The sequence below is a fragment of the Mesorhizobium sp. M0904 genome (assembly GCF_040319475.1).
Lineage (GTDB): Bacteria > Pseudomonadota > Alphaproteobacteria > Rhizobiales > Rhizobiaceae > Mesorhizobium.
In genome coordinates this window covers 55,977-110,847 of the sequence record NZ_JAMYOC010000016.1, presented here as the reverse complement: position 1 = coordinate 110,847, position 54,871 = coordinate 55,977, and the positions used below count along the sequence as shown (strand labels likewise).

At 62.4% G+C, this 54,871-nt stretch carries 59 protein-coding genes, 1 tRNA gene and 2 pseudogenes (2 of these 62 only partly in view); 28 read left to right on the top strand and 34 right to left on the bottom strand.

From position 1 onward, the window contains the following. Both NKH80_RS18275 and NKH80_RS18270 read left to right on the top strand, forming a co-directional pair. Positions 1-230 carry the end of an NTP transferase domain-containing protein gene (locus NKH80_RS18275; protein ID WP_352992820.1) on the top strand. The gene continues 1,381 nt to the left of window position 1, outside the view, so the window shows 230 of its 1,611 coding nt (coding positions 1,382-1,611); its start codon lies beyond the left edge, outside the window; it ends in the stop codon at positions 228-230. Between the two features lie 92 nt (positions 231-322). Then, entirely contained in the window at positions 323-1,180 is an 858-nt protein-coding gene (locus NKH80_RS18270) for an alpha/beta hydrolase family protein (protein WP_352506411.1), read from the top strand. On the opposite strand, the gene NKH80_RS18265 is transcribed toward NKH80_RS18270, so the two are convergent. After that, positions 1,177-2,214 carry a DUF1176 domain-containing protein gene (locus tag NKH80_RS18265; RefSeq protein ID WP_352992818.1) on the bottom strand — a complete coding sequence of 346 codons (1,038 nt, stop codon included), beginning with the start codon at positions 2,212-2,214 and terminating at the stop codon, positions 1,177-1,179. The two genes, NKH80_RS18270 and NKH80_RS18265, sit on opposite strands and share 4 nt — an antisense overlap. 123 nt (positions 2,215-2,337) lie before the next feature. Here NKH80_RS18265 and NKH80_RS18260 point away from each other — a divergent pair, with 123 nt between their 5' ends. Then, complete coding sequence (locus tag NKH80_RS18260) at positions 2,338-2,844, top strand: DUF1993 domain-containing protein (RefSeq protein WP_352992816.1); 507 nt, start codon at positions 2,338-2,340, stop codon at positions 2,842-2,844. A 51-nt stretch (positions 2,845-2,895) separates the two neighbouring features. Here NKH80_RS18260 and NKH80_RS18255 read toward each other — a convergent pair whose 3' ends face one another. Then, positions 2,896-3,060: a hypothetical protein gene (locus NKH80_RS18255; protein ID WP_352992814.1), complete on the bottom strand. Its 165-nt coding sequence runs from the start codon at positions 3,058-3,060 to the stop codon at positions 2,896-2,898. Positions 3,061-3,389: 329 nt separating this feature from the next. On the opposite strand from NKH80_RS18255, the pseudogene NKH80_RS18250 reads away from it, so the two are divergent. Both NKH80_RS18250 and NKH80_RS18245 read left to right on the top strand, forming a co-directional pair. After that, a pseudogene (locus NKH80_RS18250) lies at positions 3,390-4,456 on the top strand (aldo/keto reductase). 48 nt (positions 4,457-4,504) lie between these two features. Beyond that, a pseudogene (locus NKH80_RS18245) lies at positions 4,505-5,769 on the top strand (cysteine desulfurase-like protein). Between the two features lie 18 nt (positions 5,770-5,787). Here NKH80_RS18245 and NKH80_RS18240 read toward each other — a convergent pair. From NKH80_RS18240 to NKH80_RS18220, 5 genes are read right to left on the bottom strand one after another with little or no spacing between them, the layout of a single operon-like run. Next, positions 5,788-6,819, bottom strand: coding sequence for a histone deacetylase family protein (locus NKH80_RS18240; RefSeq protein WP_352702990.1), 1,032 nt, complete (start codon positions 6,817-6,819; stop codon positions 5,788-5,790). Next, the gene (locus tag NKH80_RS18235; RefSeq protein WP_352992812.1) at positions 6,816-7,328 is read right to left on the bottom strand and encodes a GNAT family N-acetyltransferase; all 513 of its coding nucleotides are present in this window, start codon (positions 7,326-7,328) and stop codon (positions 6,816-6,818) included. Before NKH80_RS18235 ends, NKH80_RS18240 begins: the two co-directional genes overlap by 4 nt. A 9-nt stretch (positions 7,329-7,337) precedes the next feature. After that, positions 7,338-8,267, bottom strand: coding sequence for a 3,5-dioxohexanoate:acetyl-CoA acetone transferase (gene kce / locus NKH80_RS18230; protein ID WP_352702985.1), 930 nt, complete (start codon positions 8,265-8,267; stop codon positions 7,338-7,340). A gap of 10 nt (positions 8,268-8,277) precedes the next feature. Further along, positions 8,278-9,645: an aminotransferase family protein gene (locus tag NKH80_RS18225; protein ID WP_352702983.1), complete on the bottom strand. Its 1,368-nt coding sequence runs from the start codon at positions 9,643-9,645 to the stop codon at positions 8,278-8,280. A 1-nt stretch (position 9,646) separates the two neighbouring features. Continuing rightward, positions 9,647-11,287 (bottom strand): N,N-dimethylformamidase beta subunit family domain-containing protein, encoded by a 1,641-nt coding sequence (locus NKH80_RS18220; protein ID WP_352992810.1) that lies wholly within the window; start codon positions 11,285-11,287, stop codon positions 9,647-9,649. A 155-nt stretch (positions 11,288-11,442) separates the two neighbouring features. On the opposite strand from NKH80_RS18220, the gene NKH80_RS18215 reads away from it, so the two are divergent. The 5 genes from NKH80_RS18215 to NKH80_RS18195 all read left to right on the top strand — a co-directional run bounded on the left by NKH80_RS18215 (position 11,443) and on the right by NKH80_RS18195 (position 14,223). Further along, positions 11,443-11,691: a ParB N-terminal domain-containing protein gene (locus tag NKH80_RS18215; RefSeq protein ID WP_352992808.1), complete on the top strand. Its 249-nt coding sequence runs from the start codon at positions 11,443-11,445 to the stop codon at positions 11,689-11,691. Between the two features lie 123 nt (positions 11,692-11,814). Next, entirely contained in the window at positions 11,815-12,300 is a 486-nt protein-coding gene (locus NKH80_RS18210) for an SRPBCC family protein (protein ID WP_352992806.1), read from the top strand. A 41-nt stretch (positions 12,301-12,341) separates the two neighbouring features. Continuing rightward, complete coding sequence (locus NKH80_RS18205; protein ID WP_352702977.1) at positions 12,342-13,298, top strand: alpha/beta fold hydrolase; 957 nt, start codon at positions 12,342-12,344, stop codon at positions 13,296-13,298. A 195-nt stretch (positions 13,299-13,493) separates the two neighbouring features. Further along, on the top strand, positions 13,494-13,892 hold the full coding sequence (locus NKH80_RS18200; RefSeq protein WP_254817677.1) for a GFA family protein: 399 nt from the start codon (positions 13,494-13,496) through the stop codon (positions 13,890-13,892). A gap of 118 nt (positions 13,893-14,010) precedes the next feature. After that, on the top strand, positions 14,011-14,223 hold the full coding sequence (locus NKH80_RS18195) for a hypothetical protein (RefSeq protein ID WP_023717422.1): 213 nt from the start codon (positions 14,011-14,013) through the stop codon (positions 14,221-14,223). A gap of 13 nt (positions 14,224-14,236) precedes the next feature. Here the strand turns inward: NKH80_RS18195 and NKH80_RS18190 are convergent, their stop codons facing one another. Continuing rightward, positions 14,237-15,151 carry a hypothetical protein gene (locus NKH80_RS18190; protein ID WP_352992804.1) on the bottom strand — a complete coding sequence of 305 codons (915 nt, stop codon included), beginning with the start codon at positions 15,149-15,151 and terminating at the stop codon, positions 14,237-14,239. 258 nt (positions 15,152-15,409) lie between these two features. Here NKH80_RS18190 and NKH80_RS18185 point away from each other — a divergent pair, with 258 nt between their 5' ends. From NKH80_RS18185 to NKH80_RS18175, 3 genes are all read left to right on the top strand, one after another. Continuing rightward, entirely contained in the window at positions 15,410-16,429 is a 1,020-nt protein-coding gene (locus tag NKH80_RS18185) for a GH25 family lysozyme (RefSeq protein ID WP_352992802.1), read from the top strand. 116 nt (positions 16,430-16,545) lie between these two features. Then, positions 16,546-17,010 carry a DUF488 domain-containing protein gene (locus tag NKH80_RS18180; protein ID WP_352992800.1) on the top strand — a complete coding sequence of 155 codons (465 nt, stop codon included), beginning with the start codon at positions 16,546-16,548 and terminating at the stop codon, positions 17,008-17,010. Continuing rightward, positions 17,011-17,796 carry a DUF8758 domain-containing protein gene (locus tag NKH80_RS18175; protein WP_352992798.1) on the top strand — a complete coding sequence of 262 codons (786 nt, stop codon included), beginning with the start codon at positions 17,011-17,013 and terminating at the stop codon, positions 17,794-17,796. It begins immediately after the preceding gene. A 238-nt stretch (positions 17,797-18,034) separates the two neighbouring features. Here the strand turns inward: NKH80_RS18175 and NKH80_RS18170 are convergent, their stop codons facing one another. The 7 genes from NKH80_RS18170 to NKH80_RS18140 form a co-directional block, all read right to left on the bottom strand. Further along, positions 18,035-18,625 carry an ImmA/IrrE family metallo-endopeptidase gene (locus tag NKH80_RS18170; protein ID WP_352992796.1) on the bottom strand — a complete coding sequence of 197 codons (591 nt, stop codon included), beginning with the start codon at positions 18,623-18,625 and terminating at the stop codon, positions 18,035-18,037. Positions 18,626-18,650: 25 nt separating this feature from the next. Next, the gene (locus NKH80_RS18165) at positions 18,651-18,914 is read right to left on the bottom strand and encodes a helix-turn-helix domain-containing protein (RefSeq protein WP_352992794.1); all 264 of its coding nucleotides are present in this window, start codon (positions 18,912-18,914) and stop codon (positions 18,651-18,653) included. Between the two features lie 26 nt (positions 18,915-18,940). Beyond that, a complete protein-coding gene (locus NKH80_RS18160) occupies positions 18,941-22,705 on the bottom strand; it encodes a vitamin B12-dependent ribonucleotide reductase (RefSeq protein WP_352992792.1) in 3,765 nt (1,254 codons plus the stop codon). 647 nt (positions 22,706-23,352) lie between these two features. After that, the gene (locus tag NKH80_RS18155) at positions 23,353-23,841 is read right to left on the bottom strand and encodes an NUDIX hydrolase (RefSeq protein WP_352649196.1); all 489 of its coding nucleotides are present in this window, start codon (positions 23,839-23,841) and stop codon (positions 23,353-23,355) included. Between the two features lie 220 nt (positions 23,842-24,061). After that, positions 24,062-24,562 carry a xanthine phosphoribosyltransferase gene (gene gpt, locus NKH80_RS18150; protein WP_352992790.1) on the bottom strand — a complete coding sequence of 167 codons (501 nt, stop codon included), beginning with the start codon at positions 24,560-24,562 and terminating at the stop codon, positions 24,062-24,064. 111 nt (positions 24,563-24,673) lie between these two features. Continuing rightward, positions 24,674-25,507, bottom strand: a complete 834-nt coding sequence (locus NKH80_RS18145) for a universal stress protein (protein WP_352477397.1) — start codon at positions 25,505-25,507, stop codon at positions 24,674-24,676. A 78-nt stretch (positions 25,508-25,585) separates the two neighbouring features. Further along, on the bottom strand, positions 25,586-26,335 hold the full coding sequence (locus NKH80_RS18140) for a competence/damage-inducible protein A (protein WP_352992788.1): 750 nt from the start codon (positions 26,333-26,335) through the stop codon (positions 25,586-25,588). Positions 26,336-26,483: 148 nt separating this feature from the next. Here NKH80_RS18140 and NKH80_RS18135 point away from each other — a divergent pair, with 148 nt between their 5' ends. Further along, a complete protein-coding gene (locus NKH80_RS18135) occupies positions 26,484-27,470 on the top strand; it encodes an alpha/beta fold hydrolase (RefSeq protein ID WP_352738090.1) in 987 nt (328 codons plus the stop codon). A gap of 89 nt (positions 27,471-27,559) precedes the next feature. Here the strand turns inward: NKH80_RS18135 and NKH80_RS18130 are convergent, their stop codons facing one another. From NKH80_RS18130 to NKH80_RS18095, 8 genes are all read right to left on the bottom strand, one after another. Further along, on the bottom strand, positions 27,560-28,453 hold the full coding sequence (locus tag NKH80_RS18130) for a carbohydrate ABC transporter permease (RefSeq protein ID WP_352477400.1): 894 nt from the start codon (positions 28,451-28,453) through the stop codon (positions 27,560-27,562). 1 nt (position 28,454) lies between these two features. Further along, positions 28,455-29,405 (bottom strand): carbohydrate ABC transporter permease, encoded by a 951-nt coding sequence (locus NKH80_RS18125; RefSeq protein WP_254817687.1) that lies wholly within the window; start codon positions 29,403-29,405, stop codon positions 28,455-28,457. A gap of 86 nt (positions 29,406-29,491) precedes the next feature. Further along, positions 29,492-30,817, bottom strand: a complete 1,326-nt coding sequence (locus NKH80_RS18120; RefSeq protein ID WP_254817688.1) for an ABC transporter substrate-binding protein — start codon at positions 30,815-30,817, stop codon at positions 29,492-29,494. Positions 30,818-30,850: 33 nt separating this feature from the next. Beyond that, positions 30,851-31,936 (bottom strand): ABC transporter ATP-binding protein, encoded by a 1,086-nt coding sequence (locus tag NKH80_RS18115; protein WP_352753455.1) that lies wholly within the window; start codon positions 31,934-31,936, stop codon positions 30,851-30,853. Between the two features lie 163 nt (positions 31,937-32,099). Then, a complete protein-coding gene (locus NKH80_RS18110) occupies positions 32,100-32,339 on the bottom strand; it encodes a DUF2188 domain-containing protein (protein WP_254817690.1) in 240 nt (79 codons plus the stop codon). A 28-nt stretch (positions 32,340-32,367) separates the two neighbouring features. Then, positions 32,368-32,754 carry a DUF982 domain-containing protein gene (locus NKH80_RS18105; protein WP_502896275.1) on the bottom strand — a complete coding sequence of 129 codons (387 nt, stop codon included), beginning with the start codon at positions 32,752-32,754 and terminating at the stop codon, positions 32,368-32,370. Beyond that, positions 32,724-33,041, bottom strand: a complete 318-nt coding sequence (locus NKH80_RS18100) for an SH3 domain-containing protein (protein ID WP_352753453.1) — start codon at positions 33,039-33,041, stop codon at positions 32,724-32,726. Before NKH80_RS18100 ends, NKH80_RS18105 begins: the two co-directional genes overlap by 31 nt. A 108-nt stretch (positions 33,042-33,149) precedes the next feature. Next, positions 33,150-34,253, bottom strand: coding sequence for an NADH:flavin oxidoreductase/NADH oxidase (locus NKH80_RS18095; RefSeq protein ID WP_352753451.1), 1,104 nt, complete (start codon positions 34,251-34,253; stop codon positions 33,150-33,152). A 152-nt stretch (positions 34,254-34,405) separates the two neighbouring features. On the opposite strand from NKH80_RS18095, the gene NKH80_RS18090 reads away from it, so the two are divergent. Continuing rightward, the gene (locus tag NKH80_RS18090; protein ID WP_352509429.1) at positions 34,406-34,984 is read left to right on the top strand and encodes an NUDIX domain-containing protein; all 579 of its coding nucleotides are present in this window, start codon (positions 34,406-34,408) and stop codon (positions 34,982-34,984) included. A gap of 65 nt (positions 34,985-35,049) precedes the next feature. On the opposite strand, the gene NKH80_RS18085 is transcribed toward NKH80_RS18090, so the two are convergent. Beyond that, a tRNA-Leu gene (locus NKH80_RS18085) sits at positions 35,050-35,135 on the bottom strand. A 279-nt stretch (positions 35,136-35,414) separates the two neighbouring features. Between NKH80_RS18085 and NKH80_RS18080 the strand changes: the two genes are divergently transcribed. Further along, entirely contained in the window at positions 35,415-35,867 is a 453-nt protein-coding gene (locus NKH80_RS18080) for a cupin domain-containing protein (RefSeq protein WP_352509427.1), read from the top strand. 498 nt (positions 35,868-36,365) lie between these two features. Continuing rightward, complete coding sequence (ade, locus tag NKH80_RS18075; RefSeq protein WP_352992786.1) at positions 36,366-38,177, top strand: adenine deaminase; 1,812 nt, start codon at positions 36,366-36,368, stop codon at positions 38,175-38,177. Positions 38,178-38,196: 19 nt separating this feature from the next. Here the strand turns inward: ade and NKH80_RS18070 are convergent, their stop codons facing one another. The 3 genes from NKH80_RS18070 to NKH80_RS18060 form a co-directional block, all read right to left on the bottom strand. Further along, the gene (locus NKH80_RS18070; RefSeq protein ID WP_023674782.1) at positions 38,197-39,360 is read right to left on the bottom strand and encodes an alpha/beta hydrolase; all 1,164 of its coding nucleotides are present in this window, start codon (positions 39,358-39,360) and stop codon (positions 38,197-38,199) included. A gap of 132 nt (positions 39,361-39,492) precedes the next feature. Then, positions 39,493-40,566, bottom strand: coding sequence for an alpha/beta hydrolase (locus NKH80_RS18065; protein ID WP_254817699.1), 1,074 nt, complete (start codon positions 40,564-40,566; stop codon positions 39,493-39,495). Between the two features lie 102 nt (positions 40,567-40,668). Further along, on the bottom strand, positions 40,669-42,072 hold the full coding sequence (locus NKH80_RS18060; RefSeq protein ID WP_352777960.1) for a hypothetical protein: 1,404 nt from the start codon (positions 42,070-42,072) through the stop codon (positions 40,669-40,671). Between the two features lie 127 nt (positions 42,073-42,199). Here NKH80_RS18060 and ilvA point away from each other — a divergent pair, with 127 nt between their 5' ends. Together ilvA and NKH80_RS18050 are read left to right on the top strand one after the other, a co-directional pair. Continuing rightward, the gene (gene ilvA / locus NKH80_RS18055) at positions 42,200-43,456 is read left to right on the top strand and encodes a threonine ammonia-lyase IlvA (protein ID WP_352820923.1); all 1,257 of its coding nucleotides are present in this window, start codon (positions 42,200-42,202) and stop codon (positions 43,454-43,456) included. Beyond that, a complete protein-coding gene (locus NKH80_RS18050) occupies positions 43,453-44,025 on the top strand; it encodes a DUF1697 domain-containing protein (protein ID WP_352992784.1) in 573 nt (190 codons plus the stop codon). The genes ilvA and NKH80_RS18050 overlap by 4 nt, the downstream gene beginning before the upstream one ends. Positions 44,026-44,033: 8 nt before the next feature. Here the strand turns inward: NKH80_RS18050 and NKH80_RS18045 are convergent, their stop codons facing one another. Together NKH80_RS18045 and gloA are read right to left on the bottom strand one after the other, a co-directional pair. Then, positions 44,034-44,327, bottom strand: coding sequence for a DUF2218 domain-containing protein (locus NKH80_RS18045; RefSeq protein WP_352752640.1), 294 nt, complete (start codon positions 44,325-44,327; stop codon positions 44,034-44,036). A 79-nt stretch (positions 44,328-44,406) separates the two neighbouring features. Beyond that, positions 44,407-44,847 carry a lactoylglutathione lyase gene (gene gloA / locus NKH80_RS18040; RefSeq protein ID WP_352752639.1) on the bottom strand — a complete coding sequence of 147 codons (441 nt, stop codon included), beginning with the start codon at positions 44,845-44,847 and terminating at the stop codon, positions 44,407-44,409. A 215-nt stretch (positions 44,848-45,062) separates the two neighbouring features. Between gloA and NKH80_RS18035 the strand changes: the two genes are divergently transcribed. From NKH80_RS18035 to NKH80_RS18020, 4 genes are all read left to right on the top strand, one after another. Beyond that, on the top strand, positions 45,063-45,659 hold the full coding sequence (locus NKH80_RS18035; RefSeq protein ID WP_254817705.1) for a cold-shock protein: 597 nt from the start codon (positions 45,063-45,065) through the stop codon (positions 45,657-45,659). Positions 45,660-45,678: 19 nt separating this feature from the next. Beyond that, positions 45,679-46,242, top strand: a complete 564-nt coding sequence (locus NKH80_RS18030) for a DUF192 domain-containing protein (protein ID WP_352752637.1) — start codon at positions 45,679-45,681, stop codon at positions 46,240-46,242. 24 nt (positions 46,243-46,266) lie between these two features. Beyond that, positions 46,267-47,034: an alpha/beta fold hydrolase gene (locus NKH80_RS18025; protein WP_352992782.1), complete on the top strand. Its 768-nt coding sequence runs from the start codon at positions 46,267-46,269 to the stop codon at positions 47,032-47,034. Positions 47,035-47,169: 135 nt separating this feature from the next. After that, positions 47,170-47,541: a hypothetical protein gene (locus NKH80_RS18020; RefSeq protein WP_352689917.1), complete on the top strand. Its 372-nt coding sequence runs from the start codon at positions 47,170-47,172 to the stop codon at positions 47,539-47,541. A 42-nt stretch (positions 47,542-47,583) separates the two neighbouring features. Here NKH80_RS18020 and NKH80_RS18015 read toward each other — a convergent pair whose 3' ends face one another. Further along, entirely contained in the window at positions 47,584-48,198 is a 615-nt protein-coding gene (locus NKH80_RS18015; protein ID WP_352992780.1) for an HD domain-containing protein, read from the bottom strand. 158 nt (positions 48,199-48,356) lie between these two features. On the opposite strand from NKH80_RS18015, the gene cysE reads away from it, so the two are divergent. After that, a complete protein-coding gene (cysE, locus tag NKH80_RS18010; protein WP_254817710.1) occupies positions 48,357-49,205 on the top strand; it encodes a serine O-acetyltransferase in 849 nt (282 codons plus the stop codon). A gap of 211 nt (positions 49,206-49,416) precedes the next feature. Further along, entirely contained in the window at positions 49,417-49,620 is a 204-nt protein-coding gene (locus NKH80_RS18005; RefSeq protein ID WP_023674799.1) for a DUF3126 family protein, read from the top strand. Positions 49,621-49,842: 222 nt separating this feature from the next. Here NKH80_RS18005 and NKH80_RS18000 read toward each other — a convergent pair whose 3' ends face one another. Together NKH80_RS18000 and NKH80_RS17995 are read right to left on the bottom strand one after the other, a co-directional pair. After that, complete coding sequence (locus NKH80_RS18000; protein WP_352806134.1) at positions 49,843-50,130, bottom strand: GIY-YIG nuclease family protein; 288 nt, start codon at positions 50,128-50,130, stop codon at positions 49,843-49,845. A 236-nt stretch (positions 50,131-50,366) separates the two neighbouring features. Further along, positions 50,367-51,098, bottom strand: a complete 732-nt coding sequence (locus tag NKH80_RS17995) for a hypothetical protein (RefSeq protein ID WP_352992778.1) — start codon at positions 51,096-51,098, stop codon at positions 50,367-50,369. A gap of 120 nt (positions 51,099-51,218) precedes the next feature. On the opposite strand from NKH80_RS17995, the gene NKH80_RS17990 reads away from it, so the two are divergent. Together NKH80_RS17990 and NKH80_RS17985 are read left to right on the top strand one after the other, a co-directional pair. Beyond that, a complete protein-coding gene (locus NKH80_RS17990) occupies positions 51,219-51,563 on the top strand; it encodes a DUF6949 family protein (protein WP_352508582.1) in 345 nt (114 codons plus the stop codon). Between the two features lie 18 nt (positions 51,564-51,581). Then, positions 51,582-52,109: a gamma carbonic anhydrase family protein gene (locus NKH80_RS17985; protein WP_352992776.1), complete on the top strand. Its 528-nt coding sequence runs from the start codon at positions 51,582-51,584 to the stop codon at positions 52,107-52,109. 50 nt (positions 52,110-52,159) lie between these two features. Here NKH80_RS17985 and NKH80_RS17980 read toward each other — a convergent pair whose 3' ends face one another. Next, positions 52,160-52,906 (bottom strand): SDR family oxidoreductase, encoded by a 747-nt coding sequence (locus NKH80_RS17980; protein WP_352992774.1) that lies wholly within the window; start codon positions 52,904-52,906, stop codon positions 52,160-52,162. Positions 52,907-52,936: 30 nt separating this feature from the next. Then, positions 52,937-54,121, bottom strand: coding sequence for an MFS transporter (locus NKH80_RS17975; protein WP_352992772.1), 1,185 nt, complete (start codon positions 54,119-54,121; stop codon positions 52,937-52,939). A 96-nt stretch (positions 54,122-54,217) separates the two neighbouring features. Here NKH80_RS17975 and NKH80_RS17970 point away from each other — a divergent pair, with 96 nt between their 5' ends. Then, positions 54,218-54,871, top strand: the 5' portion of a protein-coding gene (locus NKH80_RS17970; protein WP_352992770.1) for a LysR family transcriptional regulator. It continues 243 nt past the right edge of the window; only the first 654 of its 897 coding nucleotides appear in the window; it begins with the start codon at positions 54,218-54,220; its stop codon lies beyond the right edge, outside the window.

Here is a 54,871-nt window from a genome sequence, read left to right as displayed (position 1 = left end):
AAGGCCGATCGGTGGTGCGGGCCTCGCACGCTGGGCGGCGCGGCAATCCGGTGCTGCTGCCGCGTTCGCTGTTTGCCGCGATCGCTCACCTCCAAGGCGATACCGGCGCCCGCCATCTGGTCGAGGCCGAAGGGCTCGACGTCATCGATGTCGAGATCGGCGAAGGGGCAGCGATCGATGTCGACACGCGCGAGGCGCTGGAAGGCGCCGGCGGCGTGCTGCAGGATTGACAAACCGAAGCCGAAAAACGCATGGCTGAGGGATGGCCTTTCGTTCCTGCTTCCGGTTCCGCTTGCCCCCCTCGGGCCTCCCGGCCCTGCTGATGGCGATTCTTTTGCAGCTCTTTTGTGTCGCCTATGCCAACGCTCTCGAACTCAAACCCTTCAAGGACGATCTGTTCGCCTATCCGGTCACCCTCTCGTCCGAGAGCAACGGCGCCTATACGGTGGTCGATTATCGTGAGCTGCGCGACATCAACGCTCGTGACGAAGTGCCTGAGCGTCGTGTGCACGCGCAATACACCGAAACCGGCGTGCGCAAGGTGCAGCAGGATCTCTTGCTGAAGACCGACGCCGGCGATGTCCGCCACATTGCCGTCGGCAAGACCGGGGGCGCCAGCATCATCGTGCTTTATCTGCACGGGCAGGGCGGCAGCCGTAAGCAGGGCACCGACGACTTTACCTTCGGCGGTAATTTCAATCGCATCAAGAACCTGATGGCGGGCAACGGCGGTCTCTATCTATCGCCGGACTTTTCCGATTTCGGCGACACAGGTGCCGCCCAGATCGCCGCGCTGATCGACCACTATGCCGAACAATCGCCGAGCGCAAAAATCTTCGTCGCCTGCGGCTCGATGGGCGGCTCATTATGCTGGAAGCTGGCCGCCCGCAATGATACCGGCCGGCGCATCGACGGGCTGCTGCTGCTCGGCTCGCTGTGGGACGAGAGTTTCTTCTCAAGCCCCGCCTTCAAGCGTCGTGTGCCGGTCTTCTTCGGCCAAGGCAGCAAGGACCCGGTGTTTCCAATCGAGAAACAGGAAGCCTTCTTCCGCTCCATCCTGGCCAAATCAAAGAGCTATCCCACACGCTTCGTCCGCTTCGAGACCGGCACGCACGGCACGCCCATCCGCATGACCGACTGGCGCGGCACGCTCAACTGGATGTTGTCGAAGGCCCCTTAAGGCGCGGTGTTGTAGTCGACGACCGTCTGCGGATTTTCCTCGCCGTCATAAGACGCGTCGACGTCGTACTGGACCAGGGAAAAATCGCCGTTGCGAAACAGATAGGTCCCCGACGAAGAGGCATCGCCGATGCCACGCCATTTGTTGAAGGTGGTGATCGTCTTGGTCTCTTCGTCGTAATCGGAATTGGTTGCCCAGCCGGAGGTCTGGAAGCCAACTATGGTCATGCCCAGCAATTTGCCGTCGCTGTCATTGTTCTCGTAGCGGATGTCCATTTCAGGTTCGGCGAACTGCAATTGTCTTACGCCAAGCACGTCGTCGCTCATGTAATAGATCGAGTTTTCGTTGTAGGCCGCGGCCGAGCAGGCGAAATGGAAAAGCCGCGTTTCGCTTTCGGGATCGCTGGCAGCCGCATCCTTGTCCTTATAGTGGATCGAGAAGATGTCCGGCTTCTGCGGCAAAAGATCCTTGTCGCACTGGTCGCCATAAGTCGCGGCAAACGCCTTGTTGGCCTGCTCAAGCGCTGCGTCCTTCTTCGGCGGCGGCGGTCCTTCGCCGCAGCTTGCCGGCACGGCATCCTCGAAATCGGCCTTTGAGGGTTTCAGCGCACCCTTGTCGATGAAGATCGACCGAAATGGCGGTTCCTGGATCGAGGCGTTGATCTGGCGCAGCGTATAGCAGCCGGCAAAGACATTCTCGCTGCCGTCCTTGGCCGTCGCCCGGATGGCGACCGGAACGCTGTAGTAGATGCTGCCGGCAGCCCCGTCTTCGGATACGCCACCGGTTTTGACTTCGACCGTGTCCGTGCCGTCATAGCCTTTGACGAAGGAGTTGAAATCCTTGTCCGGCTTGGTGTCGCCGAAATAGTCCCACGCGCGCGCGAATTCGTGCCGGCTGATGGCGCTGTAGAGCGACCGGATGACCGCTTCGGCATCCGACCTGTCGTCTATGTAAGGCGCGTCGGCGGCGAGCACCGGTTGGCTGGTAGCGGCAAGGGAGAAAAAAGCGTTCGCTGCGAACAAGGCGCGTCTCATCGGGAACCTCCACTCGATGAAAAATCCTATCATATCGATTGCGGCGACGTGGTGACGCTTGAACAATCGCCTGCGAAAGCGCTACCTCTCGCCGTGGGCAGTCGGGCCGCGTGGAGATTTCTTGTGACCATATCAATGTATGAAGCATCCGTGCCGGTATTTTCGGCGAGGCTGAAGGCACTAGCCAATGTGCTGAACATTGCCGAGCAAAATGCGGCTGACCGCAAGATCGACCCGCAGGTGTATCTGACGGCGAGGCTGGCGCCGGACATGTTTGCGCTGACCAGGCAGGTACAGATTGCCACCGATCACGCCAAGGGGGCGCCGTCGCGGCTTGCCGGGCGCGAGGTGCCAAAATACGAGGACAATGAGGCGAGCTTCCCCGAGCTGCAGGCGCGCATAACCAAGACGCTCGATCTACTCGCCACGTTCTCGGCGGCCGAATTCGATGGTTCAGATGACAGGATAGTCGAACTGCGGCTCGCGGGACGCGAGGTTTCGATGCCGGGGATGCAGTATCTGCTGCATGCCGCCATGCCCAATTTCTATTTCCACCTGACCACCGCCTACGACATCCTGCGCCACAACGGCGTGCCATTGGGCAAGTCGATCTTCCTCGGATTGCGTTGAGATCAGCTCGTGAGATATCCCGCTGCGGCGGGATATCTCACGGCGCGCTGTTTAGCGTAGGGACATTTCCGGGGCGATGCGCGGGAAATCGGCCGGCTTGACGCCGATATCGGCGCGATCGGCATTGCTCATCGAATGGAGCAGCGCCAGTGCCGCACGATAACGCAGCTGTTCCCGCGGACGCGGACGGGCGAACATTTCAGTGAAGAATCCCATGATTCAAGCCCCTTATTGAACCTCCACGGCCGTCAATATAGGCAGATCATGACAATTGTGCAGTGCAGCATTCGCATAGCAGCCATGCTGCCCTGATCTTTTTTGACATAATTCGGCTGTTCCCGCGAAACTTCTGTGGTGCTTCGACCGTAGGCCTCAGTGCCGGCACTTGGCCGGTTTTTTGTTAGACGCAGCGAAAAACTCCGTTCGCCGGCATCCTGGAAAGTCGCCTGACCTGCCGTCGGTGGGCTTGGAAGCGGGCGGCGCTTTCCTGTATGCTATTGCTTCCTCCTCGCGCAGCCGCGCAAAATTCCCGCCGGGGAAACTCCATGCACAAACGCCGTCTCGGCCAGACCGATCTTTTCGTGTCGCAAATCTGCCTCGGATCGATGACTTGGGGCCAGCAGAACACCGAGGCGGACGGTCACGCCCAGATGGATCTGGCGTTTGCTCGCGGTGTCAATTTCATCGACACCGCCGAACTCTATCCGATCCCACCCAAGGCGGAGACACAAGGCCGTACCGAGACAATCATTGGCAATTGGATGAAGGAGAAGCGCAATCGGGACCAGTGATCATCGCCTCGAAGGTAGTTGGTCGCACCGCCAACACTTGGTTTCGCGGCGACCGCTCGTCTAAGCTGGTGCGCGCCGATATCTTCGACGCTATTGATAAGTCACTCGCCAGGCTCAACACCGATTACATCGACCTATATCAGATCCATTGGCCGGAACGCGACGTGCCGTGGGGCGCCAATCCGAACCGCATCGGCACCTTGCCGCGACGCTCCGATGCCGCCGGTGTGCCGGAAGGCGAGACGCCGATCGCCGAGACGCTTGCCGTATTTGATGAACTGGTGAAGGCCGGCAAGATCCGCCATTTCGGCCTGTCGAACGAGAATTCCTGGGGCGTCATGCGTTTCATTGCCGAAGCCGACAAGGGCCTCGGCCCGCGCGTCGCCTCGCTGCAGAACGCCTATAATTTCGTCAATCGCACCTTCGAGGTGAACCTTGCCGAAGTCTGCGAGCGCGAGCAGGTGTCGCTGCTTGCCTATTCACCGCTGGCGCAAGGCTATTTGACCGGCAAATACGATCATGGCGCGCGGCCGCAGGGCTCGCGCTCGCAGTTGTTCAACCGCGGCCAGCGCTACGAGACGCCGAATGCTGCCGAGGTGCAGCTCGAATACAACCGGTTGGCGCGCACCTTCGGCATGGAGCCGGCGCTGTTTGCCAATGCCTATGTCTCGAACCGGCCCTTGGTCACCTCGAACATCATCGGCGCCACCACCATTTCGCAACTCGAAATGGCGCTCTCTTCCGCCGACGTGGTCTGGACCGAGGACATGCAGAAAGCCGTTGATGCGATCCACCAGCGTGTCGGCAATCCGTGCCCTTGACGCGTCGGGACGTGGTTGTCCGATTGTCATAAGGAGAGGGGAACAGCCATGGGCTTCCGGATCGACGCGGTGCGCGCGAAATTTCCGGCTTTGTCGCTGACCGACAAGGGCCGCCAGCGCATCTATCTCGACAATCCTGCCGGCACGCAGGTCCCGCAGTCGGTGGCGGACGCGGTGTCACGCTGCCTGCTGACCACCAATGCCAACCTCGGCGGCTTCTTCGAGACCACCATTGCGGCACAGGACATTGTCGACGAGGCCCATCTGGCGATGGCGGATTTTCTCGGCGCTGCGAGCCCGCAGGAAATTATCATCGGTGCCAACATGACGACATTGACCTACCACATGTCGCGAACGCTCGGCCGCACGATGAAGCCCGGGGACGAGATCATCCTCACCCGCATGGACCATGAGGGCAACGTCTCACCCTGGCTGCAACTGGCTGAAGACCTTGGCCTTGTCGTGCGCTGGTGCCTTTCGACCAGCAGAGCTGGCAGATCGAGGAGGCGGCGCTCGCCGCGTTGCTTTCCGAGAGGACGCGGCTCGTCGCGCTCAACTACGCCAGCAATCTCACCGGGTCGATCAACCGGGTGAAGGCGTTGACCGGCATCGCTAGGCGGGCTGGTGCGTTGGTCTACATCGATGCCGTCCAGTTCGCGCCGCATGGTCTGATCGACGTCCAAAACCTCGGCTGCGATTTCCTGATCTGCTCGGCGTACAAGTTCTTCGGCCCGCATATGGGAATTTTGTGGGGCAGGCTGGACGTTATCGATGCGCTTAAGCCGTATAAATGCCGTTGCTCGTCCAATGCCTTGCCGGAGCGCTTCGAGCTCGGCACGCCGCAAATTGAATTGATGGCCGGCCTGTCGGCGGCTGTCGATTATTTTGCCGAGTTGGGAGCGGCAGCTGGCGCGCAAGGATCGCGTCGGCGGAAAATCGCCAAGGCCTTCGAAGTCTCAATCGCTTACGAGAACCCGCTAACGCAACAGTTGATCGACGGTCTGTCGGATATTGCCGGCCTGACCATCCACGGCATCACCGATCCGAAGCGGATCAATGAGCGTGTGCCGACGGTGTCGTTCACTGTCGAAGGCATAGCGCCGGAGACGATCGTGCGGCAGATGAATGCGGAAAACATCTTCCTGTGGTCCGGCCACAACTACGCCTGGGAGATCGTCCACCAGCTCGGCATTCCGGCCGAGCAGGGCGTGGTGCGCATCGGCATCGCCCATTACAACACTGCAGGCGAGATCGACGAGACGCTGGAGAGCGTGCACCGCGTTGTCGCCATGCTGAGGCAGGAGCGATCCTGAGCGGGCCACGCCGACGGATCACCGCTTGTGGGCGCCGCCAAAACCGGTGAGGAAGGCGGTGAGATTGTCGCCGAGCTCGTCGCAGAGATAACCGCCTTCCTGGATGATGACCGTTGGCAGGCCGAGCCGGGCGATCGCCTCTGCAATGCGCGAAAAACCAGGCGTGCTCACCGACAGCCCGCCGAACGGATCACCTTCGAAGGCGTCTAGCCCCAGCGCGACCACAAGCGCATCGGGCGAGAAGGCGTTGATGCGCTGGAACGCTGCCGCCAGTGCTTCGAGGAAAGCCGCATCGCCGGATTTGCGCGGCAGCGGCAGGTTGAGATTGTAGCCGAGGCCGGCGCCTTCGCCGCGCTCGTCGGCATAGCCCCAGAAAAACGGATAGAAACGCACTGGGTCGGCGTGCAGCGAGACTGTGAGCACGTCCGGCCGGGCATAGAAGATGCCTTGCGTCCCGTTGCCGTGATGCAGGTCGACATCGAGGATCGCCACCCGCGCTGCCTGCTTGCGTAGAGCCTGTGCGGCGACCGCCGAATTGTTGATGAAGCAGAAGCCGCCGGCGACGTCGGCAAAGGCGTGATGGCCGGGCGGCCGGCATAGCGCGTAGGCGGCCGGCGCTCCCAACATCACCGCCTCGGCGGTTTCAACCGCGCTCCAGGCGCTCCAAAGCGCGCTCTGCCACGTCTCGCCGGAGATCGGGCAGGCTGTGTCGGCCATGTGGTAGCCGGCTTGGCCGACCGCCGAGGCCGGATAGGAGCCGTTCCGCGCGATCGGGTGGATGTTGGGGATGACCTCGGCCGAGGCGCCCTCGATGCGCTGCCAGCGCGCGAAGATATGGTGAAGGAAATCGAGATATTCCGGCGTATGTACCGCGGCAATCGGGCCGAGTCCGTGATCCCGCGGCCGTTCGATCGTGCAGCCGGCAGCCCTTGCGCCGGCCAACAATCGCTCGACCCGTTCCGGCTTTTCCGGATTGGGCTGCGGCGCGCCGCTGGAGAGGAATGCCTTCGGGTCGTGGCGCTTCTGTTCTTCGGCATAGAAGGCTTTCATATTAGCTCCTCCGGTGCATCGGCGAAGGCGAAAAAGGCGTCGCCGACGATCTTCTGCACCTGCTCGTAGCTGGACCAGGCAATGCCCAACCGTTCGTAAAAAGCCTTGGCGGTCTCGTTGTCGGTATCGACGGACAGCTTGAGATAGACGCCGCCGTCCTTCCGGCATTGCGCCGCGACCTGGCGCAGCAGGCGCTCGCCGATCCTGCGGCCGCGAAAACGGTCCTCGACATAGAGGTCCTGCACATAGACGCCGGGCCGGCCCATCCATGTCGAGAAGATTGGAAAATGCAGGCAAAGCCCGGCAAACTCGCCGCCGACCTCGGCGATCAGGGTCGAGAAGGCAGGCTTCTCGCCAAAGCCATAGGTGCGGAGATCCCGAGCTGTCGAGGTGATCTCCTGATGTGCGCCGACATGCGCGCCGAGCCGTAGGAGCGCGGCGTGGATGGTTTCGACGTCCTCCACCCGGCCGGGCCGGATGACAATGTCTCTTGACGGTGGGTTGGTCACGGCCGCATCTCAGAACGCCACGCGGTCGCCGCCCTTGAGCGCCAGCATCTGCCGCGCCTCGGCCGGCGTCGCGACGTCCAGCGACAATCCGTCGAGCACGCTGCGGATGCGGCGCACCTGGTCGGCATTGGACTTGGCGAGCTGGCGCCCGTCGTAGAGGCTGTCCTCCAGCCCGACGCGGACATTGCCGCCCATCGCCGCCGCAATCGAGATCATCGGCATCTGGTGGCGTCCTGCGGCCAGCACCGAAAATTGGTAGCTGTCGCCGAACAGTTTGTCGGCGATGCGCTTCATGTGGATCAGGTTTTCTGGATCGGCGCCGATGCCGCCAAGGATGCCCAAAACAAACTGGATGAACAAAGGTCCAGACACCAGCCGACGATCGCGAAAATGCGCCAGCGAATAGAGATGGCCGACATCGTAGCACTCGAATTCGAAGCGCGTGCCGCAACCGCGCCCGAGCTTCTCGAGCACCGTCTCCATGTCGGCAAAGGTGTTTTTGAAGATCGTGTCGCGGGTGGCCTCGAGCAGTTTCGGCTCCCATTCGTGCTGCCATTCCCGCGGCCGCTCGAGCATCGGGAACAGCGCAAAGTTCATCGAACCCATATTGAGCGAACACATTTCCGGCTCGGCCCTGAGCGGCGCGGCCAGCCGCTGGTCGAGCGTCATCAGCGACGATCCGCCGGTGGTGATGTTGATCACCGCATCGGTCGCCTGCTTGATGCGCGGCAGGAACTGCATGAACACCTCGGGGTCGGCGGTCGGCCGCCCATCCTTAGGGTCGCGGGCATGAAGATGCAGGATCGAAGCGCCGGCCTCGGCGGCGGCGATTGCGTCTGCGGCGATCTGGTCCGGCGTCACTGGCAGATGCGGCGACATCGACGGGGTGTGCACCGACCCGGTGACGGCGCAGGTGATGATGACTTTGCGCGGTGCCATGGTTCGTTCCTCAGCCTTCGACCGGCAGGTCGAGCTCGCCGGCCAGCACCTCGAGCGCGTCACCGATGATGGATATGATCTCGCCGATCTGCGCGGCGGTGACGATCATCGGCGGCGCGACCATGAAATTGTCGCCGTCGACACCGCCCTTGACCTTGCGTCCGTAGATGATCAGGCCGCGCTCATAGGCGAGGTCGAGCAGGCGCTGAGTGGCCTTTTTCGCCGGCTCGATCGGCCTCAGCGTGTCCGGATCGGCGACCATTTCGGCACCGGTGAGCAGGCCCTTGCCGCGGACGTCGGCGATGAACGGAAACCGCTTCGCCAATCCCTTCAGCTCGGCCATCAATAGCTCGCCCATGACAGCCGCGTTCGCGATCAGGCCGAGACGGTCCATCTCGCCGAGCACGGCGAGCCCGGCGGCGCAGGCGAGCGGATTGCCGGCATAGGTATGGCCGTGCTGGAAGCCGCCCGACGCGAGCAATGGCTGCACCAGCCGCATCGGTGCCGCCAGCGCACCGAGCGGGGCATAGCCCGAGCCCAGCCCCTTCGACAGCGCGACGATATCTGGCTTGCAGTTCCAGTGGTCGCCGCCAAGGAATTTTCCGGTGCGGCCGGCACCGCTCATCACTTCGTCATGGATGAGCAGGATGCCGTAGCGATCGCAGATCTCGCGGATGCGCGGATAATAGCTGTCGGGCGCCACCAATGCAGCTGTGGCAGCGCCGCCGACCGGCTCCATAATGAAGGCGAGCACGCTCTGCGGTCCCTCGGCGAGGATCTTTTCCTCCAGCATGTCGGCGTAGCGGGTGCCGCGCTGTTCCATCGAAAGATTGTCGCGGTCGCGCCAGGCGGCAGGCGCCGGCACCGTCGGCATGACCTGCATCATCGGCGCAAAAGTTTCGGCCAGCGCATCGTCGCCGGTGACGGCGAGCGCGCCGAGCGTGCCGCCATGATAGGACGGAAAGCGCGTGATCACCTTCCAGCGGCTGGGCTGGCCGATGGCGACTGCCCATTGCCGCGCCAGCTTGACGCAGGATTCCGTCGCCTCCGAGCCACCGGAGACGAAAAAGATGCGGTCCAGGCCCTCGGGGAGTTTGGCCGCCAGTTGCCGCGCGAGCTCCTCTGCCGGTTCGTTCTCGAAATGCAGGCGGTAGGCGAAGGTGGCGCGGTCCATCTGCCGTTTCATCGCATCAAGCACGTTGCGATTGGAGTGGCCGATATTGGCGACCATCGGGCCGCTCGATCCGTCGATGAAGCGGCGGCCATCCTGCGTCCACATGTAGATGCCTTCGGCGCGGTCGATCAGCGGCCGGCGCAGGCTGGACAGGTAGAACAGATGCGAGGCTTCGCGGGCTTCCGGGGCAGGGGACTTCAGCATGTCATGACTTTCCGAGATAGCGGTCGAGGACATTTCTGGTAACACGCTCGACCATCGCATCCTGCCTTAGCAGGCCGGCAACCCATTCGCAGCTTCCGGCGTGAAACACCTCGCCTTTGCCGCGCCGGAAATTGACGATCATGCCGTTCCCGCGTTTGACCTTGTCCAGATTGGCGTCACTTGCCTCGCCGAACAGCGTTTCGGCGGTGAAGCGGCCGTCCTCGTCGCCGAGGAACTGGTCCTCGAACGGGATGTCGGCGCTTTCCTCGACCTGGGCAGCCATGCCGACCGCGAGCACCTGCAGGCCGTTCGGTGCGCCGCTGTCGGGCGTCGGGTAGGGCAGGCCGCCGCGGATCTCGAAATCGAGCCCGTCGACCTCATAGCCATAGACATGGCTGTCGGCGCCGAGCAGGTCGCCATAGTAGATGCCGGTACCGGCGAAGGCCCAATGCTCCGGCCGGTAGACCGGAAAGCCACGCACCCCGCGCGGCGCGCAGCCGCCCCAGCCGGCATAGACGCCTCTTGTCGCGTTGAGGCCGAAGGTCGCCGCACCCGGCCGGCCGATTTCCGGCGCTTCCCAGGAATTGGTGGCGCGCTTCATATCGCCGCCGCGATAGGCCGGGTCCTCGGCGCGGGCGCGGTATTTGTAGCAGACCTGCCGGCGGCCTTCGTCCTCCAGCCTGGTCTGCCACATGAAGTTGCCGGCAAAGCGCGCCGCATGACCGCCGCGCTCGACATAGGTGTCGACCGCATCGCGCATTTCCCAGGTCCAATATTCGTCGTGGCCGACGAAGACGACGCAGTCATAGCCGTCGAGAATGTCGGGCGAAAAATGCAGATCGTGCTGGCTGGCGAGATCGACGGCGTAGCCGGAACGCTCGGCGAAGCGGAAGAAATGGCTGTCGTAGCTTGCCCAGCCGGCTGAGGCGTATTTCTTCGAATGGCCGGTGGCAAAGGCCCATTCCATGTGCGGACAGCGCGGCACGGTTTTCGGCGGCACCGCGACTTCGAGCGGCACGCGCGGCGCATCCTTGGGCAGCACGACGAAGCCGCGGCACCAAGGCCGCTGCGTCGACACCATTCGTGCATACTGGTCGCGGGCCGGCCCGGTGATGCCTTCGTAATGGTTGGAACCGCCCCATGTGTTGTAGGCGAGCCAGGTGCCGGTGGCCGCGACCTGCAGCACGCGGCCGGGTTTCTTGCCGGGCTGCGGCGAGACGATGAAAAGGTGATGACAGCGGATCGGCTTGCCGTCGCGACCGTCCGCTTCAAGCGTGACGCGATAGGCGCCGGATGGCCAGTCGTCGCCGATGCGAAACTCGAACGACGCCTGCCAGCCGCAGCCTTCGACCGAACATTGATCCGGCGTATCTTGCCAGCGCGCCGCAATCCCGGTCCTTTCGAACATTGTCGTTTCCGCGCCGCCGTCGCGGATGATCGCGATGCCGAAACCGGCGGCCGTCGAACTGACATGCAGCGCCACCATCTCGCCGGGGCGATAGGAAAAACGGTCGCTGTAGCACCAGATTTCGCCGCGCCCGCCATCCATACCGGGCCATTCCCAGTAATGGCTGCGCACCGCCTGGCGTCGCTGCTCCGGCGTCAGTCCGAAATCGGGAAACTCGGTCGGCAGATGGTTCATGGACACCGCTAAGGTCGAAGGCCGCCATTTCGGCCATCCGCCGGCCAAGCGTCAATTGGAAACGATCGGGCCAGCCATTGCCGGGCTGCTCCCTTGGCCTTGCCGGCCAAACAGACTATCTCACAAAGGGCGGCCTTGTCCGCACGGGAGCCGATATGCTGAGAGTGCAAAAAGTCAGGGTCGACGACATCTACGTGCCGACCGCGCGCAAGAAGACGCTGCATCCTGAAACCGTCCGCCATCTGGCCGAGGACATTCTGGAAAACGGCATGAAGATACCGATCCAGGTGCGCCATGACGGCAAGCGCCACGTCCTGGTCGAAGGCCTGCATCGGCTGGAAGCGGCCAAGTGGCTCGGCGAGACCGAGATCGACGCTTATCTGGTGCAAGCCAAGCGCCACTGAAGCCACTCAGTTCCTTCGTTCGAATCTCCGGTCCCGCGGATTTTTTCTCGCGGACCGTGTCGGCTTGCGTCTTGTCGGTTCGTCCTAGACACGAAAGCCAAAACCGACATGTGAGGGAACACCATGACCACCAAGCTGGACATCGCCCCCAACTCCGACCGCGAGCTCGTTCTCGCCCGCATCATCGATGCGCCGCGCGAGAACGTCTATCGCTGCTGGACCGAGCCGAAGCTGTTGACGCAATGGTTCTCGCCGAAGCCGTGGACGACGCCGCGCGCCGAAATGCATGTGCGGACCGGTGGCTCCACCCTTGTCGTCATGGCCGATCCCGACGGCAAGGAGTTCCCGAATCCAGGCATCTTCCTCGAAGTCGTACCGGGCAAAAAGCTCGTCTTCACCGATGCCTATACCAAGGCGTGGGAGCCGTCCGAAAAGCCGTTCATGACGGTCGTGCTGACCTTCGACGACGAGGGCGAGGGCAAGACCCGCTACATCGCCCGGGTTGCGCATTGGTCGGTCGCCGACCGCGAACAGCACGAGAAAATGGGTTTTCACGACGGCTGGGGCCAGTGCGCCGAACAGCTCGAGGAGGTCGCCAAGCTACTTTGATGCACAAGCGACTTTGATGCAAACGAGAGAGGGAGACTGATATGTCCAGATCGATATTTATTGCCATTTTCGCCTCGGCCGCCGCGCTCTTTGCCGCGCCGGGCGCCATCAACGCAGAGGAGGCCAAGCCCGCCATGACGACCGCAACCGCAACACTGCCGAAGCCGCAAAAGTCCGGCCTGCTGCCGATCAACGGCCTGAACTATTATTACGCCGTCTATGGCAAGGGCGAGCCACTGCTTCTGCTGCATGGCGGTCTCGGCACAACCGACATGTTCGCGCCGATCCTGCCGAAGCTTACCGAAAACCGCACCGTCATCGGGGTCGACCTGCAGGGCCATGGCCGCACCGCACTCGGCGACCGGCCGCTCAGCCTGGAGGCGATGGGCGACGACATGGCGGCGATCGTCAAGGCGCTCGGCTACGACAAGGTCGACGTCATGGGTTATTCGCTGGGTGGGGGCGTCGCCTTCCGCATGGCCGTGCAGCATCCCGACGTGGTGCGCCGGCTCGTCCTGGTCTCGACCGGCTACGCCGCGGACGGCTTCTATGCCGAGATGCGTGGCCAGCAGGCACAAGTCGGCGCAGCGATGGCCGACATGATGAAGGACACGCCGATGTACAAATCCTACGTCGCGGTCGCGCCGCATCCGAAGGATTTTCCGAAACTGCTCGACCAGCTCGGCGCCTATATGCGCAAGGACTACGATTATTCTGCCGACGTGCCGAAGCTGAAAATGCCGGTCATGCTGGTGTTCGGCGACAGCGACATGTACCGGCCCGAGCACGAGATCAAGTTTTACCAGATGCTTGGCGGCGGGTTGAAGGACGCCGGCTGGATGCGCGAGAACCTGTCGCAAAACCGCCTGGCGATCCTGCCGAACCGCACCCACTATGACGTGTTCTTCGCGCCGGAACTGACAGCTGCCACGCTGCCGTTCCTCAATGGCGAGACCAAGGTCAAGACTTGGGATGAGGTCGTCAACGAAACGAACTGACGCTCAGTCAATTGTCTGCCGGCCGTCTCCCGCGAGATGGCCGGCATTTCGTTGATGAGGCCTTGGCGCGGCGCATCCAGCCGATCGCCCATCGGCCGGATCACAGCTTTAGATAACGCCATCAAAGCTTTTCAATTGACGGTGCCACGCCTATCGATAGGTATCGCCTATCCTCGCAGGGAAGGGACATGGGCGATGGCAAGATATCAGGGCGGGTGTTTGTGCGGTGCGGTGCGCTACCATGCCGAGGCGACACCGATCAATGAGCGCGTCTGCCATTGCCGGCTCTGCCAGAAGGCACTGGGTGCCGCCTTCAACGCGCGCGTGCTGTTCCGCATCGACGATGTGACGGTCGACGGACCGGTGGCGACGGTGAATTCCTCGCCCGATCTCAAGCGTGGCTTTTGCCCGCGTTGCGGCACGACGATGTTTTCCCGGCGCGATTCCGCCGGCATCATCGGCATCACGACCGGCTCGCTCGATGATCCTTCGGTGTTCAGGCCTGAGATGCACATCTGGACCGCCTCGAAGCAGCCCTGGGTCCAGATCGACGACGGCCTGCCGCAATATGAAGGCGCGCCACCTCCGGCTTGAGGTGAAGTCTGGATAAAATTTAATCCAAAGCGACACGAGATAGCCGGCAAAGCGTCATTGGCGGGCCATCATTGCTGCCTATCTATTGCGTGCGGGCGGCAGTCGAGGAGGCGACGGAATGAACGACAGCATCAACACCCTGGACGAGCTCTTGAGTGATCCGATGATCAAGCTGGTGATGGAGCGCGACCGCGTGCAGCCGGCAGAACTTCGCACGCTGCTCGAGGAAAAGGTCCGCCGGGCGGACGATGATGTGGCGGTCAACGATCGTTTTGTACCGCCGGCCCACCTTATGGCCACGACCTGCCACAAGCTGTGGCTTTGCGGCTAGGGTCTTGAAGCGGTCAGCCGGAATTTGCCGGCAAATAGCTGTAATGGCTGCGGAAATAAGCGAGCCTGAAGCCGAGGCGCGCATAGTTGCGATACGCCGGCCCGTCGCGTTCGCACTGCGGCGCCTCGATGTCGGCCACGAACAGTTTTGCACCGGCCGCAAGTCCGTCGCGCACCATCGCTTCGCCGAGCATTGCATCGAGGTCGAAGCTCGGCGCCATGATGCCGGGCACCGGCGCGTCGATGCCGCTCCAGGCCATGCCGTCGACACCGATGACCATCGAGCGCACCGCCGCCACCGCGCCGTCCCGCCGCAGCATATAATGATGCCAGCCGCGTCGGCCGGCCAGCGCTAGCAACCATGGTGAGGTCGGCAACCGATATTGGCTGTCGATGAACCCAGCCCATTCCCTTGCCGTTGCCGACGTCACCCGCTCGACCGAGACATCCTTCGACGGGAAAAGCGGCTCCGTTGGCAATGGCGTGGCGTCGCGAAAGATGCGTTCCCAACCGCCCTGACGCTGCAGGCCGCGTGCCTCGAGCCAGCAGCTGAGCGTCGCGGGCTCGGTATGCGGATTGGTGTAGAACCAGGGCCGCAGAATACCGGCCTCGCGATAATGCGCCAGAAGCGCGTCGAGCCGGCTCTCGGTGGCAGCGCTATCGACACCGAGATTCTTGACGCAGTTGAAATGGATGAACGGGATCGTCGTGCAGGTGGTCCAGACGAGATCGCCATCTTCGGCGATCGCCAGGCCTTGCCTTGCGGCAAAGTCTGCCGGGGCGGCGCGATAGAGATCGAGCCAGGCATTGACCTCGGCGCGTTCGATAACGCGGCTGAGATCGCCAGATATCTCGTCGATGCCGATGGCGGGCGAGCGTCGCTCGGGCGGGGCTACGGGCTGCAATTCTGACAGGGCGGCGGGCTGCATGACTTCCTCCCAAGTATTGCCTTACACCGTAAGATTAGTGGAGACTAATCTCATGCAGTGAGTTGTCAAGCGGGATTGCGAGGCAGCCACGTGGTCGAACGTTGGGGATAGCGCACCCCGTCCGGGCGAACGTCCCGATGCAAACCCCCTAACAATTCGATTCAAACTTTGTTGGTAGTTTCTTGTTAGGAATCCAGCTTGGTTTGTCCGGCGGCGTTGTCCTGCCTTCGGTCTGTTGTGTTTTGCGTACAGGTCCAGATGCGTATATCAGGCGTCGTCATCTTTTCGATCGCAGCGCTGTGCCTTGCCGGCTGTACGTCGACCTCCGGCGTCGATGCGCTGCAAGTGCCGTCCAGCGAGACCACCAGCTCGGTTGTGCGGCCACCCGCGCCAGTGGCATCCGTGGCGAAAACTGATGCTGCGCCCGCTTTTGCCGAACAGGAGCAGGACGAACAGCCGGTCGCGATGGGCGTACCCGATCAGGACGTCGAACCGCCGGCCGAGGTCATCGCGCTGATGTCGCCGCCGAAGCGGCTGACACGCGCAGCACCGGCGATGCTTGCCGAGCCGGTCACGCGCTATGGTTTTCGCGACGCCAAGCCGATCAATTTCGGTAAGTCCTCCTCGCCGAGGCGCCTTGCCGTCCATGGCGTCGACGTTTCGCGCTGGCAGGGCAATGTGAACTGGCAAAAGCTGCGCGCCCAGGGCGCCAACTTCGCCTACATCAAGGCGACCGACGGCGGCGATCATATCGACCCGATGTTTACCAGGAACTGGCGCAATGCCGACGCCGCCGGCTTGAAGCGCGGCGCCTATCACTTCTTCTACTGGTGCCGCACCGCCGGCGAGCAGGCCGACTGGTTCATCCGCAACGTGCCGAGGGTCGAGGGCGCGCTGCCGCCGGTGATCGACGTCGAGTGGAACGGCGAATCCAGCTGCAAGCGCCGCCCTTCGCGGCAAAAGGTGCTGGAGAAGATGCAGGTGTTCATGGACAAGCTCGAGCGCCACTACGGCCAGCGGCCGATCATCTACACCGCCCCCGACTTCTACCGCGACAATCTGCGCGGCGCCTTCCCCGATTATCCATTCTGGCTGCGCGCCGTAGCCGCCCACCCGTCAAAGGTCTATCCCGATCGCAAATGGCTGTTCTGGCAATATTCCGGCTCCGGCCTGTCGCACGGGGTAAGGGGCCGCATCGACCTCAACGTGTTCCATGGCGATGAGAAGGCTTGGCGAGACTGGGTGGGTGGAAGGCAGATGGTGGCTGAGGCGGAGTGAGGGCGGAGGCCGAGGCTAAATGTGTATGCAGGTCGAACGATCTAAGGGTTGATAACGCGTAGTGCTTCGGACAAGCTCGATCGGTTACGAGCTGCGGCAGGCAGAAGAGATATTCAATGGCGCTACTGACTATAGGTTACGAAGGGTCTGAGATTGGCGATTTTGTATCCGTGCTGAGATCAGCAGGAGTGGAATTGCTGGTCGACGTCAGAGATCTGCCTCTGTCACGAAAACCTGGCTTTTCCAAAAATTCGCTTAAGAACCATCTTGAAAATTCCGGCATCAATTATCGTCATACAAAGGCTCTCGGCGATCCCAAAGAGGGCAGGCTTGCCGCGCGAAGGGGCGACCGGCAGCGATTTGAGCGAATTTTCAGGAGCCATATCGCAAATGAGACTGCTGAAAAATTAATTCGTGATCTAGCACTGCAGTCCGAAACAAAGAACATATGCCTGATGTGCTTTGAAAGGGATCATAAGGATTGTCATCGCTCTATTGTTTGTGAGCAGATATTGAAGATCCGAAAGAATCCAGTTAGAAACCTAGGTGTTACGAAAGGCTTTTCTCTAAAGGCTGCGTGATTGACATCTCTTCCTCGGCGCGACTCTGCGGTGGTTTTGGTAAAGGCTGCACCTCGCGTTGGAGAGAGTCATGGGGAACTGGTTTGTTGTGCGGGGCTGGATTCTGAGGGCAACTGGATTCGTCTTTATCCTGTAGCCTTCCGGACTCTTGAGGACGCACAGAAGTTTGGTAGATGGGACACAATTGAATATAGTTGGCGCCTCCCTAAAGGTGATCATCGAAGCGAGAGCCGCAGGCTGGAGCATAAATCGTTAGCGATCACGGGCAGATTGTCAGAAAAGTCACGCCCACAATTTATTGCTCGCCATGTTGTTTCCAGCCTTAATGCTGAACTGGAGCAAGGTCGAAGTTTGGCGCTCATTCGGCCACAAAACGCAGAGTTTGTAGCTGAAAGAAAGGACCGCCATACCTTTGAGGCTGAGAAAGCACGGTTTCGTTTGTGGCACGATCAAGAGGCGAACAGCTTGTTTGGGTTTTTGGGTAAAGATTTAGTCCCATATGAGCCAGCTCCATTCCTATTCAAGTACAAATATCAAACGGCAGACGGGCCGCGTGAAGGGACCTGTCAGGATTGGGAAATCGAGGCTACTTTCCTCAAGTGGCGGCGGCTGTATGGTGAGGCAGAAACGCTACGAAAAATGGCGGAGCGATTCGGCGCTGAGTATCCGGAAAAAGGCTTTGTTTTGGCTATGGGAACCCACAAGGCGTATCCGCAGTGGCTTATCAACGGGGTGATCCGTCTCAACCATGGGGTTGAGAAAGAGATCCAAGAATCGCTATTTTGACGGGACCGTTTCCGGTGCGGCGTTGGAGCAGACGCTTGGAAGGCGCAACACCTCTACATTTTCCGTCAGGCTGATACTTCGGGCATATCCAGTCCATCGGCCCCGTAAGCCTTCGATATGAAAGCGTATTGCGTCGCGAATTTCCGTTTGCACGGTGGCGCCAGTGGCGGTCCAGCCGGTGTCCGGAGGCAGGCAGATCATGCCAACGGGGAGTAGCATAATACCGATGACGTTGGCCTTATTGCCTTGTCCTTGGCGGTTGCCGAATCTTCAGCATCTCAATTCGCTTTGAAATAAGGGCGGCTGCTGAAGCGATATTCATAGGAGCTCCAGTCACACGGGAAAGCTTTTGTATATCGCGCCGATGCTCGAACGCGATAAACGGTGGTACCAAAAAATTCCGTGCGAATATATCAGCTTGGTCCTCGATGCTGGAAAGAGAATTCATGTTCTCGAATTGAGGAGAATACCCTAAGAGATCTCTCTGCTTCGCGCCTTCGATGTGCGCATGCAAAAGCAGATGCCCCAATTCATGAGCAAGTATCCTGCGACATTCCTGATCCCCATCACAAGCACCGTCGTAGATTGTCTCCCTAACAAAGATTCGCGGCGGATCATTGGTAGCGTGAGCAGTTCTGTCCAGCTCAACATCTCGCCGAATCATCAACTTAAAGTCGGGGAAAATCTCTTTTAATCTAAATTCAAGGATTTCTATTATATCGACATAGAGCTGCTCTGAAATGCCGAATGTGCGTCTGAAAGTGCGAGCACGTTCGGCGATTTCAAGCTCATTCAGCTTTTCGGAATTGAAGCGATCCAGGGACTTCATGGCATCCTCCTGGCCGCATTGTCTTTCAGGCCTTGGGTCGCGGGCGATCTTCGACAGCTAGTTGCGGCTTCGGTCCGAGCATAGCGATTAGATACTCATGAGGCACCCCAAAAAGCGTCGCGAGTTGGTCTAGAATGTAGTCGGTCGGCCGAATTTCCCCGTTTTCCACACTCGTGATGTATGCGCTTCCAGCGCCAATCAACTTGCCGAGCTGGTTTTGTGACCATCTCTTTTCACGGCGTATACGTTCAATGAATGCGCCGAATTTTTCCGGACTGCCCGTGTTCATGAAAGTCTCCTAGGATTCTTCGTCCCTCAGCTGCACCCGCTCGTAGCCCCACACGTATCGCACTTCTCGCAAGTCCCGTTCCGCACCATCGTGAAGTTATGGCATTCCGAGCATTCGTTGCCGGTGTAGCCCTGCATCAGCGATTGCTGGCGTCGGTTGGCGGCGAGCGCTTTGGCTTCGGCGGCTTCTTTGGCGGCCTCGTCGGTGAACAGCTCCGTCGGGTCGGACGCTTCCGCGTAGACGATGTCCTCGACCAGTTCCCTGGCGCGCTCCTCGTAGTCGCGCTTGTAGGCGATGGCTTCGTCGCTGGCCGGCTTCAACGTCAGCACGTTGGAGCCGGAGAAGGCGGTCGGGGCGGTACGGGCCGGAGTTCCGGAGCCCGCGCCGGCAAAGCCCTTGGGCTCCGCACCCATGCCCGACACCAGCTTGACCGGCGAGGCACCGCGGGTGAGACCCTTGGAGAAGGGCGTCGCCTTGCCTTCGTTGATGCCGCGTCCGAGTGCAGTCTTGTCGAAATCCGACTGGTCGACATGGGCGAGATCGTGGCGGCCGAGATAGGAGACAGCCAGTTCGCGGAACACGTAGTCGAGGATCGACGTGGCGTTCTTGATGGCGTCGTTGCCCTGCACCATGCCGGCCGGCTCGAATTTGGTGAAGGTGAAGGCCTCGACAAATTCCTCGAGCGGCACGCCATATTGCAGGCCGAGCGAAATGGCGATGGCGAAGTTGTTCATCATCGCCCGGAAGGCGGCACCTTCCTTGTGCATGTCGATGAAGATCTCGCCGAGGCGCCCGTCATCGAATTCGCCGGTCCTGAGATAGACCTTGTGGCCGCCGACGACCGCCTTTTGGGTATAGCCCTTGCGGCGGTTCGGCAGTTTCTCGCGGTCGCGGTAGAGACGTTCGACGACGCGCTCGACGATCTTCTCGGTCACCTGTACGGCGCGCTGTGCGGCCGGTGCCGCGATCAGCTGCTCGATGGCTTCGTCCTCGTCGTCTTCGACGTCGGCAAGCAACGAGGCGTTGAGCGGCTGCGAGAGCTTCGAGCCGTCGCGATAGAGCGCGTTGGCTTTCAGCGCCAGCTTCCACGACAGCATGTAGGCGCCTTTGGCGTCCTCCACCGTCGCATCGTTCGGCATGTTGATGGTCTTGGAAATGGCGCCGGAGATGAAGGGCTGCGCCGCCGCCATCATCATGATGTGGCTGTTGATCGACAGCGAACGCTTGCCGATCTTGCCGCACGGGCTGGCGCAGTCGAACACCGGCAGGTGCTCGGCCTTCAGGAACGGTGCGCCTTCCAGCGTCATCGCTCCGCAGACATGGATGTTGGCGGCCTCGATGTCCTTCTTCGAGAAACCCAGCGCCGGCAGCATCTCGAACGAGAAATCGTTGAGCTGCTCATCGGTGAAGCCAAACGTCTCCTTCACCCAGTCGGCGCCCAGCGTCCACTGGTTGAAGACGAACTTGATGTCGAAGGCCGACTTCAGCGCGGCATTGAGTGCGGCGATTTTTTCGTCGGTAAAGCCTTTTGCCTTGAGCGAGCCAGGATTGATGCCCGGCGCCTGGTTGAGATTGCCGTGGCCGACGGCATAGGCCTCGATCTCGGCGATCTGGGCCTCGGAATAGCCGAGAGTGCGCAGCGCTTCGGGCACGGCGCGGTTGATGATCTTGAAATAGCCGCCGCCGGCGAGCTTCTTGAATTTCACCAGCGCGAAGTCGGGCTCGATGCCGGTGGTGTCGCAATCCATCACCAGGCCGATCGTGCCGGTCGGTGCGATCACCGTTGCCTGCGCGTTGCGGTAGCCATGCTCCTCGCCAAGCTCGATGGCGCGGTCCCAGGCGGCCTTGGCATGGTCGGCAAGCTCCTGCTGCTTGAGATCCGAGGCGACCAGCGGCACCGGGTTGACGGCAAGCTTCTCGTAGCCGTCCCTTTCGCCATAGGCCGCGCGGCGGTGGTTGCGCATGACACGCAGCATGTTCTGCGCATTGCGGTCGTAGTCGGGGAAGGCGCCGAGCTCGGCGGCCATTTCAGCCGAAGTGGCATAGGCGGTGCCGGTCATGATCGCGGTGAGGGCGGCGCAAATGGCGCGGCCCTCGTCGGAATCGTAAGGAATGCCCGAGGTCATCAGCAGGCCGCCGATGTTGGCGTAGCCGAGGCCGAGCGTGCGGTACTCGTAGGAAAGCTTGGCGATCTCCTTCGACGGGAACTGCGCCATCATGACGGAGATTTCCAGAACCATGGTCCACAGCCGCACCGTGTGCTCGTAGGCAGCGATGTCGATGGTGCCGTCGGCGTTGCGATAGGGCAGTAGGTTGATTGAGGCCAGATTGCAGGCGGTGTCGTCGAGGAACATGTATTCCGAGCACGGGTTGGACGCCCGGATCGCACCGGCCGAGGCGCAGGTGTGCCAGTCGTTCATCGTCGTGTTGAAATGCAGGCCCGGATCGGCCGACGCCCAGGCGGCATAGCCGATCTTTTCCCAGAGATCGCGTGCCTTCAGCGTCTTCAGCACCTTGCCGTCCTTGCGGGCGGTGAGATGCCAGTCACCGTCCTGCTCGACGGCGCGCAGGAAATCGTCCGTCAGCGACACCGAATTGTTGGAGTTCTGGCCGGAAACGGTGAGATAGGCGTCCGAATCCCAGTCGGTGTCGTAGGTCTTGAACGACATCGAGGTGTAGCCCTGCTTGGCGAACTGGATGACGCGGTAGATGTAGTTCTCCGGCACCGCGTCCTTCTTGGCCGCCTTGATCTCGCGCTTCAGCGCGGTGTTGACCGCCGGGTCGAAGCAATCGTCGCCATTGCCCTCGCAGTTGATGCAGGCCTTCATGATCGCTTCGAGGTGCTTCTTGACAATCTTCGAGCCGGTGACCAGCGAGGCGACCTTCTGCTCCTCGTTGACCTTCCAGTCGATGAATTCCTCGATATCGGGATGGTCGGCGTCGACGATGACCATTTTCGCCGCGCGGCGCGTCGTGCCGCCCGATTTGATGGCGCCCGCCGCGCGGTCGCCGATCTTGAGGAAGCTCATCAGCCCCGACGAGCGGCCGCCGCCCGACAGCTTTTCGCCTTCGCCGCGCAGGAACGAGAAGTTCGAGCCGGTGCCGGAGCCATATTTGAACAGGCGCGCCTCACGGACCCACAAATCCATGATGCCGCCCTCGTTGACGAGGTCGTCCTGCACGCCCTGGATGAAACAGGCATGCGGCTGCGGATGCTCGTAGGAAGACTTCGACTTGGTCAGCTTGCCGGTGAACGGGTCGACATAGAAATGGCCCTGGCTCGGACCGTCGATGCCATAGGCCCAGTGCAGGCCGGTGTTGAACCATTGCGGCGAATTCGGCGCGACGCGCTGGGTGGCCAGCATATAGGCGAGCTCGTCGCGAAAGGCGCGCGCGTCTTCCTCCGACTTGAAGTAGCCGCCCTTCCAGCCCCAATAGGTCCAGGTGCCGGCAAGCCGGTCGAAGACCTGGCGGGCGTCGGTCTCGGAACCGTAGCGCTCGGCTTCCGGCAGCTTGGCCAGTTCAGCCTCGTCGGCGACGGAGCGCCACAGGAAGGAGGGAACTTGCGTCTCTTCGACCTTCTTCAGCCGTGCGGGCACGCCGGCTTTGCGGAAATATTTCTGCGCCAGGATATCGGCGGCAACCTGGGAGAACTGCGCCGGCACGTCGATGTTGTCCAAGCGGAACACCACCGACCCGTCCGGATTCTTGATCTCGGAAAGCGCCTTGCGGAATTCGATCTCCGCATAGGCAGATTGTCCTGGCTTGGTGAAACGACGCTCGATGCGCATTGGTCCGGTCCCTTTTGTCTACATATAGCGCTTTTCCCAGAGGATTTCTGCCCTCTTGACGAAACGCGCATGCCCGCCGTCTGCCGGCGTTCGAAAACCCCGGCTCTCATCTTCACAGTCTCCGCCGCCCTGCCGGTCGAACCTCTTGCGAGGCCGCTGTCCAACATGCTCACGGACCCTGTGGGTCCCTCAAAAACTGAAAACTTTTTGTAACGCCCTCGGTCGAGGGAAATTCACATTATCTAGCGTCGAACCTATCTGCAAACACTAAATATAGTGTTAACAGACAATTTATTCAAGCCCGACAATCCTCCCCTTTCGCCCCCCAAGGCTTCAAAATCCCACGCCTCCGCCGGCCTCGTAAACAGGCGGGAATGCGGATCAAAACGCACATATTCCGGGAAAAAGACCGGCCTCGAAACTTTTCCGGTCGCACTCTCAACAGGAGCGCATGGCCTATAAAAGGCGACTCGTTTTGCGCCGTCAAGGATTCGTTTGCGTAGCTTTTATGACCCCAACATCTTGTGTGTCACATATGTGGATAACGGGGATAGAAGCGGAGCGCAGCGAGGAAGGTTCGGCGCCGCGCGGAGGTGCTTCGGCGATGGCGTTCGCGGCACCTGACCGCGGCTATGCGCCGCTCGGGCTCAGGAGAACCGGCGTGGATCGGCGCAGAAATGGGCGATGATCTGGCGAAGGTCCGGTTCATGCACCATGCCCACAGCCTCGGCGGCGGTGACCCACTTGCGGGTGCGTGCCCGCTTTTCCTTCCACCGGTCGGCGACCTTGTCGACCTGCAGCGGGAACACCAGAACCTCGCACGGCACTTCCTCGCCGGAATCCAGCACCTTGGCGTAGAAATAGCGGCCGGCCTCGTGATGCGAGATCGTGCCGCGCAGCCCGGCCTCCTCGCCGGCTTCGCGCGCCGCCGCTTCGCAAAGCGGCTCCTTCGCTTCCGGCCAGCCCTTGGGAAGCACCCAGCGGCCGGTATCGCGGCTGGTGATCAGCATGATTTCGACGCCGTCCCCGCTATCGCGCCAGGGCAACGCTGCAACCTGCAGGCGGGACGGCACCGCGCCGAAGAGTCGCTGAACCCTTTCGGCCAGATGGTTGTGCGTCGTTGGCCTCGTCAACATCGGAGAAGCTTGCCCCAGCTTCCAGAATCATTTGCCGTCTCATGAATCTTACGGCTAATTATAAGCAATAAAAGTAAAAAATGTTTCATGGACCAGCGAAATTCTGCCGATTTGCGCCGGTCCCGCCCAGATGGCGCGGCCGCGCGAGCATCACGTGGGCATTTGTCGGTCGCGGATGGTGCCTTGGGCGACCGGCTACAATGAGCGGCGGTGCCGCGAATCAGCCGGCGTGATCGTCGGCGATCGGCTTCTGGTAGGTGAAGCCCATGTCCCAGGGGAAATAGATCCAGGTGTCCTGGCTGACCTCGGTAACGAAAGTGTCGACCATCGGCCTGCCTTTTGGCTTGGCATAGACGGTGGCGAAATGCGCCTTGGGCATCATCGCGCGCACGATGCCGGCCGTCTTGCCGGTGTCGGTGAGGTCGTCGATAATCAGCACGCCAGCCCCGTCATCCACGAGCAGCGCCGGCGTGACCTCCTTCAGCACCTGCAACTGCCCCTGGCTGGCGTAGTCGTGGTAGGAGGCAACACAGACCGTCTCGATGATGCGGATGCCAAGCTCGCGCGAAATAATGGCGGCCGGAACCAGTCCGCCGCGCGTGATGCAGACGATCGCCTTCCATTGCCCCTTGTTGGCGCCGGCAAGCCGCCAGGCGAGCGCGCGCGCATCGCGGTGGAACTGGTCCCAGGAGACCGGGAAGGCTTTTTCGGGCAGGGACATCTTCGCGCACTCCGCAAAGCGCGCATCGCGCGCAGACACTATGGAATGCGCGCGGAATTAACTGGAAAGGCTTGGCCTTGGCAAGGGGAGTGGAAAGCTATCCCGGTGAAGCTACCGCGACAGGAAAGCCGCCACCGGTGCGGTGCGCAGCACCGTCCGCGTCACCCCGCCGAACAGCAGCTGGCGCAGCCAGGAATGGCTGTAGGCGCCGAGCACGAGCAGGTCCGCACCCGTTTCGGCGACCCTGGTCTGGATGATGTCGTCGACCGAGGCGCCGCCGGACCTCAGCACCGAGACGCTGACGGTCGCGCCGTGCCTGGACAGCGAGGCGGCGATTTCCGCGCCGGCCGTTTCCGGCGCCTCGTCGAGCGTATCCGGCGGGTCGATGACGACGATGTCCGTCTTCTCGGCCTCGATGATGAAGGGCAGGGCATCGAAGGCCGCGCGCGCGGCTTCCTTGCTGCCGTTCCAGGCGAGCAGCACATGCTTGAAGCTGGTCACCAGCGGACCCGAATGCGGCACCACCAGCACCGGCCGGCCGGCGTCGTAGACCAGCGTGTCGACGTCGGCGCTCGGGTCGCTGCCCGATTCGCGCTGGGCGGCGATGATCAGGTCCGCGGTGCGAACGGTCGAGATGCCGGTCAGCGCGCTGTCGCCGGAAAAACTCTCGAGGCTGCGCCATTCGAACGACAGGCCGGAATTCTCGACGCGATTGTGAAAGGCGGCCTGCAACTTCTCGGCGCGCTCCCGGTTCATGTCGGCCGAAACCTGCAGGAACTCGGTGTCCGGAAAGCCGGTGGCCGAGGTGTAGGGCACGGGCAGCGCCTCGGCATGGATGCCGATCAGATGGCTCTGGAACCGGCTGGCCAGCGGGATCGCGCAGTCGAGCACGCGCTCGGCGTCCTGTTCGTTCTGCAGTATGGCGACGATGGTCTTGAATCGCATGGCCGTCCCTCACTCCTTACGGCGATCCCATCGTGACAAACGTCACTGCGCGATGCTTGGTTCCGTCACGCCGGCCGATCAGCCCGCCTTGTTTGCCTTGATCAAACTCGCCACCATAGCCTCTATGTCGGCGCGTGCGGAGTCCAGCGCCTGCTGGCTGCGGGCGCGCACCACCAGTTCCGTCCAGAATTTGCCGTCGCCATATTTCGGATAGGAGCCGATGATCGTGTCCGGATGCGCCTTCTGGATGCCGCCCAGCGGCCCGCCGATCAGGCCTTCGCCGAACGGGCATTCCACGGTGGCCGACAGCATTTTGGTGCCGGCCCGCAACGTCGGCACGACATTGTCGAGCATCGCCTGGAAAATCGCCGGCACGCCGGCCATGACATGGACGTTGCCGATGCGAAAGCCCGGCGCAACCGACACTGGGTTGTCGATGTGGTCTGCCCCGCGCGGCATCCGCGCCATGCGCTTGCGCGCTTCCGTGTATTCGATGCTCCGGGCAGCATAGCTTGCCTCCAGCAGGGCGTAGGCCCGGGCGTCGTATTCGCATGGCACGCCAAAGGCCTTGGCAACCGAATCGGCGGTGATGTCGTCATGCGTCGGGCCGATGCCGCCGGTGGTGAAGACATAGGTGTAGCGGGTGCGCAGCGCATTCACCGCAGCGACGATCTCGTCTTCCTCGTCCGGAACGATGCGCACTTCCTTCAGGTCGATGCCGATCGCCGTCATGATATCGGCAAGGTGGCCGATGTTCTTGTCCTTGGTGCGGCCGGACAGAATCTCGTCGCCGATGACGAGCATGGCGGCGGTGACGATTTCGGTCATGGCAGGCTCCGGCAAACGGGTCGCCTGAGATAGCGCGGCGGGCGGCCGGCGGCAATGCCGCCAAACGACGGATCCACCTGTGCCACCTCCCTTGCAGTGGAGCCTTCGGCGGGTGATGCTGCGTGCGGGTTGGAGCCTTGAGCAAGACATGCCGGTACCGATTCTTCTATGGCTGCCCGGCGCGCTGGTTCTGCTGGCGCTCGTCGTGGCAGCCTATCCTCTGCTGGCGACACGGCGGATCGCGGCGAAAGCCGAAAGGCTGGTGCCGGCCAGCGGGAAATTCATCGAGATCGACGGCAACCGCATTCATTATGTCGAGACGGGCGAGGGGCGGCCGATCGTCTTCCTGCACGGCCTCGGCGCGCAGCTTCATCATTTCCGCCACACGCTGTTCGGAATTTTCGGCCCGAACTATCGGCTGATCGCGTTCGACCGTCCGGGTTCCGGTTATTCGGTGCGGGCCAGGGGCGCCAGCGGGCGGCTGCCCGAGCAGGCCGAGATCGTGCGGCGCTTTATCGAGGCGCTTGGGCTGGAGAAGCCTCTGGTCGTCGGCCATTCGCTGGGCGGAGCCATCGCACTGACGCTGGCTGTCGAGCATCCCGAGGCGATTTCCGGTGTCGCCTTGCTGGCGCCGCTGACCCATATGGAACCGGACGCGCGCGAGAAGTTCGGCCCGCTATACATCAACTCGCCGCTGCGGCGCCGGATCATGGCTCATACGGTGGCGATCCCCGCGGCTCTCAAATATGCAGAACGCACGCTGGCCTTCATCTTCGCGCCACAGACGGCGCCGGCCGACTATATGGTCGAGGGCGGCGGCTGGTGCGGGCTGAGGCCAAGCCATTTCTACGCAACATCGACCGATGTCGTGGCCATCGCGCATGACCTTGGCCGCATCGAGAAACGCTATGGTGAGATCACCATGCCGGCCGGCATTCTGTTTGGTGCTTCCGACCGCGTGCTGGGCATCGATATCCACGGCTGGCCGGTGATGGAAAAGATCAGCGGGCTCGATTTCGAACCTGTCGAGGGGCTTGGCCACATGCCGCAATTCGTCGAGCCGGAACGGGTCGTCGCTTTCATCGAGCGCATTGCCGACCGCGCATTTGCGCCGAAGTCCGACACCAGCGGCTGACACCCTCCCGGACGCGGTCTCGGCCGGCAGGGTGCCGCCCCGCGCATCCCGGCCGCCGGGAATACCTCCGAACCTAATCAGGATATCGGCTATTCCTTCACGGCTCCGGTCATCGAGGAAACATAGTGCTCGACAAAGAACGAATAGAGCACCACCACCGGCAGCGAGCCGATCAGCGCTCCCGCCATCAGCGCCCCCCATTCATAGACGTCCGAGCGCACCAGCTCGGTGAGCACGCCGACCGGCACAGTCTTGTTTTCGGACGACTGGATGAAGGTCAAGGCATAGATGAACTCGTTCCATGACAGCGTGAATGCGAAAATGCCGGCGGAAATCAGGCCCGGCACCGACAGCGGCAGCACGATCTTGGTGAGGATCTGCCAGCGGCTCGCCCCGTCGATCAGCGCGCATTCTTCCAGCTCGAACGGGATCGAGCGGAAGTAACCCATCAACAGCCATGTGCAGAACGGGATCAGGAAGGTCGGATAGGTGAGGATGAGAGCGAAGGGCGTGTCGTAAAGCCCAAGGTTGAACACCATCACCGACAGCGGAATGAACAGGATCGAAGGCGGCACGAGATAGGCGAGGAACACCGCGAGGCCGACCTGCCGCGCCCCGGAGAACCTCAAGCGTTCGATCGCATAGGCAGCGAACACCGCAGCCAGCAGCGACAGGAACGTGGCGGCGGTCGAGATGATGATCGTGTTGAGCAGCCAGCCCGGATAGGACGTCTCGAAGAGCAGGTAGCGGATATGCTCGAGCGTCGGATGCACCACCCAGAACGGGTTGAAATTGGCGTAATCGGTCATCTCGAGATTGGGCTTAACCGCCGTGATCGTCATCCAGTAGAACGGAAACAACAGCACGATGACGAATATCAGCAACGGCAGATAGACCGTCACCACGCGGCGCGGCACGCTCTGCAGGTAGCCCATGCCGCCTTCGTCGAGTTTCGGGCGTTTACTCGTTTCGATCGCGGTCATGTCAATCTCCGCCGCCCTGCTGCCATTTGCGCCGTTGCAGGCCAAAGTAGCTGAACAGGATCGCCGCCAGCAGGAACGGGATCATGGCGACTGCGATCGCGGCGCCTTCGCCAAGCTGGCCTCCGGAAATGCCGCGCTGGAACGACAGCGTCGCCATCAGGTGGGTGGCATTCACCGGCCCGCCGCGCGTCAGCACATAGATCAGCTGGAAATCGGTAAAGGTGAACAGTACCGAAAACGTCATGGTGATGGCGATGATCGGTGTCAGCAGCGGCAGCGTCACGTAGCGGAACAATTGCCAGCGGCTGGCGCCGTCGAGCGTGGCGGCCTCGTAGAGCGACTGCGGAATCGTCTGCAGGCCGGCAAGCAGCGTGATCGCCACGAAAGGAATGCCGCGCCACACATTGGCGGCGATGACCGAAGCCCGCGCATTCTCAGGATCGCCGAGGAAATTGATGCGATGGTCGATCAGGCCCATTTCCATAAGCGCCCAGGACAGGATCGAGAACTGCGAATCGTAGATCCACCAGAAGGCGATGGCCGACAGCACAGTCGGCACCACCCAGGGGAGCAGGACGATCGCGCGGAAGAACGATTTGAACGGCAGGTTCTGGTTGAGGATAAGCGCCAGCCAGAGGCCGAGCACGAACTTCAGGATCGAGGCGCTGATCGTATAAAGCAAGGTGTTGAAAACGGAGAGCCAGAAGACGGCGTCGTCCCACAGATATTCGTAATTCTCGATGCCGATGAAGATGCCGGGGCGGCCGATGCGGGCATCGGTGAAGCCGAGCCAGACGCCGAGCCCGAGCGGATAGGTCAGGAAGACCAGCAGCAATGCCGCCGCCGGCAGCATGAAGCCGAAGCCAAGCGCGTTTCGGCTATCGGCCAAGGTCGCCAGGATGCGAGACAAGATCGAGGGACGCGGCTGAACGGCGGCGGAGGTCACGGCCATGGGTCGGCTCCTCTAAGGTTTCGTAAACGGCCGGGCGGCCATGCGCGATTCGAAGCCGGGCAGCATGGCTGCCCGGCCGAGCCGGCTCAAACGCGATAGTAGCGGTTGGCGCGCTTTTCGGCCTCCTCCATCGCCTCTTGCGGCGTCGCCTGGCCGGTCACCGCCTTGGCGAACATGTCGACCAGCACATAGTCGGCCATGGTCGCCGCCGAGGCATAACCGAGCGGGCCGGCATAGCCGTTGGGCCGCAGCGTCGCCGAGGCCTTGGCGTAAGCGGCATTGTTCGGATCGGCCGTCCAAACCGGGTTGTTGTCAAAGGCTTTGAGCGTCTGGCAGCAATAGCCTGCCGACGACGTGATCCACTGCGACATTTGCGGATCCTCGAACATGAACTGCAGGTAGGCCTTGGCCGCGTTGGGGTAGGGCGTGTAGTCGAAGATCACGGCCGTGGTCACCTGGAACAGCTCGACGGATTTCCCGACCGGGCCGATCGGCAGGTTGGTGGTGCGGATGTCCTTGGCTATTTCAGCCAGCTTCGGATCCTTGTCCTTGTTGATCTTGGCCGTGTTGTAGGCGGAAATGCCGTTGGCGATGACGCTCAATTCGCCGGCCAGGAAGGCGCGGTTGTTGTTGACGTCGAGCCAGCTTTCAGTGCCGGGAATGAAGGTCTTGTAGAGTTGCTGCGCGTATTCGATCGCCTTCAGCGTCTCCGGGCTGTTGATCGTCACCTTGCTGTTCTCGTCGACCATCTGGCCGCCATGGCTCCACAGCAGCCAGTGGGCGTAGTTGTTGCCGTCGCCGACGCCGTGGCCGTGCGTGAAGCCGGCCGGGTGCCCCTTCGCCTGCAATGCCTTGCAAAGCTCGAGCAGGCCTGCCGTGTCCTTTGGAAATTCTGAGAAGCCGGCCTCCTTCACCCAGCTTTCGCGATAGACGATGGCATTGCCGATGGTCGCTAGCGGCAGGCCGAGGAACTTGCCTTGCCGTGTCGCATATTGGTGCGGTCCGTCGTGCCAGCCGCCATATTTCGAGCCGAGATATTCGCCTAGTTCCGTCACATCGTGCAGCTTGTCGGGATATTGGTGCGGGTCGTCGAACCAGACGAACATCAGGTCCGGGCCGGAGCCGACATTGGCGGCGACCGCCGCCTTGGGGCGAATGTCCTCCCAGCTTTCCTTGTCGACGCGGACCTCGACGCCGGTCGCTTCGGTGAAGCGCTTGGTGTTGGCCAGCCATTGATCCTCGTCGCCCTGCACGAAAGGCGACCAGCGCAGCAGCCTGAGCTTGGCGCCGTCCTCGGGCTTGTATTTCAACCCCTCCTGAGCAAAGGCGGGAGAGCCGATGAACCGGCTTCCCAAGGCTCCCGCCGCCGCGCCGGCGGTGGTGCGGATCACGTCACGTCTGGTGAATTTCATGTTCGCTTCCTCCTGCTTATGGTCCTTGCCGTCCTACTGCTCGATGGGTGTTTCGAACCGCTGTCCGGTTTGGCCGTGAAAGAGATGGATGAGGCCAGGCTCGGCCGTAAGCCGGATGGTTTCGCCCGGCGTGAAGGAATGCCGTTCCCGGAAATTGGCGACGATCTCCTCGCCGCCGGCGGTTCGGCCGATGAGCTGCACTTCGGACCCTGTCGGCTCGACCACCGCGACGGTGACCGGAATGCCCTGATGGTCGGACAGCCGTAAATGCTCGGGCCGTATCCCTAGCACGACCGGCTCACCATTGCCGATGGAAAGTGCCGAGGCCAACGGGACCGAAATCCCTCCGGCGCCGCGAAACGAGGGCGAGCCGTCGCTTACGATCTCGCCCCTGAGCATGTTCATGGCGGGCGACCCGATGAAGCTGGCGACAAAGAGGTTGTTCGGCCGGTCATAGAGCTCGAGTGGCGGCCCGATCTGCTCGACGATGCCGTCATGCATGACGACGATCTTGTCGGCCATGGTCATCGCCTCGATCTGGTCGTGGGTGACGTAGACCGTCGTCGTCTTCAGGCGCTGGTGCAGTTCCTTGATCTCGGCGCGCATCTGCACCCGGAGCTTGGCATCGAGATTGGACAGCGGCTCGTCGAACAGGAAAACCTGCGGGTCGCGCACGATCGCCCGGCCCATGGCGACGCGTTGGCGCTGGCCGCCGGAAAGCTGGCGGGGATAACGGTCGAGCAATGGCACCAGTCCCAGGATCTCGGCCGCACGCCGCACGCCGGCATCGCTCTCCGTCTTGGGAACGCCCTTGAGCATCAGTGAGAACGCCATGTTCTCGGCAACCGTCATATGCGGGTAGAGCGCATAGTTCTGGAAGACCATGGCGACGTCGCGCTCCTTTGGCGCAACGTTGTTGACCACACGTTTGCCGATCGCGATCTGGCCGCGCGAGATCTTTTCCAGGCCGGCGATCATTCTGAGAAGGGTCGACTTTCCGCAACCCGAAGGTCCGACCAGCGTGACGAACTCGCCGTCGTTTATATCGACGCTGACCCCGTGCAGGACCTCGACGGTCCCAAATGATTTGTAGACATCGCCGATTGCGACAGACGCCATCGATCTCCTCCCGATTGATTCCTGCAACGACTTCGAAGGAAACCGCTTTCTGCCTGGCCCGCGGCGACGCCCAGGCTCCTCCCCGGTCACGCGCGATGTAAGACGGTAGCGCTACCAAACCGACCTGTAAAGCACGCCGGCATCACTGGGATATCGACACGCCCTAATCCGAAACCTCGGTCTGCGGCCGGTCGCGGCCGTCGGCGAGCTCGTCGTGCCAGTTGCCGTCGGCGTCCTCGTACTGGATGCCGTCGGTGTTGCCGGCGACCTGCTGTTCGGCCGAAGCGATCTCGGCGGCGCGCAAGGCATCCTGATGGGTGGGGAACGTTTCGGAGAATGTCGAGCCGACCTTGTAGGCCCAGCCTCCGTCATGCTCAACGATCTTGTAGGTCAGTTTCGCCATGAAACCCTCCGGTTGAAAGCCCGTTGCCTCAATGCAGCCTGTCGTCGGCCAGCCTGTCGTCTGGCAGCCTGTCGTCTGCGACCAGCACGTCCGATTCCCTGGCGGCTTCGATCAGTGCCCGGCGCGCATCCGCCGTCGAACGATAACCTTCCAGCACTTTTAGGCAAGTGTCGAGGGCATCACGATGACGGGGCCCGCGATTGAGTGGCCAGACCGTCATCAGGCACTCCGCCGCCTCCTGGGCGCTGCGGATGTGGCGATACTTGCCGACATGGCCGAGTTCGACCACGACCGGCTTTTCAAATGGCTTGCTGTCCATCATCGCCGCCAACGCGGAGCGGCCGATTTGGTTGCAACTGCTATTTTTGCTCAGGCGAAAATAGCTCAATAGCCGCAGCCATTGCGCAGCCAGCACGCATTCGCCCAGCCGGTGCGGCCGCCGAAATCGACCTGGTACCAGTTTCCGCGCCGGTCGAAGATCTCGGTTTGGTCGCCGTTGAACAATTGCCCGATCATGCGTGACGACGAGTTCGGTCGGGCCCGAACGGCGAGAAAGCCACTTCCGGTTGCCAGATTGTAGTGCTTGGAAAGACCGTGAACCGTACCTTCGCAATATTGCGCCCCGGCCGGCGTCGATGCGGCGAACGACAGCCCGGCCACGACCGCGGCGGCAGCCGCAATGGAAATCCCCCTGAACGACATATCTCTGCTCCCCCAACCCGCCGCGCCCAGCCGCGGCCCCGGCCACTCTACACCGGCAGAGGATCAGTGCGAAGCTGTGCTGGCCCGCCCAGCGAGACGAACCCGCCGTCAGTTCGCCGCCTTCATCCAGTGCTGCATCGTCGTCACCGAGCGGGCAAGCTGCGGCGCCGGGTGGATTTTTTCGCCGAAGGTGGCCGCGGCGCGCCAGCCCCAGCGCGGATCGGCAAGAAAGGCGCGCGCCAGCGCCACCATGTCGGCGCGGCCGTCGGCGACGATCGCCTCGGCCTGTTTCGGATCGTCGATCAGGCCGACGGCCCGCGTCGGGATGCCGACGGCCTTACGCACCGCTTCGGCCAGATGCACCTGGTAGCCGGGCCCAGAGGGCAGCTTCTGCAACGGCGAATTGCCGCCACTCGAGCAGCAGAGATAGGCGACGCCGGCTTCCTTCAGCGCTTTTGCCACTTCGATCGCATCCTCGACGTCGAAGCCGCCATCGACCCATTCCTTGATCGACAGACGCGCGCCCAGCATCAGCCTGGGCACCGCCTTCTTTACCGCCTTGGCGATCTCGACGGCGAAACGCATGCGGTTTTCCAGCGAGCCGCCCCAGCGGTCGGTACGCCGGTTGGAAAGCGGCGACAGAAACTGAAAGATCAGATAGCCATGCGCGGCATGCAGCTCGATGAAGTCGAAGCCGGCGCGCTCGGCCCGCCGCGCGGCGTCGGCGAAGCGTTCGATGATTTGCAGGATCTCGTCGTCCTCCAGCGCCCGCGGCACCTGCCAGCCGGTGTCGTAGGCGATAGCCGAGGCCGATATGATCGGCCACGGGTCCTGATCGGCGTGCAGCGGGCCGCCGCCCTCCCAGGGTTTTCGGTTGGAGGCCTTGCGTCCGGCATGGGCAAGTTGCGTACCGAATTTCGTGCCCGGCGCGGCGACGCGCTTGGCTGCATCCAGCGTGCGTCGCGCCGCCGCCTCATTGTCCTCGGAATAGAGGCCGAGACAGCCATGCGAGATGCGGCCGCGCCGTTCGACATCGGTCATCTCGACGGTGACCATGCCGGCGCCCGACATCGCCAGGTTCATCCAGTGATAGAGATGCCAATCGCTAGCCGAGCCGTCCTCGGCCGAATACTGGCACATCGGCGCGACCGCGATGCGGTTGGGGAAGGTGAGGCCATCGAGGGTGATCGGCTGGAAAAGCGATGAGGTCATAAAAAACTCCGGAAAGGGTTGCCGCTATTTAGGCAGCCGACTGTGCCAGCGCCAGACACGAGACGGTGAAACGGCCGCTGGACCAATTGGTGGACCGATTGCACGAACGGCCGTTCGCGGCTACGCCTTGCCGCGGCAGCAGAGAGTCCACCATGGAAGATCGCATTCGCATCCGCTCTGAGGAAATCCTTTCCGACGAATGGGCGGTTTTGAAAAAGACCGTCTTCGATTATCGCCGGCGCGACGGCAAATGGGAAACGCACACCCGCCAGACCTACGATCGCGGCGACGGTGCGGTGATCCTGCCTTTCGATCCCGAGCGGTCGACGGTGCTTCTGGTGCGGCAGTTCCGCTACCCGGCCTACGTCACCGGCCACAAGGAGCCGCTGATCGAGGCCTGCGCCGGCCTGCTCGACGAAGACGATCCCGAAACCTGCATCCGCAAGGAGGCCGAGGAGGAACTCGGCTACCGCCTGAAGGACGTGCAGCGGCTGTTTTCGCCCTATATGAGCCCCGGCAGCGTGACCGAGCGGCTCTGGTTCTTCGTCGCCCGCTATTCGCCCGCCGACCGCATTTCCGACGGCGGCGGCGCGCATGACGAAGGCGAGGACATCGAGGTTTTGGAAATGCCGCTCGACGAGGCGCTGGCCGGCATCCACGATGGTCGGATCATCGACGCCAAGACGATTATTTTAATCCAGCATTTGAAGCTGAACCCGATTGGGAGGTGAGGGGGCCAGAACCGGGTCGAGCGCCCTGGTCTCCAGTTACGAAGGGTATCAAACGAAGACCAATCTGGTGCGGACGACGGGAATCGAACCCGTACGATCAGAGATCGAGGGATTTTAAGTCCCTTGCGTCTACCAATTCCGCCACGTCCGCAGGCCAGCCCTTTTCAGCCGCCAGCCAAAGGCCGTCAAGCCGTCTTCTGCCGTCGACAAATCTGGCACTGGAAGCTAGCGAGGGCCAATCACCCACGGAGATACAAACAAAATCGTTTCACCTGGAGATGTTTTTAGCGACAGCTTCCGAGGCTACCGCGAATGCGTGTCCCCCGTTCGCAGGATGCGTTCGGGCGCTCTGGCCTGATAGACTCCAATCGGCAAGTGGATCGGCGCGCCGATACTCGACGCCGTCGTCTACAGACACTGGGAGATTGTCATGCTCAAGCTTGCCTCTGCCCTGGCACTGCTGCTTGTTGGGACGGCGCCTCTGTCTGCTGACGAGATGCCGATGAACGCCAAAGACATCAAATGGGGTCCTGCTCCTGCTGTCATTCCTGCTGGGGCGGAAATGGCTGTTGTCGCTGGAGATCCCTCAAAGGACGGCGCCTTTGTGCTGCGGTTGAAGACACCCGCAGGCTACAAAATTGCCGCACATAATCATCCCACCACGGAATACATGACGGTGCTTTCCGGCAACTTCCATTTTGGAATGGGCGATAAGCTCGACGAGGCGAAAGGCGTCGAACTGACTGCTGGCGGCTTCGGCGTCGCACCGGCCGGAATGAATCACTTCGCCTGGACGACAAGCGATACGATCGTAGAGGTTCATGGCGAGGGGCCATTCAAGATCACCTACGTCAACCCGGCAGACGACCCGAGCAAGAAGTGACAGTTCGGGATCGAATTGATTGAACCGGCCGAAGGCTAGAACGATGGAGTGCGTCACACTCCGCGACCGTCGATTCAGTAAGATCCGCTAACGCGGCGAAAGCTGATTAGCCGGAATCATATTCCGCTTGGGCCATTTTGCCATGAACGACGCTAAAACAAAAAACCCGCCTCGGCGGGCGGGTCGTTGGAGCCAATTAGCACCATATCCAAATTAGTAGCATAGCTGCCGGCACAAAGCAAGAACAAAGTTGCTGCGGCCGGCACAAAATGCCCTTGGCGATTGGCGAAAGCCGTGGCGCATCAATCTCCCTCCTTGAGGGGGAGATGGCCGGTAGGCCAGAGGGGGTCGTCGCGCGTGGATCGGCGACCCCCTCTGTCGCCTTCGGCGACATCTCCCCCTCAAGGGGGGAGAGCTGCAACTTCGCCGTCCGCGCTTACTTCCTCGCTGGTCAAAATCCTCGCGGCTTGGCACAGTCGGGCAAAGAGGAGCCTGTTGATGCCGAAGACCGCCAATGCGACGAAACCAAAACCCTGGGCTGAGATGGCGACGCATCTGGTCGATGTCGCTATGGGTCGCAAACCCGCCGATCTCGTCATCCGCAACGGGCGCTGGGTCAACGTCCATTCGGGCGAGATCATCGCCGGCACCGACATTGCCATTGCCGGCGGCCGCTTTGCCTATTGCGGGCCGAACGCCGGCCATGCCATCGGCCAGGGCACTAAGGTGGTCGATGCCGGCGGCCGCTATCTGGTGCCGGGGCTTTGCGACGCGCATATGCATGTCGAGAGCGGCATGGTGACGGTGACGGAATTCTGCCGCGCCGTGATCCCGCACGGCACCACATCGATGTTCATCGATCCGCATGAGATCGCCAACGTGCTCGGCCTGCCGGGCGTGCGGCTGATGCATGACGAGGCGGTCGCCATGCCGGTCAACGTGCACGTGCAGATGCCGTCCTGTGTGCCGTCGGCACCGGGGCTGGAGCATGCCGGCGCTGAGCTGACCGTCGCCGATGTTGCCGAGGCGATGACCTGGGAGAACATTATCGGGCTCGGCGAGGTGATGAATTTTCCGGGCGTCGCCGCCAATGATCCGGTGATGTCGGGCGAGATCGCGGCGACGGTGAGGGCCGGCAAGACTGTCGGCGGGCATTATGCCTCGCGCGATCTCGGCCTGCCGTTCCACGGCTATGTCGCCGGCGGCCCCGAGGACGACCACGAAGGCACGCGCGCCGAGGATGCCATCGCCCGCGTCCGCCAGGGCATGAAGGCGATGCTGCGGCTGGGCTCGGCCTGGTATGACGTGGCCTCGCAGATCAAGGCGGTGACGGAGAGCGGGCTCGACCCGCGCAGCTTCATCCTGTGCACCGACGACAGCCACTCCGGTACGCTGGTGCACGAAGGCCATATGGACCGGGTCGTGCGCCATGCCATCAGCCAGGGCTTGAAGCCGGTGACGGCGATCCAGATGGCGACGCTCAACACCGCCCAGCATTTCCGGCTGGAGCGCGAGATCGGCTCGATCGCGCCGGGACGGCTCGCCGATCTGCTGATCGTCTCCGACCTCGCCGAAATGACCATCGACGAGGTCTATGGCCGCGGCGTCAGGCTGGCCAAGGGCGGCAAGCTCGAAATCGACATTCCAGCCTACAATTATCCGCGGACGGCGAAGAACACCGTCAAGCTCGGCAGGAAGCTCAAGGCAGGCGATTTCGACATCGCGGCACCCATGGGCGCCAACGAAGTGCGGGTGCGGGTCATCGGCGTCATCGAAAACCAGGCGCCGACGCGGGCGCTGGAGGCCGATCTTGCCGTCGAGGACGGGCTGGTTGCCATGGATCGCCGCAACGATGTCTGCCAGATCGCGCTGGTCGAACGCCACAAGGGCACCGGCGGCGTCACCAACGCCTTCGTCTCCGGCTTCGGCTATATCGGCGACTGCGCCATGGCCTCCAGCGTGGCGCATGATGCCCACCACATCATCGTCGTTGGCACCAACAAGCAGGACATGGCATTGGCGGTGAACCGGCTGGGTGAGGTCGGCGGCGGCGTCGTGCTGTTCTCCAAGGGCAAGGAACTGGCGCTGGTCGAAATGCCGATCGCCGGGCTGATGTCGGACGAGCGGGCGGAAATCGTCGCCGCCAAGGCGGACAAACTCAGCGACGCCATGCGCCAGATGGGCTGCTCGCTGAACAACGCCTACATGCAGCACTCGCTGCTGGCGCTGGTCGTGATCCCCGAGCTCAGGATTTCCGACGTCGGCCTGATCGACGTGACGACCTTCCAGAAGGTTGATTTGTTCGTTTGAACGCCGCCGGGGCGCTTCTTCAGCCGCCGGTGGCGATGGTCAGCACCTTGAACGGCGTGGTGATGACGATTTCGGCGACCGAACCGACGGCCTTGCCGAGGCCCTGGCCGAGATTGTCGAGCTGGGCCGGCGCGGTCTCTTCGGAGGCGAGGCCGGCCGGGGCGCGCAGGCGGTCGCCGAGCAGCTGCACCAGGAACGGGTTGTCGGCGAATTTGGCGTGGTTCAGCCGGTCGCCGCCCTTGGTCTTGGTCAAGTCGACCACCGAGACGCCATAGCTGGCGAGGTCGGCCGCGTCGCCATAGTCGCCGACGCGCGGCTTGTCGCCAGAGATCAGGGTCGACAGCCTGAGCGCCCGGTCGTCGCCCGAAAGCAGCACGGCGAACGGTTTGTCGGGCTTGCCGTAGCGGATCATCTGCTTCTTGAACACGTCGACGTCGATGTCGGGTGAGGCCAGGATGACATAGCCGAGCTTGCCGCCGAGGTCGCGGTCGCCGGTGATGGCAAGCTGGCGCAACGCTTCCATCGTCACCCAGGTCCCCATCGAATGGGCAATGATGTCGATGCTCTTGGCGCGGCTCTTGGCGAGCATGCGCAGCGTCGCTTCGAGATCGTCGCGCGCCGCATTGGCGCTTTCCTTGTCGTAGATGTAGCCGGTCGTCTTGCCGCTCGACGCCCACGAAAACAGCACCGGCGTGCCTGGGTATTTCGTGTCATGCGCGATCTGCGTCAGCCGGTAGATACCGTCGTCGAAGCCGTTGTTGAAGCCGTGCACGAAAACCAGCGCGCGGTCGCCGCGCATCGCGATATCGGCGCCGACCGCCTTGGCGAATTGCGGCGCGCCTTCGTAGAAGGTGACGCCGGTCGCCGTGAAATCCTTCGCCGGATTGCTGTTGGCCGAGCCCTTGACCCGCTCGATGGCGCCGAGCTGGTGGATTTTGGGCACCGTCACCTCGACGCTGGCAAAGCTGGTGGTCGGCGAACGGTCGCCGTCGAACACCTGCCGGGGCGCTTTCATTGCCTTTTGCCGGGTTGTAGCGACGAAGATCTTGTGCGTCGCCGCAATGTCGGAAGCAGGCACGGTGATCGTCGTCTTGTTGAGCAAGTCGTGCGTGTTCTGGCCGGCGCAGCTTGCCAGCGCGAGCGCGAACGCAACGACGAGAAAGATCTTCGAAGGCACGGTCACGCGGGCTCCCGCAAAGGCGACGTCGAGCCGGAGACGTCTTGGCCTATTCGATAGAGGCAGAGGTAGGCACGGTCCAGTTCAAACTGTTCCGATGGTGCGGCGATGGTCAACAGTTACTGCCGCGCAACGCAGCTATTGTCCGACCGAGGCGATGCGGTCCGTCACTTCGCGGTCGCTGGCAAACCCGTCATCCTCGCGCAGCTTCTGGCCGATCAACTGTACCAATTCCGGATTGTCGGCGAATTTGGTGTGGTTGAAGCGGTCGGCTCCCTTGACGCTGGAGAGATCGACGACCGACACGCCATAGCTGGCGAGGTCGGCGGCGTCCTTGTAGTCGCCGACGCGCGGCCGCGCGCCGGCTATCAAGCCGGAGAGCCGCAGCGCCCGGTCGTCGTCGGAGAGCAGCAGGATGAACGGCTTGTCCGGCTTGCCGTAGCGGCGCATCTGGCTCTTGAACACGTCGACGTCGATGTCGGGCGAGGCCAGCACGACGTCGCCGAGCTTGCCGCCGAGATCGCGGTCGCCGGTAATGGCGAGCTGGCGCAGCGCCTCCATGGTGACCCAGGTTCCCAGCGAATGGGCGACGATGTCGATGCGCCGCGCGCCGGTCTGCGCCAGCATTCTCAGCGTTACTTCCAGCTGGTCGCGGGCAACGCTGGCGCTTTCCTTGTCGTAGACATAGTCGGTGGTCTTGGCGCCCGACGCCCAGGAAAACAGCACCGGCGTGCCCGGATAGCCGGAATCATGGGTGATCTGGGTGACGCGGTAGACCGCATCGTCGAAGCCGGTGTTGTAGCCGTGGACGAAGACCATGACGCGGCCGCCGCGCGCCGCGATGTCGGCGCTGAGCGCACTGGAGAATTTCGGCTGGGTGTCGTAGCCGACGACCTCGGAAGCCATGAAGTATTTGGCCGGATCGTCCGACTTGCCGCGCGAGCGCCGCTCGATCTGGCCTGTCTTGTGGATGCCGGGGACGGTGACGTTGACGCGGGCATAGTTCAGCGTCGCCGACCGCTCGCCGTCGAAGACCTTGTTGGGATCGTCGGAGCGCTTGCGGGTGGTTGCGATGAAGATCGAGTGGTTGCCGGCGATTTCCGTCACCGGCACCGCCATCATGGCGCTGCCGAGCAGTTCCTCGGTTTGGCGGCCGCCGCAGCCGGCGAGCAGCGCGGCAAGGACAATGATGCAAATCGTCTTCAAGGGCACTTAAGCAATTCCACTCCGGCCTGACCAAAGGCCATCCACCTCCGCCGCCCCTCCCGGACAGGCGAAGTGCGGCAGAAGTAAGTCGCGGATGCCGAAATGCGCTCAGTGCCTCGCGACGGCCATCGCACTGTTGCGCGAAAGCCAGAACGGCGGCAGGAACGCCGGGATGTTGGAAAACGGCAGCACTTCCGGCTTCAGCCTTATGCCAAGCACGTCGGTCATGAAGGCGCGGCGCGCCTCGATGCGGCGCCAGGCTTCGGGATAGCGCGCGGCGATCTCTTCGCGCAGCGCGTCGTCTGCCAGCGCGATCCCGTCCTCGATGTTGGTGGTGAAATAATCGGTGCCGGTCGCTGGGATGATGTCGACCTGCAAGGCCATGCCCGACTTCAATCTGATATCGGAGCCGGAAAATACCGGCGAATGCATCCATTCGTCGATATGGATGAGATGGCCGGGGTTGAGCGCTACGCCGAAGAACCGATCGCCGATCCGCTCGTGCACCGCTTGCCACAGTGCGCCGCCGGGAACGCCGATGCCGACCGTCTCATACCAGTCGACGACGGCGCAGAAATAGGGCGCGACCAGTTTCTCGACATAGTCCCGGATGCCCGTTGGAAGCTCGGCCGCGTCCTCGACCAGAAAACCGGCGCGGGCGTTGAGCGAGCCCTGGATGCCATAGGCCATGGTGATCGGGTCGCCGCGTTTGATGACGTCGAGACGGGGGCTCGGCAAGCCATAGGCTGCGCGCCTGCCGGCCGACAGCATCGGGTGACAGCATTGCGGCAGGCCGTTGATGCCCATCAGCCGCGCCGCCTGCAATTCGGTCATGCCGGGTTCGATGACCTGCAGGACATTGCGCAGGCCTTGCGAGGAATAGGTCGCGGAGAATTCGAACGCGGCCAGCTGGTCGGCCTCGTTGATGGCGCGCAGGCCGTCGGCAGGGTTCATCAAAAGGTTCGCCGCGTTGACGATCACACCCCTGTCGCCGGCAAGCGTCCGTAGCGTGTCGGCGATGAAGGACGGCAGGTCGAGCGTCGTTTCGCCAAAACCGGCATCGCCGGGACCGAACGGTTTCCAGCCGATGGCGCCGATGCGCTGGCCGGCCTTCAGGCCGCAATCGGCAAGAATGTCGGCGAGCGCTTGCGAGCGGTCGCGCGGCTGCGCCGGCAGCGAGAACGTCTGGTAGAGCACGCGCTCGTACGGCCCGTCGCAGATCTCGGCATAGCCCCAGCCCTCATTGCCGACCAGCAGTTTCGGCGGCTTGTCGGGAACGATGACCAGCAGCGTCTCCTCGAAGCGCGGATCGTAGCCGCAGAGATAGGCAACATTGGCGGCATGTTCGCGGTCGCCATAGACGACGAACGCGTCGAACTCCGCTTCGCCGCCGCGTGCAACCAGTGCCCTGATGCGGGCCTCATAGGTGGCGAGCGGGAGCAGCGGCATCACCGTCGGCTCGCCGAACTCCGGCAGCGACACGGTTTTCTGGGCCACCGATGCGACAGGCATGAACAGACGCTCCTAACGGCCAACGAGGTTTTGGGAACACCCTTTCAGGGTGGCCGGACAATGGCTTCGTGAAGCCGGATATGCAATAGCGGGACCGAATTCGGCTAGCCTGTGGGGTGCTCTTGCCATGACCAGTTTCTCCTCTCGCGTCGCTGCCGCCGCTGCCGCGATGCGCGAGATCTTTCCGGAAACGCCGCTGCAGGAAAACGACTATCTGTCGAAGAAGAGCGGCGCGCGGGTGCTGCTGAAGCGCGAGGACCTGACGCCGGTGCGCTCCTACAAGATCCGCGGCGCCTTCAACTTCTTCCGCAAGACGCTTGCCGCCGGCAACGCTGCCGAGCTGTTCGTCTGCGCCTCGGCCGGCAATCACGCGCAGGGCTTTGCCTTCGTCTGCCGCCATTTCGGCAAGAAGGGCGTCGTCTTCATGCCGGTGACCACGCCGCAGCAGAAGATCGACAAGACGCGGCTGTTCGGCGGCGAGTTCGTCGAGATCAGGCTGGTCGGCGATTTTTTCGACGACTGCTACCGCGCGGCACTCGAATTCACCGAAACTGCCGGCGCCCACATGGTGCCGCCGTTCGACCATAAGGACATCATCGAAGGGCAGGCGACCGTCGCCTACGAGATATCAGGCCAGATGCCCGGTGCGCGCATGCCCGACATTGTCATGCTGCCGGTCGGCGGCGGCGGCCTGGCCGCCGGCGTCACCCATTATTTCGCCGACCAGCACCGCGAAACGCGCTTCGTCTTTTGCGAGCCGGCCGGCGCCCCGAGCCTGAGTGAGAGCCTTGCCGCCGGAAAGCGGGTCAAGCTCGCCAAGGTCGACAATTTCGTCGACGGAGCGGCGGTGGCCGAGATCGGCCGCGAGCCGTTGCGCCACCTCAAGGAGTTTGCTGCCGATGCCGTACGGCTGATCCCGGAAAACCGGCTCTGCGCGACCATGATCGAAATGCTCAATGTCGAAGGCGTCGTGCTCGAGCCGGCCGGTGCGCTGGCGATCGATGCGCTCAAGGATTTTTCCAAAAAGGAAATCAGGGGCAAGACCATCGTCGCCGTGGTGTCTGGCGGCAATTTCGATTTCGAGCGGCTGCCGGATGTGAAGGAACGGGCGCTGCGCTTCGAGGGCTTGAAGAAATACTTCATCATCCGCTTTCCGCAGCGGCCCGGCGCGTTGCGCGATTTCCTCGAATTGCTAGGCCCCGACGACGACATCGCCCGCTTCGAATATCTGAAGAAATCGGCGCGCAATTTCGGTTCGGTGCTGATCGGCATCGAAACCAAGGACCGCCGCAATTTCGACCTGCTCAAGGCGAATTTCGACGCCGAGAGCGTCCATTACCAGGACATCACCGACAACGAGACGCTCGCCGGGTTCATCATATGAGCAGCAACGATCTTCCGAGCACTCAGGCGAAGGTTTTTATCGCGCTGTTTTCCGGCATCAATGTCGGCGGCAACCGCATCGTCAAGATGGCGGAGCTCAGGTCATTCTTGGAGCAGCTCGGCTTCTCCGATATCGCCACCCATGTGCAGAGCGGCAACGCCGTGTTCCGGTCGCCAGACGGCGATGCGGCGATGCTGACCAGGCGGCTGGAAGCGGAATTCGAGAAGAAATGGGGCTTCCATTCGCGCATCATGGTGCGCGATCTCGGCTGGCTCGAGCGGCTGGCGGCGGACAATCCCTATCCGGAAGTGGCCGGCGAGCCGACCAAGCTGCATGCTTATGCGCTGGAGCGCCGGCCGACCGCCGAGGAGATCGCCCGGCTGGCGGAAAAATGCACCGGGCCCGAACGCTTCGAGATCAAGGGCGACGTGCTCTACCTGCATGCGCCCGACGGCCTCGGCAAATCGGTCTTTGCCAATCTCATCCCGCGCGTTCTGAAGGTGCACTGCACGGCGCGCAACTGGCGCACCGTGCTGATGCTGCTCGAGATGGCCAAGGCCCGCGGTTGACAGGTCGTCTACGCGGCCGGAGCGCGTTTCCAGTCGAATGCCAGCTCTTCACGGAAGGCGAAGCGCTTGATGTGCTCGGCGACGACCGTTTCCAGGCGCTCGAGCGAGCCAGCTTCATCGGCCGTCACCGCAATGTGCAGCGCAGCCGGATCCGCATCGAGAACCGTGCGGCCGAGCGTCAGATCGATGGTGCCGTGGTTCGGGTCGAATTCGACGGGAAACTTGTGCGCCCAATGTTTGCACAGCTGCTGCAGATAGCGGCTGGCATGTTCGGTGGCGACGTCGACATGGCTGGCCGGCATGAATGAATTCTCCTTGGGAAGGCGGACGCGAAAACAGAACCAGGGCGCCGCCTGCGTCCGCTCAAGATAGCGTGATCGGTTACCAGCTGCCGGTGTTCGGCATCGAGGCCCACGGCTCGGCCTTCGGCTTGGCCGGACCTTTCTGCAACAGCTCGATCGAGATGCCGTCCGGCGATTTGACGAACGCCATGTTGCCGTCGCGCGGCGGCCGGTTGATGATAACGCCATTGTCCATCAGCCGCTGGCAGGTGGCGTAGATGTCGTCGACCTCATAGGCGAGATGGCCGAAATTGCGGCCGCCCTTGTAGTCTTCCGGGTCCCAATTGTAGGTCAGCTCGATCAGCGGCGCCTTTTCGGAGATGCCGCTCTGCTCGTCTTCGGGCGCGGCGAGGAAGATCAGCGTGTAGCGGCCCTGCTCGTTTTCATGGCGGCGCACTTCCTTGAGGCCAAGCTTGTTGCAGTAGAAATCGAGCGAAGCATCGATGTCGGCGATGCGGACCATGGTGTGCAGATAGCGCATGATTTCCTCCTTATGTTGCGTTGCGGCGCACCATAGGGGCGGCCCGGCCAAAGGGCAATCGGCCACGCCTGCCAGCGCCGGCAAACGGCAAATCCGCTATTCCTGTACGGAACCGTGAAAAAAGGCACGTCAGGTCTTGCACACACCGGAAGCCGCGGTGTTAATCTGATACCAAGAATCAGTTGCAGTGTTTCTTGAAAAAAGGGGGCGTTCTTATGGGGGAAAAGGCCTCTTTCATGGGGCGGGACGGGGCCGGTAACGATGCGTTGAAGCGGGATGAGAGCGCCGATACGGCCGATCTCGTCGAAATCGCTGGCGCCATCAAATGGTTCGACGTAGCCAAGGGCTACGGTTTCATCCTTCCCGATGATGGTACTTCGGGCGACATCCTCCTCCATGTGACATGCCTTCGAAAGGACGGTTTTCAGACCGCGCTTGAAGGCGCCCGTGTCGTCTGCCTGGTCAAGCAGGGCGAGCGCGGGCTGCAGGCCTTCCGCGTGCTCTCGATGGATGTCACCACGGCGATCCATCCGGCGGAGATGCAGGAGCAGCGCACCCATGTCGCGGTGACGCCGGAAAGCGGCCTCGAACGGGCGCTGGTGAAATGGTTCAACCGCACCAAAGGGTTCGGCTTTCTGACCCGGGGCGAGGGCACCGAGGATATTTTCGTCCACATGGAGACGCTGCGCCGCTACGGCATCACCGAACTCCGCCCGGGCCAGGTGGTGCTGGTCCGCTTCGGACGCGGCGACAAAGGCCTTATGGCTGCCGAAATTCACCCCGATATGGGTACCTTGCCGGTCTCGCATTAGTTCCGGTCGAGGATTTCATATGGCTCACAGGAACCGGCTGACGGCGGGCGCGCTCTGCGCCGGGATTTTCCTCATCGTCGCCGCAAGCGCCTTCTTCTATTTTCAGCAACCGAGTTTGGCCGACGGCAAGGCGATGATCCTTCCCGTCGACCCGGCGCCGCTGGTCGCGGTGACGAAGGCCGGCGAGCGTTCTTTCTCCGTCGAAATTGCCGACACGCCCGCCGAGCGCGAGGCCGGCCTGATGTTCCGCCGGCACATGGCCGACAATCACGGCATGCTGTTCGTGTTCGGTGCGCCGCAGGATGTGAGCTTCTGGATGAAGAACACGCCGATGCCGCTCGACCTGATCTTCGTCGGCCAGGACGGCCGGATCCGGGCGATCAAGCAAGGCGAGCCGCAGTCGGAGGCGATCATCTCGCCGGACGAACCGGTGCGCTTCGTGCTCGAGCTCAAGGCAGGCACCGCCGCCAAAAAGGGCATTAAGGACGGCGACCTGCTGCGCCATCCGGCCATCGGCACGGCGCCGGGGCCGGCCATGCCGCCGCCCGACAAGGGCGACGCGCCGAGTGTCGATTCCGACTGAACGAACGGGCAGGATCTTCGGCCGATGCAGTTCTTCTCCCATGATGGTTTCGACCTTGCTTTCCTTGACCGCCAACCGGCATCGGGGCAGGGCGATCCGGTGCTGATGATCCACGGCTTTGCCTCGAGCCATTACGTCAACTGGGTGTCACCCGGCTGGTTCAAGACGCTGAACGATGCCGGCTACCGTGCGATCGCCTTCGACAATCGCGGCCATGGCTCGTCGTCGAAGAGCTATGACGAAGCCGACTACACGCCGGCAAAAATGGCGTCCGACGCGGCAGCGCTTTTGAACCATCTCGGCATCGAACGCGCCCATGTCATGGGTTATTCGATGGGCGCGCGCATATCGGCGTTCCTGGCGCTCTCCAACCCGGACAAGGTGGCGACGCTGGTCTTCGGCGGTCTCGGCGTCGGCATGGTCGACGGCGTTGGCGACTGGGATCCGATAGCCGATGCCCTCCTGGCCGAGGATCCGGCAGGCACCAGCGACCCGCGCGGCCGCTCGTTCCGCGCCTTCGCCGATCAGACCCGCAGTGATCGCCGGGCTCTCGCCGCCTGCATCGCCACCTCGCGCGAATTGCTGAGCGAGGCCGACATTGCCCGCATTGCCCAGCCGACGCTGATCGCCGTCGGCACCAAGGACGGCATCGGCGGCTCGCCGGATGAACTCGCCGCTCTGATGCCCAACGCCAGGGCTTTTCACATCGAAGGCCGCGACCATATGCTGGCGGTCGGCGACAAGACCTTCAAGCAGCGCGTGCTGGAGTTTTATGCCGAGCATCCGCGTTGATGGACGGCTCCCAAAGCGGCCATTGCGCCTGAAGCTGGGGTCCTTAGCGGTTTTGCAACGATACAGGAGTAAATAAGCGCGACGTGTGGATCGGTTCAAACCCGCCATGCGCTGAACGGAGGGCAAGGGGGTATCATGGCACAATGGGGAAGGACCGACGCCGCTTTGCCGGGCGTCATTGCAAAAAGCACGTTCGGCGAATGGTCCGTTGTTCTAGCGCTGGCTGCTTTAGCGGCAGGGGCGATGGCGATCACCGCGTTGATAGCAATGCCGAGCGACGCGTCTCCGCTGCTCCAGAACAGTGCGACGGGCTTCTTCGCTGCGGTATTTTTTCTGGCCGGGCCTTTGGCACATCTTACGGGAGTGGTCTTCGGGTTGATGGCCGTTGGTCGCCCAAACGACAATCGTGTGCTCGGCCTGGCTGGCATCGTGGTCAATGGTGCGTCGCTGGCGGCTGGGGTGTTCATGTTGTGGGGAATGGCATCGACTTTTGGCGCATTCACCTGATTTCGGGCAAACCTCCGGCGGGCCAGCGAGCGACGCGTCGACCTACGATCCGCCTGGGCGATTGTCGAGCGCCCTGAGCGAGCGTGCAATGTTTTGCTTGGCCCGCGTTTCGAAGCGCCGGCGGAATTCCTCGCTGTGAAAGATATGCGGACGCGCGCGGAAGCCCTTCAGGACCGCGGCACGGCCGGCCCGCCACATCGGCTCGTCGACCCACTGGTATTCGCGGCGAACCGCCTGTTCGTAGGCGTCGAACACGTCGGGCGCGGCACCCAGGATCGCCAGGTCCATGTCGAGGAACAGCGCCGCGTCACGAACCGCATGTTGATCGCCAAGGGGCGGCAATTCGTGGCTGGCAGTTGCAGTGATCATCGCCGCGATGCGACCGATGCGTTGTGCGTCGGCGCGGCCGGCGAGCTTCTCCTCGGCAAGTGCGGCACTCCTCGCCTCATTGTCCTTGGCGCGGCTGTCGTAGATCGCGTCGTGGAACCAGATCGCCGCTTCGACTGCTTCAGGATCGTGCAGCAACGCCTTGTAATCATTGGCCAGCGCCAGCATCGCCTCGATATGGCCAAGGTCGTGGTAGTGGCGATCTTGGGCCTCATAGAGCGCGGAAAGCTCGCGCTTCAGGGTCTCGTCGATCAAGGTTGCGTTTTCCATGGCTGCTTGAAATTCCGCCAACCAAATCCATTTGACGAAGCACTAAGGAAAATTGAGTTCACCCGTGCTATGATCTGGCTTATAGGTGCGGCCGGAGAATAGGCAAGCCGCAACCGAGACAGTGGATGGCCGAGACATTGGATGGCCGGAGACATCAGATGAACAGCGTTACGATTTCTCGTCCCACCATGGTGCAGCCGGTAGATCCGATCTGGCGTTCGATCCGCGATGAAGCGATGGAAGCGGTCAACCGCGATCCGCTGCTGGCGGCGTTCCTCTATTCGACCATCCTCAACCAGGAAAACCTGGAAGAAGCGGTCATTCACCGGCTGGCCGAGCGCCTCGCCCACCAGGACATTGGCTCCGACCTCATTCGCCAGACATTCAAGGCAATGGCGGCCGACGACAAGGATTGGTCGACGACGGTGCGCGTCGACATCCAGGCCTATTACGACCGCGATCCGGCCTGCGACCGCTTCATCATGCCGGTGCTCTACTTCAAGGGTTTTCATGCCATCCAGACGCACCGGCTGGCGCATTGGCTGTGGAACCAGGGCCGCCAGGATTTTGCGCTGTATTTGCAGAGCCGGTCGTCCTCGGTGTTCCAGACCGACATCAATCCGGCCGCCCGCATCGGCAAGGGCATCTTCCTCGACCACGCCACCGGCCTCGTCGTCGGCCAGACGGCGGTGATCGAGGACGACGTGTCGATCCTGCACGGCGTCACGCTGGGCGGCACCGGCAAGGCCGGCGGCGACCGCCACCCCAAGATCCGCTACGGCGTGCTGATCGGCGCCGGCGCCAAGATCCTCGGCAATATCGAGATCGGCCATTGCTCGAAGATCGCGGCCGGCTCTGTGGTGCTGTCGCCGGTGCCGCACAACAAGACGGTTGCCGGCGTGCCGGCCCGCGTCGTCGGCGAGACCGGCTGCGATCAGCCGTCGCGGCAGATGGACCAGCTGTTGCCATCGCAGACGATGGACCACGTCGTCAGCTTCGACATCTGAGTGCTCGGGCAGGGCTGAATTCCTGCCCCCTATGCCGGCTTGCCTTTACATGGCCATTGTCGACGTGCCAGAAGCGCGCTCACCAATGCATGTCGCCCAAAAGTGCCCAGCGGTTTTGGGATAGCGACATGGATGAAGCAAGATTCAAAGCGCGTCGCATCGATCTCTTCAGACGCGACGCACTTTAGCAAGCGACAATCGGAGAAGACTGTTGAAGCCGGACGAAATCAGAAAGCTGGACGCCTATTTCAAGCGCACCTTCCAGAACCCAAAACTCGAAGTGAAGGCGCGGCCGCGCAAGGAAGATTCGGCCGAGGTCTATGTCGGCGACGAGTTCCTCGGCATCGTCTTCAAGGACGAGGACGACGGGGACTATAATTTCTCGATGGCGATCCTCGACATCGATCTGGCCTGAGCCGGAGATTTAGCTGGCCGGACCCTGCTTGTTGCAGGCGGGACCGCCTGATGGCGGAGCGCAGACGTCGGAGACTGGCTGGAGCATCCCTCCCTTCGTCATCCCAGGGCGGAGCAAGGAGCGAAGCGACGCGGCGCAGACCCTGGGATCCATGCCGTTACCTCGCGGCAGTGCTCCGCTCTGACCAGAATCGAATGCTTCTTGGCACCGGCTGGGCGTCCTCTACCAACCACTCCCGCGAAAAAGTTCGAACCACTCTGGATTGGTCTTCTCGATCAGCTCGATCTTCCACCGGCGTGGCCAGCGCTTCAGCGACTTCTCGCGCTGGATGGCGTCGCGAATGTCGAAATGTTCCTCGTACCAGACCAGACGCTGTACGCCGTAGCGGCTGGTGAAGCGCGAGCCTTCGCCAGATTTGTGCTCCGGCATGCGGCGGCCGAGGTCGTTGGTGACACCGATGTAGATCGTGCCGCGCTTCTGGCTTGCAGTCATGTAGGCATAGCCCGTCATGGCTGAAGGGTAGTAGGCATTGTTGCGGATGCAAGCACCGTTCTGAGCCGCTGCATTCTTCGACTGGCGTAACGGCATGGATCCTAGGGTCTCCGCGACGTCGCTTCGCTCCTGCTCCGCCCTAGGATGACGAAGGCGTGGTGGGCCCACAGCTAATCGCAAACCCTGGAGATTGGTAGCCCGATTGGCCGGGGCTCCAGCCCTCAGCCCTTCAGGGTCGGTCAAAGGATCAAGCCCTACCGCCCGGTCTTCAGCACACGCGCTGCCTCGCCCAAAATCGCCGCGTCGAGCGCCTGCCAGTCGCCAAGGAATTCCCGGGGGAAGCGGTAGGTGAGGCTGAGATTGTCGCCGACCAGGATGTCGCGCTCGCAGGGCGCTAGCGATTCGTCCGCGCTCGGGCCGCTCAGGCAGCGTGCGACAAACGGATCCTTGCCGGGGCGGTCGGCGACCGCCAGCACTTCGTTGAGATAGCCTGACTTTTCGCTGAAGGCGTAAAGCGTCGTGCCGCCAGGGCCAGGCGTACCCGGCTTGGCAATCAGCGCACTGTAGATCGGCGCGAAGCGGCCGCTCATGTCGCGCGACATCATCTGCGGCTCGAACGACAGGAAGACGATGTCCTTGCTGGGTCCGGTGTGGTTGAAGTCGCTGCGGGCAGCCTCGCTGTAGCCGTCCATCTCGGGATAGCGCAGATAGAGGTCGAGCCGTGAGGCGATGCCGTCGCGCCGGGCCTGGGCAAAGCGGATGACATTGGCCGGCACGGCGATGATGTTGTTGCCGATGACGACCTTGTGGACCGTGGTGTCGTCGGTGTACCCGGCCATGGCGATCGAGCGGCCGAACCATCTGCCGCCAAGGCTGATCGCCACCGAAAGCACCGCCAGCGTTGCGAATGCATAAAACACCCGCTTCATCAGCGTCGAATCGACGACGCTGAGTTGCTGGCCCTCCGTGGCGGCTCCCTGCTTCATCGCGACCCTCGTTTACCGTCCCGTCGGGTGTGCCTGAGCGGCACATTTCCGCGCGGCACGGCTCTTGCTTCGCAGCTTTTGCGGACGACTGTGCGATTTCATGGTAAACGGAGGGTAAAGATGGGGCCGGTCGAACAAATCATATTCAGTTTTATGGCCGGGCTGACGGCTTGCGGCCTGGCCGGATCGGCGATGGAACTGATCGCCGGCCGCAAGCTTGCCTTCGTCCAGCCCTATGTATCGTCGAAGCACATGCTGCGCTCGCTCGCGGCGACGGCTTGCGCCGGGCCGCTGATGTTCGCCAACGAGGCGCTGGACGCCTGGCGCGAGCGTCGCATCTCGGTGCTGGGGCTGATCTCCTGCGGCTGTACAGCGACCATCTGGGCGCTGGCGCTGGGCATGGTGGTGATCGCCATTGCGTCCTGGGCGGCTTCGCTTCTAGGGTCTGGCAGCTTGTCGGTGTGAGACGATCTGGAGACAGCAATGCCCATCTACGCGATTGACGGAAAAGCGCCCGCCTTCGAGGACGCCGACAGCAATTGGATCGCGCCCGACGCCACGCTGATCGGCAATATCAGGATCGGCCGCAATGCCGGCTTCTGGTTCGGCGTCGTTATCCGCGGCGACGACGAGCCGATCGTCATCGGCGCCGACACAAACGTGCAGGAGCACACAATCATGCACACCGACGCCGGCTTTCCGCTGATCGTCGGCCAAGGCTGCACGATCGGCCACCGTGCCTTGCTGCATGGCTGCACAATCGGCGACAACAGCCTGATCGGCATGGGCGCCATCGTGCTGAACGGCGCGAAGATCGGTAACAACTCGCTGGTCGGGGCCGGCGCGCTGGTCACCGAAGGTAAGCAATTCGCCGACAATTCGCTGATCGTCGGCTCGCCCGCGCGCGTCGTCAGGACGCTCGACGAAGCCGCAATCGCCAGGCTGCGCGCCTCGGCCGCGCATTATGTGGCCAACGGCAGGCGATTCAGGGCTGGGCTGAAGAAGGTCTAGCCGATCCAGAAATGGTGGAGCCGGATACCGAAAGCACAGCCCCTTCCAAGTCAAACCGGCTGGGCGGTCGGCCGGAACAAGATCTCGTTGATATCGACGTCGTCGGGCTCGTTGATCGCGAAGGCGACCGTGCGGGCAAACGTATCCGGCCCCACGGTGATCTTGCTCACGAAGTCCCTAGTGTCCTGCTGGATATCCTTCTCGCTGATGTGCTCGAGCAACTCTGTGCTGACAGCGCCCGGCGAGATCACCGTGGTGCGGATGTTGTAGGGTTTCACCTCTTTCCGCAGACCCTCGGACAGCGCACGCACGGCGAACTTGGTGGCGCAATAGACCGCCGCACCCGCGTTGACCACATGGCCGTATACGGACGAGACATTGATAATGTGCCCCGATCGCTGCTCCTTCATGTACGGAAGCGCGGCCGCGATGCCGTAAAGAACGCCCTTGATGTTGACGTCGATCATCTGGTCCCATTCGTCGACCTTGAGCCGTTCGAGCGGGGCCAACGGCATGAGGCCCGCATTGTTGAGCATCACGTCGATGCGGCCGAATTCCCGGACCGCCGTGTTCACCAGGTTCTGGACCTGGCCGGCGTCGGTGACGTCCGTAGTGACGGCCTTGGCTTTGAGCCCAGCGGCGGTCAGTTCCTGGACAAGGGCGTCGATGCGGTGTGACCGGCGTGCACCCAGGACCACGGAAGCGCCTCGCGCGGCAAGATGGCGTGCCGTCGCTTCACCGAGGCCGCTGCTGGCACCGGTGATGACGACGACCTTGTTCTCGATTCCTTCGGACATGAGATTCTCCTAGACAAGAATTGAAAGAGTTCAGGTGCGGGGGCCGGCCGAGGCGGCGAGCAAGGCCGAACCCGTGAGCAGGACGGCGGCGAGAAGGAAGGCGCTCCACCAGCCGGCCGCGTCGAACAGCAGGCCTCCCGCGATAGCGCCGCCCGCGATCGCGAGCTGGATCAGGGCAACCTGCAGTCCGCCCCCGGCCTCCAGGTCTTCAGGGATGAGCGTGGTCATCCAGGTGTTCCATGCCACCGGGATCGGAGTCGCGAAAAATCCCCAAAGAACCAGCAGGCCGGCCGTGGCGCCTGCAAACGGTCCAAAGGCAATCAGCAGTAGAGCGAAGACCGCGAGTGCACTCGGCAGCCCGATCAGCACGGCTGTGAGGTGCCGCCGGAGGATGAGGCCGATGATCGACAGTCCCGCCAGGCCACCGAGGCCGACGCCCAACAAAGCTATTGAGAGGGTGCTGACCTCGAGGTCCGTCACGTTTTCCAGAAACGGCCGCAGATAGATCGAGAGCGCGTTCTGCCCGATGAAAGCGAGCCCGGTCGCGCCCATGCCGATGGCGAATCTGCGATTCCGCAGCAGGCCGAACATGCTCGACACCGAGGCGGTCTCCATCGGTGGCAACTTCGGGAGAACGGCCAACTGCCACACGAGCGCCGCGAGGCCGATGGGGACAGTGACGAAGAAGGTTCCCCGCCATCCGATCAGCGATCCGAGGAGGCTGCCGACGGGCGCCGCGATCACCAATGCGAACGCAGTGCCACCCTGGAGCAAGGCAATGGCCTTGGGCAGGTCGGGTCCCGCGGCCAGGCGGGCCAGAATGGCCGTCGACAGTGACCAAAAACCGCCGATCACGATGCCGACCAGCGCCCGCCCGGCCAGGAAGACCAGGAAGTTGGGAGCAACCGCCACCGCCAGGCTCGATGCGGCCAGCACTGCCGTATGGAGCAGAACTACCGTCCGTCGATCGACGTTTCGCCACAGCGAATTGCCGAAGAGGCTGGTAACCACGGCGAAGAATCCGGATACCGCGATTGCCTGGCCGGCCTGACCCTCGGAGACGGCCAGATCCTGAGCGATCGGGGTGAGCAGGCTCACTGGCAGGAACTCCAGTCCAACCAGAAGGAAGGTCAGCAGCGACAGGCAGACCAACGCAGACCATGGGGTCGTGTTGTCAGCAGCGGCGGCCTCGCCCAGCGCGAGTTCAATGGTCATAAGGCAGTCTCCTGTCCGTTCCCGAACTAAGTAGTCGGGCTGGCCAAATGCGACTAGCGGGTATAATTTTGATGTGGTTGTGAATGAGGCTCATCAATGCCACGCGACGAGTTCGCCGAAATGCGCGCGTTTCTGGAGATCACCCGGACGCGGAGCTTCACCCGAGCAGCCGCCAAGCTCGGCGTCACTCCTTCGGCACTTAGCCACACCATCAAGTCGCTGGAGTCGCGGCTTGGCGTCCGTCTTCTGTCTCGCACCACGCGCGACGTGGCCCCGACGGCGGCCGGTCAACGCCTCAAGGAAGGCATCGAACCGCATTTCGAAGGCATCGCGGCTGAGGTCAGCGCTCTCGGCGTCCTGCGCGAAAGGCCGTCCGGCAACATTCGCCTGGTGTGCACCGACGATTCGGTCGACATTGTCTTCCGCGCCCGGCTGCCAAGGTTCCTGAGCGACTTCCCCGATATCAATGTCGAGTTGGTGGTCGATAACGCCTTCACCAACATCGTCGAGCGCCAGTTCGACGCCGGTGTTCGGCTGGGCGAGTCCATTGCCCGGGACATGGTAGCCGTGCGCATCGGAGCCGACGTGACCTACACTGTGGTCGGATCACCCCATTACTTCGCCCACCGGTCACCGCCGGAGACACCGCAGGAGCTGACCGACCATAACTGCATCAACTACCGGCTGCCGACGTCAGGATCGGTCTATGCATGGGAATTGCGGGAGGGCGCGCGCGAGTTCAGCGCTCGG

Bases quoted from the DNA above. Each gene is read 5' to 3' on its own strand.
- NKH80_RS18270 (WP_352506411.1), top strand. From the start codon at position 323: ATGGCGATTCTTTTGCAGCTCTTTTGTGTCGCCTATGCCAACGCTCTC.
- NKH80_RS18265 (WP_352992818.1), bottom strand. From the start codon at position 2,214: ATGAGACGCGCCTTGTTCGCAGCGAACGCTTTTTTCTCCCTTGCCGCT.
- NKH80_RS18255 (WP_352992814.1), bottom strand. From the start codon at position 3,060: ATGGGATTCTTCACTGAAATGTTCGCCCGTCCGCGTCCGCGGGAACAG.
- NKH80_RS18240 (WP_352702990.1), bottom strand. From the start codon at position 6,819: ATGAAAGCCTTCTATGCCGAAGAACAGAAGCGCCACGACCCGAAGGCA.
- kce (WP_352702985.1), bottom strand. From the start codon at position 8,267: ATGGCACCGCGCAAAGTCATCATCACCTGCGCCGTCACCGGGTCGGTG.
- NKH80_RS18225 (WP_352702983.1), bottom strand. From the start codon at position 9,645: ATGCTGAAGTCCCCTGCCCCGGAAGCCCGCGAAGCCTCGCATCTGTTC.
- NKH80_RS18220 (WP_352992810.1), bottom strand. From the start codon at position 11,287: ATGAACCATCTGCCGACCGAGTTTCCCGATTTCGGACTGACGCCGGAG.
- NKH80_RS18215 (WP_352992808.1), top strand. From the start codon at position 11,443: ATGCTGAGAGTGCAAAAAGTCAGGGTCGACGACATCTACGTGCCGACC.
- NKH80_RS18210 (WP_352992806.1), top strand. From the start codon at position 11,815: ATGACCACCAAGCTGGACATCGCCCCCAACTCCGACCGCGAGCTCGTT.
- NKH80_RS18205 (WP_352702977.1), top strand. From the start codon at position 12,342: ATGTCCAGATCGATATTTATTGCCATTTTCGCCTCGGCCGCCGCGCTC.
- NKH80_RS18200 (WP_254817677.1), top strand. From the start codon at position 13,494: ATGGCAAGATATCAGGGCGGGTGTTTGTGCGGTGCGGTGCGCTACCAT.
- NKH80_RS18195 (WP_023717422.1), top strand. From the start codon at position 14,011: ATGAACGACAGCATCAACACCCTGGACGAGCTCTTGAGTGATCCGATG.
- NKH80_RS18190 (WP_352992804.1), bottom strand. From the start codon at position 15,151: ATGCAGCCCGCCGCCCTGTCAGAATTGCAGCCCGTAGCCCCGCCCGAG.
- NKH80_RS18185 (WP_352992802.1), top strand. From the start codon at position 15,410: ATGCGTATATCAGGCGTCGTCATCTTTTCGATCGCAGCGCTGTGCCTT.
- NKH80_RS18180 (WP_352992800.1), top strand. From the start codon at position 16,546: ATGGCGCTACTGACTATAGGTTACGAAGGGTCTGAGATTGGCGATTTT.
- NKH80_RS18170 (WP_352992796.1), bottom strand. From the start codon at position 18,625: ATGAAGTCCCTGGATCGCTTCAATTCCGAAAAGCTGAATGAGCTTGAA.
- NKH80_RS18165 (WP_352992794.1), bottom strand. From the start codon at position 18,914: ATGAACACGGGCAGTCCGGAAAAATTCGGCGCATTCATTGAACGTATA.
- NKH80_RS18160 (WP_352992792.1), bottom strand. From the start codon at position 22,705: ATGCGCATCGAGCGTCGTTTCACCAAGCCAGGACAATCTGCCTATGCG.
- NKH80_RS18155 (WP_352649196.1), bottom strand. From the start codon at position 23,841: ATGTTGACGAGGCCAACGACGCACAACCATCTGGCCGAAAGGGTTCAG.
- gpt (WP_352992790.1), bottom strand. From the start codon at position 24,562: ATGTCCCTGCCCGAAAAAGCCTTCCCGGTCTCCTGGGACCAGTTCCAC.
- NKH80_RS18145 (WP_352477397.1), bottom strand. From the start codon at position 25,507: ATGCGATTCAAGACCATCGTCGCCATACTGCAGAACGAACAGGACGCC.
- NKH80_RS18140 (WP_352992788.1), bottom strand. From the start codon at position 26,335: ATGACCGAAATCGTCACCGCCGCCATGCTCGTCATCGGCGACGAGATT.
- NKH80_RS18135 (WP_352738090.1), top strand. From the start codon at position 26,484: ATGCCGGTACCGATTCTTCTATGGCTGCCCGGCGCGCTGGTTCTGCTG.
- NKH80_RS18130 (WP_352477400.1), bottom strand. From the start codon at position 28,453: ATGACCGCGATCGAAACGAGTAAACGCCCGAAACTCGACGAAGGCGGC.
- NKH80_RS18125 (WP_254817687.1), bottom strand. From the start codon at position 29,405: ATGGCCGTGACCTCCGCCGCCGTTCAGCCGCGTCCCTCGATCTTGTCT.
- NKH80_RS18120 (WP_254817688.1), bottom strand. From the start codon at position 30,817: ATGAAATTCACCAGACGTGACGTGATCCGCACCACCGCCGGCGCGGCG.
- NKH80_RS18115 (WP_352753455.1), bottom strand. From the start codon at position 31,936: ATGGCGTCTGTCGCAATCGGCGATGTCTACAAATCATTTGGGACCGTC.
- NKH80_RS18110 (WP_254817690.1), bottom strand. From the start codon at position 32,339: ATGGCGAAACTGACCTACAAGATCGTTGAGCATGACGGAGGCTGGGCC.
- NKH80_RS18100 (WP_352753453.1), bottom strand. From the start codon at position 33,041: ATGTCGTTCAGGGGGATTTCCATTGCGGCTGCCGCCGCGGTCGTGGCC.
- NKH80_RS18095 (WP_352753451.1), bottom strand. From the start codon at position 34,253: ATGACCTCATCGCTTTTCCAGCCGATCACCCTCGATGGCCTCACCTTC.
- NKH80_RS18090 (WP_352509429.1), top strand. From the start codon at position 34,406: ATGGAAGATCGCATTCGCATCCGCTCTGAGGAAATCCTTTCCGACGAA.
- NKH80_RS18080 (WP_352509427.1), top strand. From the start codon at position 35,415: ATGCTCAAGCTTGCCTCTGCCCTGGCACTGCTGCTTGTTGGGACGGCG.
- ade (WP_352992786.1), top strand. From the start codon at position 36,366: ATGCCGAAGACCGCCAATGCGACGAAACCAAAACCCTGGGCTGAGATG.
- NKH80_RS18060 (WP_352777960.1), bottom strand. From the start codon at position 42,072: ATGCCTGTCGCATCGGTGGCCCAGAAAACCGTGTCGCTGCCGGAGTTC.
- ilvA (WP_352820923.1), top strand. From the start codon at position 42,200: ATGACCAGTTTCTCCTCTCGCGTCGCTGCCGCCGCTGCCGCGATGCGC.
- NKH80_RS18050 (WP_352992784.1), top strand. From the start codon at position 43,453: ATGAGCAGCAACGATCTTCCGAGCACTCAGGCGAAGGTTTTTATCGCG.
- NKH80_RS18045 (WP_352752640.1), bottom strand. From the start codon at position 44,327: ATGCCGGCCAGCCATGTCGACGTCGCCACCGAACATGCCAGCCGCTAT.
- gloA (WP_352752639.1), bottom strand. From the start codon at position 44,847: ATGCGCTATCTGCACACCATGGTCCGCATCGCCGACATCGATGCTTCG.
- NKH80_RS18035 (WP_254817705.1), top strand. From the start codon at position 45,063: ATGGGGGAAAAGGCCTCTTTCATGGGGCGGGACGGGGCCGGTAACGAT.
- NKH80_RS18030 (WP_352752637.1), top strand. From the start codon at position 45,679: ATGGCTCACAGGAACCGGCTGACGGCGGGCGCGCTCTGCGCCGGGATT.
- NKH80_RS18025 (WP_352992782.1), top strand. From the start codon at position 46,267: ATGCAGTTCTTCTCCCATGATGGTTTCGACCTTGCTTTCCTTGACCGC.
- NKH80_RS18020 (WP_352689917.1), top strand. From the start codon at position 47,170: ATGGCACAATGGGGAAGGACCGACGCCGCTTTGCCGGGCGTCATTGCA.
- NKH80_RS18015 (WP_352992780.1), bottom strand. From the start codon at position 48,198: ATGGAAAACGCAACCTTGATCGACGAGACCCTGAAGCGCGAGCTTTCC.
- cysE (WP_254817710.1), top strand. From the start codon at position 48,357: ATGAACAGCGTTACGATTTCTCGTCCCACCATGGTGCAGCCGGTAGAT.
- NKH80_RS18000 (WP_352806134.1), bottom strand. From the start codon at position 50,130: ATGACGGGCTATGCCTACATGACTGCAAGCCAGAAGCGCGGCACGATC.
- NKH80_RS17995 (WP_352992778.1), bottom strand. From the start codon at position 51,098: ATGAAGCAGGGAGCCGCCACGGAGGGCCAGCAACTCAGCGTCGTCGAT.
- NKH80_RS17990 (WP_352508582.1), top strand. From the start codon at position 51,219: ATGGGGCCGGTCGAACAAATCATATTCAGTTTTATGGCCGGGCTGACG.
- NKH80_RS17985 (WP_352992776.1), top strand. From the start codon at position 51,582: ATGCCCATCTACGCGATTGACGGAAAAGCGCCCGCCTTCGAGGACGCC.
- NKH80_RS17980 (WP_352992774.1), bottom strand. From the start codon at position 52,906: ATGTCCGAAGGAATCGAGAACAAGGTCGTCGTCATCACCGGTGCCAGC.
- NKH80_RS17975 (WP_352992772.1), bottom strand. From the start codon at position 54,121: ATGACCATTGAACTCGCGCTGGGCGAGGCCGCCGCTGCTGACAACACG.